General features: G+C 71.0%; 41 protein-coding genes and 1 pseudogene. 31 read left to right on the plus strand and 11 right to left on the minus strand.

All coding sequences use genetic code 11. The annotated features are described in order from the left end of the window. Window positions 1-167: 167 nt before the first annotated feature. Complete coding sequence (locus ACZ61E_RS28295) at window positions 168-761, minus strand: biotin transporter BioY (protein WP_469702819.1); 594 nt, start codon at window positions 759-761, stop codon at window positions 168-170. Window positions 762-1130: 369 nt separating this feature from the next. On the opposite strand from ACZ61E_RS28295, the pseudogene ACZ61E_RS28300 reads away from it, so the two are divergent. Next, a pseudogene (locus ACZ61E_RS28300) lies at window positions 1131-1493 on the plus strand (hypothetical protein); the annotation flags it as partial. A gap of 124 nt (window positions 1494-1617) precedes the next feature. Here the strand turns inward: ACZ61E_RS28300 and ACZ61E_RS28305 are convergent. The 5 genes from ACZ61E_RS28305 to ACZ61E_RS28325 form a co-directional block, all read right to left on the minus strand. Then, a complete protein-coding gene (locus ACZ61E_RS28305) occupies window positions 1618-1818 on the minus strand; it encodes a DUF397 domain-containing protein (RefSeq protein WP_469702821.1) in 201 nt (66 codons plus the stop codon). Further along, complete coding sequence (locus tag ACZ61E_RS28310; protein WP_469702823.1) at window positions 1794-2642, minus strand: helix-turn-helix domain-containing protein; 849 nt, start codon at window positions 2640-2642, stop codon at window positions 1794-1796. The genes ACZ61E_RS28305 and ACZ61E_RS28310 overlap by 25 nt, the downstream gene beginning before the upstream one ends. Before the next feature lie 156 nt (window positions 2643-2798). After that, the gene (locus ACZ61E_RS28315; RefSeq protein ID WP_469702825.1) at window positions 2799-3434 is read right to left on the minus strand and encodes a hypothetical protein; all 636 of its coding nucleotides are present in this window, start codon (window positions 3432-3434) and stop codon (window positions 2799-2801) included. 40 nt (window positions 3435-3474) lie between these two features. Next, a complete protein-coding gene (locus ACZ61E_RS28320) occupies window positions 3475-4101 on the minus strand; it encodes a histidine phosphatase family protein (RefSeq protein WP_469702826.1) in 627 nt (208 codons plus the stop codon). Further along, window positions 4098-5558: an FGGY-family carbohydrate kinase gene (locus ACZ61E_RS28325; RefSeq protein WP_469702828.1), complete on the minus strand. Its 1461-nt coding sequence runs from the start codon at window positions 5556-5558 to the stop codon at window positions 4098-4100. Before ACZ61E_RS28325 ends, ACZ61E_RS28320 begins: the two co-directional genes overlap by 4 nt. A 167-nt stretch (window positions 5559-5725) precedes the next feature. Between ACZ61E_RS28325 and ACZ61E_RS28330 the strand changes: the two genes are divergently transcribed. From ACZ61E_RS28330 to ACZ61E_RS28375, 10 genes are all read left to right on the plus strand, one after another. Beyond that, the gene (locus ACZ61E_RS28330) at window positions 5726-7156 is read left to right on the plus strand and encodes an ABC transporter substrate-binding protein (protein ID WP_469702830.1); all 1431 of its coding nucleotides are present in this window, start codon (window positions 5726-5728) and stop codon (window positions 7154-7156) included. A 6-nt stretch (window positions 7157-7162) separates the two neighbouring features. After that, window positions 7163-8206, plus strand: a complete 1044-nt coding sequence (locus tag ACZ61E_RS28335; protein WP_469702831.1) for a carbohydrate ABC transporter permease — start codon at window positions 7163-7165, stop codon at window positions 8204-8206. Next, a complete protein-coding gene (locus ACZ61E_RS28340) occupies window positions 8203-9057 on the plus strand; it encodes a carbohydrate ABC transporter permease (RefSeq protein ID WP_469702833.1) in 855 nt (284 codons plus the stop codon). The genes ACZ61E_RS28335 and ACZ61E_RS28340 overlap by 4 nt, the downstream gene beginning before the upstream one ends. After that, window positions 9054-10214, plus strand: coding sequence for an ABC transporter ATP-binding protein (locus ACZ61E_RS28345; RefSeq protein ID WP_469702835.1), 1161 nt, complete (start codon window positions 9054-9056; stop codon window positions 10212-10214). Before ACZ61E_RS28340 ends, ACZ61E_RS28345 begins: the two co-directional genes overlap by 4 nt. Then, on the plus strand, window positions 10211-11002 hold the full coding sequence (locus ACZ61E_RS28350; RefSeq protein ID WP_469702837.1) for a DeoR/GlpR family DNA-binding transcription regulator: 792 nt from the start codon (window positions 10211-10213) through the stop codon (window positions 11000-11002). Before ACZ61E_RS28345 ends, ACZ61E_RS28350 begins: the two co-directional genes overlap by 4 nt. Continuing rightward, a complete protein-coding gene (locus ACZ61E_RS28355; RefSeq protein ID WP_469702839.1) occupies window positions 10995-12131 on the plus strand; it encodes an ABC transporter ATP-binding protein in 1137 nt (378 codons plus the stop codon). Before ACZ61E_RS28350 ends, ACZ61E_RS28355 begins: the two co-directional genes overlap by 8 nt. Beyond that, a complete protein-coding gene (locus ACZ61E_RS28360) occupies window positions 12128-13138 on the plus strand; it encodes a 2-hydroxyacid dehydrogenase (RefSeq protein ID WP_469702840.1) in 1011 nt (336 codons plus the stop codon). The genes ACZ61E_RS28355 and ACZ61E_RS28360 overlap by 4 nt, the downstream gene beginning before the upstream one ends. 43 nt (window positions 13139-13181) lie before the next feature. After that, complete coding sequence (locus ACZ61E_RS28365; RefSeq protein ID WP_469702842.1) at window positions 13182-14588, plus strand: FGGY family carbohydrate kinase; 1407 nt, start codon at window positions 13182-13184, stop codon at window positions 14586-14588. Window positions 14589-14793: 205 nt separating this feature from the next. Next, window positions 14794-15912, plus strand: a complete 1119-nt coding sequence (locus ACZ61E_RS28370) for a glycerophosphodiester phosphodiesterase family protein (protein ID WP_469702844.1) — start codon at window positions 14794-14796, stop codon at window positions 15910-15912. Window positions 15913-15977: 65 nt separating this feature from the next. Beyond that, a complete protein-coding gene (locus ACZ61E_RS28375; RefSeq protein ID WP_469702846.1) occupies window positions 15978-16622 on the plus strand; it encodes a superoxide dismutase in 645 nt (214 codons plus the stop codon). Between the two features lie 192 nt (window positions 16623-16814). Here the strand turns inward: ACZ61E_RS28375 and ACZ61E_RS28380 are convergent, their stop codons facing one another. Next, window positions 16815-17453 carry a mycothiol-dependent nitroreductase Rv2466c family protein gene (locus ACZ61E_RS28380; protein ID WP_469702847.1) on the minus strand — a complete coding sequence of 213 codons (639 nt, stop codon included), beginning with the start codon at window positions 17451-17453 and terminating at the stop codon, window positions 16815-16817. A gap of 161 nt (window positions 17454-17614) precedes the next feature. Here ACZ61E_RS28380 and pepN (ACZ61E_RS28385) point away from each other — a divergent pair, with 161 nt between their 5' ends. The 7 genes from pepN (ACZ61E_RS28385) to ACZ61E_RS28415 all read left to right on the plus strand — a co-directional run bounded on the left by pepN (ACZ61E_RS28385) (window position 17615) and on the right by ACZ61E_RS28415 (window position 28507). After that, entirely contained in the window at window positions 17615-20272 is a 2658-nt protein-coding gene (gene pepN / locus ACZ61E_RS28385) for an aminopeptidase N (protein WP_469702848.1), read from the plus strand. Between the two features lie 175 nt (window positions 20273-20447). Beyond that, the gene (locus ACZ61E_RS28390; RefSeq protein WP_469702850.1) at window positions 20448-21515 is read left to right on the plus strand and encodes a hypothetical protein; all 1068 of its coding nucleotides are present in this window, start codon (window positions 20448-20450) and stop codon (window positions 21513-21515) included. 195 nt (window positions 21516-21710) lie between these two features. Beyond that, the gene (locus tag ACZ61E_RS28395; RefSeq protein WP_469702852.1) at window positions 21711-25016 is read left to right on the plus strand and encodes a S8 family serine peptidase; all 3306 of its coding nucleotides are present in this window, start codon (window positions 21711-21713) and stop codon (window positions 25014-25016) included. A gap of 213 nt (window positions 25017-25229) precedes the next feature. Beyond that, the gene (locus tag ACZ61E_RS28400; RefSeq protein WP_469702854.1) at window positions 25230-26264 is read left to right on the plus strand and encodes an aspartate-semialdehyde dehydrogenase; all 1035 of its coding nucleotides are present in this window, start codon (window positions 25230-25232) and stop codon (window positions 26262-26264) included. A gap of 277 nt (window positions 26265-26541) precedes the next feature. After that, window positions 26542-27381, plus strand: coding sequence for a thioesterase II family protein (locus ACZ61E_RS28405; RefSeq protein WP_469702856.1), 840 nt, complete (start codon window positions 26542-26544; stop codon window positions 27379-27381). Continuing rightward, window positions 27369-27734: a hypothetical protein gene (locus tag ACZ61E_RS28410; protein ID WP_469702858.1), complete on the plus strand. Its 366-nt coding sequence runs from the start codon at window positions 27369-27371 to the stop codon at window positions 27732-27734. Before ACZ61E_RS28405 ends, ACZ61E_RS28410 begins: the two co-directional genes overlap by 13 nt. A gap of 2 nt (window positions 27735-27736) precedes the next feature. Further along, on the plus strand, window positions 27737-28507 hold the full coding sequence (locus tag ACZ61E_RS28415) for a 4'-phosphopantetheinyl transferase family protein (protein WP_469702859.1): 771 nt from the start codon (window positions 27737-27739) through the stop codon (window positions 28505-28507). A 68-nt stretch (window positions 28508-28575) separates the two neighbouring features. On the opposite strand, the gene ACZ61E_RS28420 is transcribed toward ACZ61E_RS28415, so the two are convergent. The 4 genes from ACZ61E_RS28420 to ACZ61E_RS28435 form a co-directional block, all read right to left on the minus strand. Beyond that, on the minus strand, window positions 28576-29070 hold the full coding sequence (locus ACZ61E_RS28420; RefSeq protein ID WP_469702860.1) for a hypothetical protein: 495 nt from the start codon (window positions 29068-29070) through the stop codon (window positions 28576-28578). A 128-nt stretch (window positions 29071-29198) separates the two neighbouring features. Continuing rightward, window positions 29199-30224: a 3-oxoacyl-ACP synthase III family protein gene (locus ACZ61E_RS28425; RefSeq protein WP_469702862.1), complete on the minus strand. Its 1026-nt coding sequence runs from the start codon at window positions 30222-30224 to the stop codon at window positions 29199-29201. Further along, a complete protein-coding gene (locus ACZ61E_RS28430) occupies window positions 30221-30889 on the minus strand; it encodes an SRPBCC family protein (protein ID WP_469702864.1) in 669 nt (222 codons plus the stop codon). The genes ACZ61E_RS28425 and ACZ61E_RS28430 overlap by 4 nt, the downstream gene beginning before the upstream one ends. After that, a complete protein-coding gene (locus ACZ61E_RS28435; protein ID WP_469702865.1) occupies window positions 30886-32661 on the minus strand; it encodes a thiamine pyrophosphate-binding protein in 1776 nt (591 codons plus the stop codon). The genes ACZ61E_RS28430 and ACZ61E_RS28435 overlap by 4 nt, the downstream gene beginning before the upstream one ends. Window positions 32662-32850: 189 nt before the next feature. Between ACZ61E_RS28435 and ACZ61E_RS28440 the strand changes: the two genes are divergently transcribed. The 13 genes from ACZ61E_RS28440 to pepN (ACZ61E_RS28500) all read left to right on the plus strand — a co-directional run bounded on the left by ACZ61E_RS28440 (window position 32851) and on the right by pepN (ACZ61E_RS28500) (window position 49007). Then, entirely contained in the window at window positions 32851-33102 is a 252-nt protein-coding gene (locus ACZ61E_RS28440; RefSeq protein WP_469702866.1) for an acyl carrier protein, read from the plus strand. Further along, a complete protein-coding gene (locus ACZ61E_RS28445; RefSeq protein WP_469702868.1) occupies window positions 33099-33992 on the plus strand; it encodes a class I SAM-dependent methyltransferase in 894 nt (297 codons plus the stop codon). Before ACZ61E_RS28440 ends, ACZ61E_RS28445 begins: the two co-directional genes overlap by 4 nt. Further along, the gene (locus ACZ61E_RS28450) at window positions 33993-35318 is read left to right on the plus strand and encodes an NAD(P)/FAD-dependent oxidoreductase (protein ID WP_469702869.1); all 1326 of its coding nucleotides are present in this window, start codon (window positions 33993-33995) and stop codon (window positions 35316-35318) included. Next, a complete protein-coding gene (locus ACZ61E_RS28455; RefSeq protein ID WP_469702870.1) occupies window positions 35315-36331 on the plus strand; it encodes an SDR family oxidoreductase in 1017 nt (338 codons plus the stop codon). The genes ACZ61E_RS28450 and ACZ61E_RS28455 overlap by 4 nt, the downstream gene beginning before the upstream one ends. Before the next feature lie 19 nt (window positions 36332-36350). Continuing rightward, on the plus strand, window positions 36351-37277 hold the full coding sequence (locus tag ACZ61E_RS28460; protein WP_469702872.1) for an SDR family NAD(P)-dependent oxidoreductase: 927 nt from the start codon (window positions 36351-36353) through the stop codon (window positions 37275-37277). Between the two features lie 64 nt (window positions 37278-37341). After that, the gene (locus ACZ61E_RS28465; protein WP_469702873.1) at window positions 37342-38814 is read left to right on the plus strand and encodes an MFS transporter; all 1473 of its coding nucleotides are present in this window, start codon (window positions 37342-37344) and stop codon (window positions 38812-38814) included. A gap of 94 nt (window positions 38815-38908) precedes the next feature. Continuing rightward, complete coding sequence (locus tag ACZ61E_RS28470; protein WP_469702874.1) at window positions 38909-39919, plus strand: acyl-CoA desaturase; 1011 nt, start codon at window positions 38909-38911, stop codon at window positions 39917-39919. A gap of 2 nt (window positions 39920-39921) precedes the next feature. Next, window positions 39922-41568: an AMP-binding protein gene (locus ACZ61E_RS28475; RefSeq protein ID WP_469702876.1), complete on the plus strand. Its 1647-nt coding sequence runs from the start codon at window positions 39922-39924 to the stop codon at window positions 41566-41568. A gap of 30 nt (window positions 41569-41598) precedes the next feature. Then, window positions 41599-42696, plus strand: coding sequence for a pyridoxal phosphate-dependent aminotransferase (locus ACZ61E_RS28480; RefSeq protein WP_469702877.1), 1098 nt, complete (start codon window positions 41599-41601; stop codon window positions 42694-42696). 88 nt (window positions 42697-42784) lie between these two features. Beyond that, a complete protein-coding gene (locus tag ACZ61E_RS28485) occupies window positions 42785-44623 on the plus strand; it encodes an acyl-CoA dehydrogenase (protein ID WP_469702879.1) in 1839 nt (612 codons plus the stop codon). 154 nt (window positions 44624-44777) lie between these two features. Further along, the gene (locus ACZ61E_RS28490) at window positions 44778-45440 is read left to right on the plus strand and encodes a hemerythrin domain-containing protein (RefSeq protein ID WP_469702880.1); all 663 of its coding nucleotides are present in this window, start codon (window positions 44778-44780) and stop codon (window positions 45438-45440) included. A gap of 126 nt (window positions 45441-45566) precedes the next feature. Next, on the plus strand, window positions 45567-46229 hold the full coding sequence (locus ACZ61E_RS28495) for a DUF6875 domain-containing protein (protein ID WP_469702882.1): 663 nt from the start codon (window positions 45567-45569) through the stop codon (window positions 46227-46229). A 207-nt stretch (window positions 46230-46436) separates the two neighbouring features. Beyond that, window positions 46437-49007 carry an aminopeptidase N gene (gene pepN / locus ACZ61E_RS28500; RefSeq protein ID WP_469702883.1) on the plus strand — a complete coding sequence of 857 codons (2571 nt, stop codon included), beginning with the start codon at window positions 46437-46439 and terminating at the stop codon, window positions 49005-49007. The last annotated feature ends 152 nt before the right edge of the window (window positions 49008-49159 follow it).

Here is a 49159-nt window from a genome sequence, read left to right on the forward strand (position 1 = left end):
CTCCTCCCCCCCCCCCTCCTTCCCCTCCCCCCCCCCCCCCGCCTCCCCCCCCCCCCCCCCCCCCTCCCTCCCCCCCCCCCCCCTCCCCCCCCCCCCCCCCCCGCCCCCCCCCCCCCCCCCCCCCCCCCGCTCCGACGTGGCTCCCGCCGGCCCGGCGGGAGCCGGTGTCAGTCCCGGCGGCCGATCAGCTTCCAGGAGACGGGCAGCAGACCCATCGCCAGCGCGGCCTTGAGCGCGTCGCCGATCAGGAACGGGGTGAGTCCGGCGGCCAGGGCCGCGCTCAGTGAGAGGTCGGCGGCGACCGCGAGATACGGCACGCCCACCGCGTAGATGATGAGGGAGCCGACGACCATCGTCCCGGCGGTGCGCGGGACGGAGCGGTCGCCGCCGCGCCGGGCGAGCGAACCGACGACGGTGGCGGCGAGCAGCATCCCGAGGACGTAGCCGAAGGAGGCGCCGCCGGGGCCCGACGAGCCCTCGGAGAACCAGGGCATGCCGGCCATGCCGACGAGGGTGTAGACGGCGAGCGAGAGGAAGCCGCGGCGGGCGCCGAGCGCGGTGCCGACGAGCAGCGCGGCGAAGGTCTGGCCGGTGACCGGGACCGGGGAGCCGGGGACCGGGACGGCGATCTGCGCGGCGATGCCGGTGAGGGCCGCGCCGCCGAGTACGAGGGCGGTGTCGACGGCGTACCGGTGCCGGGCGGCGGGGAGCAGATCGGCGAGGACCGCTCCGGATCGGGTGGTGGCGGCAGCAGTGCTCATCGGGACTCCGCGGGGTGGGGACAGACGTGTGGGCAGGGGAACAGGCTGACGGTAGCCCACCTGTCCGTGCCCGGACACGGGCGGCCGAGCACAAGACGGCGGCCTGGCTGATGGTGGGCTTCCGACAACTGGGGCGCCGCATGCCGCCGATGGGCGTGACGCTCGTCACGCAATTCACTCAGGTGAGGGTCGTACGACCACGACGAAGATCGTTTCGCGCGGCGGGCCGGCCGCCGGACCGACTGTGACTTCCCACCAAAGGCGGCCCGAGCCGGAGACTGGGCGCCCCCTTCACCTCGGGTGAGCCCGGCGTCCGTGTCCCGGGACCGTGTGACGGGTGAGCGGCACGCGCGGCCGGACTGTGGCCCGGCGGCCGAGTCGGAGGATCCGGTCCCGGGTGTCGCGAAGGCCGTACGGACGGCGATGTGGCGCATCGCGCTCTTCTACGTGGGCTCGACGGCGTCCGTCGTCGCGCTGGTTCCCCGGGACGACCCGGAGATCACCGAGAAGGGTTCAGGCCCGTACGTGGCCATGCTCGACCGTCTCGACATCCCTGGCGCGGGCCAGATCATGAACGTCGTCGTGCTGGTGGCGCTGCTGTCGGCGATGGACGCCAACATCTACGGCGCCTCCCGGATGGCCCGCTCCCTGGTGGTGCGCGGACAGGGCCCGAAGGTACTGCGCAGTCCTCGTCGCCCGGGTGAACGCGCGTCGGCCGAGCGCGGGATCGGGGCTGGAGGGTTGCGGCCGTACGGAGTGCCACCGGGGCCCGCACAGTCCCGATGACCACCAAGAAGCACGCAGGACGGAGGCTCCGGCACGGAAGCGCCGGAGCCGTGTTGTGGCGACGGGGTGATCAGCGAAGCGTCTGAACGAACGCCTCCCACACGCGGGCGGGGAAGACGAGCGCCGGGCCGTCCGGAACCTTCGAGTCACGGACGGGGACGACACCAGGGAGGAAGCCGTCGGACACCTCGACGCACTGGCCGCCGTCCGAGTTGCTGTACGACGACTTACGCCAAGCGGCCTCGGTCAGGTCGGGTCGGACGGATCGCATCGCGGGATCTCCTCAATCAGTCGCCTGATGAAATCTGCGGAGCTCTCGGGAGAGAGCGTCTTGTCTCGTAGCAGATCGTAGGACAAGCGCAGCGCTTCGACCTTCTCCGGTTCCTCGATCAACTCACCGGACTTCGAACCCTCCAGATAGGCCACGGACTTCCCGTTCGCGAGCCAGAGGACGGTGAGCGAGCCACCCAGCAGATCGTGCAACCCCGCCGAGAACGGCACCACCTGGATGGTGACGCCGGGCCGCTGCCCCGCTTCGAGCAGCGCTTCCAACTGGTCCCTCCACACTTTCGGATCCGTTGCCGCGCGGCGGAACACGGCCTCGTCGAGCAACGCCCTGAAGTGAGGGGCGTCGTCGCCCTCCAGGATGTCCTGACGGCTCATCCGGGCCGCGACCAGCTCGGCCAGTTCCGCATCACCGCGTGGGCGGCCCTTGGCCAGAATCTCCTCGGCGTAGGGCTCCGTCTGGAGCAGACCGGGAATGACGCTGCACACGTACTGGTACTGGACCGTCGCCTCCCGCTCCAACCTCATGAACCGCTGGTACCGGTCCCCGAACGCGTCCTCCCTCGCCAGCACCCACAGCTGCGACAACTGTTTCTTCGTCCCGTACACCGCGTCCAGCGCCGCCACCACCTGCGGTGACCCCAGCCGCGCCCCCGTCTCCAGCTTGTGCAGATACGCGCGGTCGTACGTCGTCAACTCCTGTAACTCGGCGAGCGACTTGCCCGACTCCTCACGCAGGCGCGCGATCGTCTCGTACAACATGACCCGCGCCGATGCCTCCCGGCCCGAGTCGGACCCGCCCTTCGCCATGCCGACTCCCCTGTTTCCTGCGGTGACAGGGCAGTGGCAGCCAGCCCGTCCCGAGCGTATTCAGCCGCACATCCCCCAGGAGCGGAAAGCACCCGGTTCATCACATAGGGCTAGGCGTGGCGCGACATGTTCAGCACCATCCGCAGCAGCGGCCTCTCAGGCAGTCGGCAGGCCCAGAGCGCGCAGCGTGCCAGGCGTCACTTCGAGGCTTTCGAGTTCGTGAGCGAGGCGCAGCACCTGGTCCGCGACAGCGAGTTCGCGGGGTGTCTCGGGGACGGTGTCGCCGATGCTCCGGAGGAAGTCCGCGATCTCGCGCCAGGAGTAGAACACCGTTCCCTCCGTGTCGGATGCCGGATCCGGGAATCCGATGGGTACGTGCTGCCCTCGGGAGAGTCCCGCCAGAGACTGGAGGCTGCGGCCGGAGCGCTGCGCGGCCTCCGCGAGGGTCACCGTGTCGTCGTAGCGGACGCCGGTGGCGCGCAGGCCGGGGATGAGCCGAATGTCCCGCGCCACCTGGGCGATGGCGTCCAGGAGCGAGGGGGCCTCGACATCGCAGATGAGTTCACTCAGCTCGGCGGGGTCCGGACGGTACGCGTATCGGTGGGGATCCTCGGGACCGAGGGTGTACGAGACGGATCCGTCGGCGAAGGCGTCACAGTGGTCGAAAGCATCGGCCTGGTCAGGCGTGAGAGGCTGGTTGAGGCGGAGAACGAAACTCCATCCCCATCGGTGACCGTTCTTGTCCGGCACCACTGCGACGTCCCCGTCCTGGTGTCGCCCCTTGGAGATCATCCAAGAATCCTACCGAAAGCGATCACGTCATCACCGAGGGCTACCTCTCGCACGGCACGTTCAGCGACAGCAGCGCCGTGTCCTTTCCGGTCAGGCGGAGTTCGGTCACCGCGGCGTTCCGCAGGGCCGGGAAGACCCGGCGGTAGTCGCTCAGCGGGATCGACAGGAGTTCGCAGAGCACCAGCCGCAGCAGGGTGTTGTGGGCGACGACCAGGACCCGGCCGCCCTCGTGCGCCGACGCGATCCGGCGCAGAGCGCCCGCGCCGCGGGCCGCTGCCGAGCGGGGGTCCTCCGCGGCCGGGAAGGGGTTCACCACCGGGTCGGCGCGGAAGGCCGCCGCCGCGGTCGGGTCCACCGCCTCGAACTCGGCGAGCGTACGGCCCTCCACCACCCCGAAGTCGCATTCGCGCAGGTCGTGTTCGCGGGTCGGTACGAGGTCGAGCGCCCGGCAGGCGGGCTCGGCCGTGTCGATCGCCCGCGGCACCGTCGAGGTCCACACGGCGTCGATGGGCGCGCCCGCCGCCGCCTGCCGCCCCGCCCACCAGCCCAGCCGCACCGCCTGCGCGCGCCCCTCGTCGGTGAGGCCGACGTCGCTCACGCCCGCGTAGCGGTTCTCGGCGTGCCAGAGCGTCTGTCCGTGGCGGGCCAGCAGCAGGGTCGTACTCATGGGACCTCCGGGTCGTCGGCGCGGGCACGCGCGTGCGCGGCGACCGGGGTGGGGAGCCAGCCGCGCCGTTCCAGTTCGTCCACCATGCTCAGATACGGCTGGAGGAAGCGAGCGGTGCGCGCCGGGTCGGGGCACAGGACATGGCTGAGGCCGACCATGCGCCCGGCCGCCTCCGCGAGGGTGGGGGCGGCCCCGGCGCCGTACGCGGCGAGGACCGCCATCCCGAGTGCCGGTTCGCTGTGCCGGGGGATGTGCACGCCGCGGCCGAGGATGTCGGTGCGCAGTTGGTTCCAGTACGCGCTGCGCGAGCCGCCGCCGGTGAAGGTGAGCGGGCCGTCCTGGGGGGCGCCGAGGTGGTCGAGGTAGTCCAGGCAGAGCCGTTCGGTGTGGCCGACGCCCTGGAGGAGCGCCGCCCAGTGGTCGGCGTCCGAGCGGGGTTCGCCGAGCAGGAGGGGGGTGGCTTCGGGGGCGAGGAAGGGGAACCGCTCGCCCCGCGCGACCAGCGGATAGGCGAGGGCGGTCGACGGTTCGTGCGCGGCGGCGAGTGCGTCCAGGCGCGCCGGGTCCGCGCCGGGGAAGGCTCTGCCCAGCGCGCCGGCTCCGGCGCCGGACGCGCCGCCGGGGAGCCAGCCGCCGTCCGGGGCACGGTGGTTGTAGACGACGCCGGTGCTGTCGTGGACGGGCGCCGCGGTGACGCCCTTGAGGACGAGCGTGGTGCCGAGGACGGAGTTCCAGGATCCGACGCCCAGGGAGCCCGAGGCGATCTGGGCCGCGCAGCCGTCGGTCATTCCGGCGATCACGGGGGTGCCGGCGGGGATTCCGGTGGCGCTCTCGCCGTCCGCGCCGACCTCGCCGAGCCGCGCGCCTGGCCGTACGACCTCCGGGAAGAGGCCGGGGTCCAGCCCCAGGGCCCGCAGTCCGGCGTGCGGCCAGGTGTCGCCCGTCAGGTCGTAACCGGTCTTCAGCGCGTGGCTGGAGTCGGAGGGGGTGGGCCCGCCGACCAGCCGGGAGACGACGAGGTCCGCCTGGTGGGCGAGGCGTACGCCCGCGGTCCGCGGCCGGTCCTTCAGGAGCCACATCACCTTCGGCAGCGCCCAGGTCGGCTGGACGCGCAGTCCTCGCTCGCGGGCCTGCGCGGCCTCGGCGGTGGCGCGCCCGTCGTCGTACATCAGGCCGGGGGTGAGCGGGCGGCCGGCGCCGTCGGTGAGCAGGACCGTGCCGGAGGTGCCGCACACGGCGAGCGCGCGGACGGGGGGTGACACGCCGTCGGACACGGACTTCAGGGCCTGGCCGATCGCGGTGCGCGCCGCCTCCCACCAGTCGTCCGGCGACTGCTCGTGGCGCACGCCGTCGCGTCTGCCGACCAGCGGGGCCGCTCCGCCCCCGTGCACGGTCCCGTCGTCCCCGACGAGTACCGCACGGACGCTCTGTGTACCGAGATCGACACCCATCCACATACCGGCTCCCTCTGTGAAGTTCTCACTCTGCACCGAGATTTTGCGATGCGCGAGGGATTGACGCGCAACTACCGGTGTTCCAAGCTCTGTTAACCACTCGAAGGAACGCGTGAGCGACGGGTGGGAACGTGGGAACTACTTCTCCCGCCGGACCGTGGAGGTCACGGATGGACATGCACGGGAAGCTCGGGCACGACCGTCGGCGGTTCCTCGCACTCACGGCGGCGGCGTCGTCCGTCCCGCTGCTGAGCGCCTGCGGGGCGGGCTTCGGCGGCGGTGGCGGCGAGAGCGACGGGTCGGCGGCCGACGACGTGACCGGGTCCTTCGACTGGCGGCGGCACAAGGGCACCACCGTCAAGGCGCTGCTCAACAAGCATCCGTACACGGACGCGCTGATCGCCGATCTGAAGGCGTTCACCGCGAAGACCGGCATCAAGGTCGAGTACGACGTGTTCCCCGAGGACAACTACTTCGACAAGCTGACCGTGGACCTCTCCAGCGGCCGGGCGTCGTACGACGTCTTCATGCTCGGCGCCTACATGGTGTGGCAGTACGGGCCGCCGGGCTGGCTGGAGGATCTCGGCCCGTGGATGCGCAACGAGTCGGCCACCGGCGCCGAATGGGACAAGGACGACTTCCTGCCGAGTCTCCTGGAGGGCACCCAGTGGTCCCTGAAGGCCGGGACGCCGCTCGGGCAGGGCGGGCAGTACGCGCTGCCGTGGGGCTGGGAGGCCAATGTCGTCGCGTACAACACGGAGGTCTTCAACAAGCTGGGTCTGCGGCCCGCCGAGTCCTTCGACGAGCTGCGCGAACTCGCGGGGACCATCAAGCGCAAGGCGCCGGGGGCCGGTTTCGACGGGATGTACGGGGTCGCCGTGCGCGGCTCGCGGAGCTGGGCGACGATCCATCCCGGCTTCATGACGATGTTCTCCCGCTACGGGCTGAAGGACTTCACGGTCGACGGGGAGACTCTGAAGCCCGCCATGAACTCCCCCGAGGCCATCACGTTCACCCGTGACTGGGCGGACATGGTCAGGAAGGGCGGGCCGCCGTCGTGGACCTCGTACACCTGGTACCAGTGTTCGAGCGACCTGGGCGCGAAGAAGGCGGGCATGCTCTTCGACGCGGACACCGCCGCCTACTTCCAGGCGGTGAAGGGCGCGTCGCCCGCCGCCGGGAAGATCGCGTTCCATCCGGGCCCGAAGGGGCCGGACGGTTCGCTCGCGACCAACATGTGGATCTGGTCACTCGGGATGAACGCCAAGAGCGAGAGGAAGAGCGCCGCCTGGCTGTTCCTCCAGTGGGCCACCGGCAAGGAGCATCTGCGCAAGGGCGCGATCGAGTACAACCACATCGATCCGGTGCGCACGTCGGTGGCCGACGACCCGGCGTACCGGGACAAGATGAGCGGACTCCCCGGTTTCATCGAGACGTTCGAGGCCGTCCAGGACCAGACACGGATCCAGTTCACCCCGCAGGAGCAGTTCTTCGACGCGACCACGAGCTGGGCGTCGGCGCTCCAGGAGATCTACGGGGGCAGGAGCGCGGGGCCGGTGCTGAACGGTCTGGCGGACGATCTGGCGTCGAAGGTCGGGTGACGCCCCATGGACTCGTCGACGGAGGCCGATCACGGGGCGGCCTCGTCCGACGACGCGGCCGTGGCCGGCGCCCGTGACAAGGCGTCGGCCGCGGATCGGGGCGCGGGCCCCGGCCCGGCCGCGGGCGCTCCCCCGCCCGCGGGCCCCGGCGCCGAGAGGGGCGTCCCGCGGTGGCGGCGCTCCCTGCGGCCGTATCTGCTCATCGTGCCCGCGCTGCTGCTGACCGGCGGGATCCTCTATCCCTTCGGACTCGGCCTGTACTACACGGTGTTCGACTTCGCGGCGAGCAAGCCGCAGCCGGACTTCACGGGCCTGGAGAACTACCGGCGGATCTTCACCGACTCCTCGTTCTGGGACTCGGCGTGGGTGACGGTGCTGTACGCGGTGGGCGCCGCCGCCGTCGAGACGGTGCTCGGCGTCGCCGTGGCGCTGCTGCTGCACCGTTCGACCCTGGTCGGCCGGGTGCTGGAGAAGGTACTGATCCTGCCGCTGATGATCGCGCCGGTGATCGCCGCGATCATCTGGAAGCTGATGCTCCAGCCGTCGGTCGGGGTGGTCAATTACCTGCTGCGGCCGTTCGGTCTGGGCGGGGTGCAGTGGACGGACACCCCGACGGGCGCGCTGCTCTCCTCGATCGCGGTGGACGTGTGGGTCTACACCCCGTTCGTCGCGATCCTGGCGCTGGCGGGGCTGCGTTCGCTGCCCGCCTCTCCCTTCGAGGCGGCGGCGGTCGACGGGGCGGGCCGGTGGTTCACCTTCCGCAAGCTGACGATGCCGATGCTGTGGCCCTATGTCCTGGTCGCCGTGATCTTCCGGTTCATGGACTCGCTCAAGGTCTTCGACATCATCTACGCCCTGACGGAGGGCGGCCCCGGCGACTCCACGGTGGTGCTCCAGATCCGCGCCTATCTGGAGGCGATCCGCTTCCAGCGCTACTCGTTCGGGCTGAGCTACATGATCGTGCTGTGGGCGGTGGTCTATCTGGCGGCGATGGCGCTGGTGCGCTATCTGGGCCGGATCCAGAACAGGGCGGCGGAGGTGCCGAAGTGACGAGACGTCAGAAAGGTGCCGGGAAAAGGCGGTTGCTGGGCATCGCCGCCGACGGCGCGCTGATCCTGTACTTCCTCTTCGCGCTCTTCCCCGTCGTGTGGATGGTCGTCCTCTCGCTGAAACCGGCCAACGAACTGTTCAGCACCTACTTCTCCTTCACCCCGACCCTGGACTCCTACCGCACGGTGCTCGGCGCCGGCGAGGACGAGGGCGTGCCGTTCGTACGGTTCTTCCTCAACTCGCTGGTGGTGTCGCTGGGGGCGGTCGGGCTCTCCCTGGTGATCGGGCTGCCCGCCGCGTACGCCGCCGCGCGCTGGCGGTTCCGGGGCTCGGAGAACCTGATGTTCACGCTGCTGTCGTTCCGCTTCGCGCCCGAACTGACCGTGATCATCCCGCTGTTCGTGCTCTACCAGCAGCTCGGTCTCTTCGACACCTACGTCGGCATGATCTGGGTCCTGCAACTGGTCACACTGCCGCTGATCGTATGGATCATGCGGTCGTACTTCGCGGATCTGTCACCGGAGCTGGAGCAGGCCGCGCTGCTCGACGGCTACACCCGCAAGCAGGCGTTCTTCCGGGTCGCGCTGCCGCTGGTGAAGCCGGGCGTCGCCGCCGTGTCCCTGCTGGCCTTCATCTTCGCGTGGAACAACTTCGTCTTCCCGCTGATCCTCACCTCGTCCGAGGCGCAGACCGTGACCGTGGGCGCGCTGTCGTTCCTCGGCGGTGACCGGCCGAAGTACAACCTGACGGCCGCCGCCGCGCTGGTGTCGGTGGTCCCGCCGCTGCTGCTGGCGCTCACGATCCAGCGGTATCTGGTGCGGGGCCTGTCGTTCGGGGCGGTGAAGTCGTGAGCGCGGCCGGGTCCGGCACCACGTCGATAGGTCTGCGCGGCGTCCACAAGTCGTACGGGCGCAAGCTCGCGCTCGACGGCCTCGAACTGGACGTGGCCGAGGGCGAGTTCTTCTGTCTCCTCGGTCCGTCGGGAGCGGGCAAGACGACGACGCTCAAGACCGTCGCCGGGCTGGAGGAGCCGGACTCCGGGACGGTCGAGCTGGGCGGCCGGGACATGACCGGTGTCGAGCCGTACGACCGGGGCGTGGCCATGTGCTTCGAGTCGTACGCGCTCTATCCGCACCGCTCCGCCTACGACAACCTCGCCTCGCCGCTGCGCTCGCCCAAGTACCGGCTGCCGGCCGCCGAGTCGCGGACGCGCGTCCAGGGCGTCGCCGAACTCCTGGGCATCGAGCAGCTGCTGGAGCGTCCGGTGGGTGCGCTGTCGAACGGGCAGCGGCAGCGGGTGGCGCTCGGCCGGGTGCTCGTACGGCCCGCCCGCGCGTTCCTCCTCGACGAGCCGCTCTCCCATCTCGACGCCAAACTCCGCCAGTCGATGCGCGCCGAGCTGAAGGCCATCGGGGACGTCCGGCACACGACCACGCTGTATGTCACGCACGACTCGGTGGAGGCGCTGGCGCTCGGTGACCGGATCGGGGTGATCAGGGACGGGCGGATCGTCCAGACCGGGACACGTGAGGAGATCTGGCACCGGCCGTACGACACGTTCGTCGCCCGCGCCTTCGGCCGCCCGCTGATCAACCTGTTGCCCGGGACGGTCACCGCCGACGGGCACTTCGGGTCGGCGGACGGCGGCTTCGAGGTGCCGCTGGACGTGCCGGCGCGGCCGGGGACGGTCGTGCAGCTGGGCGTGCGGCCGAGGGACGTCACCCTGGGTGAGGCCGGGGGCGGCGGGGGCGGGGCGGCCGGGGGCGGCGGGACGGGCGGGACCGGCGCGGTGGAGCTGACCGGCTCCGTCTATGTCACCGAGGTCCTCGGCCGCGCCACCGAGGTCACCGTCCGGATCGGCTCCGGGCAGCTCTCGCTCGTCGCCCCGCGCGCCGCCGCGGCCGGTCTGCGCACCGACGATCCTGTACGGCTCCGCGCGGGTCTTGAGAACCTGCTCCTGTTCGAGGCCGACCGGCCGGAACGTCCAGGACGAAGGATCAGCACATGAGCACCCAGCAGCAGCGCGGCCCCGCCCCGCGCCAGGCGGCGATAGCCGAGTACGTCCTCGCGCAGGGCGAGGGCACCGCCGCCGAGCTGGCCGAACGGTTCGACGTCAGCCTGATGACCATCCACCGGGACCTGGACGAGCTCGAACGCCAGGGCATCGTACGGAAGTTCAGGGGTGGTGTGACCGCGCAGCCGTCCGGCGTGTTCGAGTCGAACGTCGCGTTCCGGCTCAAGGCGATGCACCAGGAGAAGGCGGCCGTCGCCCGGCACGCGCTGAGCCTGATCGAGCCGGGTATGGCGGTGATGCTGGACGACTCCACCTCCACCCTGGAGATCGCCCGGCGGCTCGGGCCCATCACCCCGCTGACCGTCGTCACCAACTTCCTGGAGGCGATCAACCTGCTGTCCGGGGAGCGCGGCATCCATCTGATGGCGCTCGGCGGTGACTACGACCCGCTGCACTCCTCCTTCCTCGGGGTCAGTTGCGTGGAGGCCGTGCAGTCGCTCCAGGTCGACGTCTGCTTCACCTCCACCTCCGCTGTCTCCGGGGGCTTCGCCTACCACCAGGAGCAGCACATCGTGTCGGTGAAGCGGGCGATGCTCGGCTCGGCGGCCCGCAACGTGCTGCTGCTCGACCACTCCAAGCTCGGCCGGGTGGCCCTGCACCGGCTGGCCCCGCTCTCCGCATTCGACCTGGTGCTCGTGGACGCGGGGGCCTCCGCGGAGGCGCTGCGCGATCTCGACGAGCACAAGGTCCCCTATCAGGTCTGTGAGGTGGGCGGTGACTGAACTGACCCTGCGCCGGCTGCGCAAGACCTATGTGGCGCGCGGGCGGCCGGCGGTGGACGCGGTGCGGGGCATCGACATCGGCCTGCGCTCCGGTGAGCTGCTGGGACTCCTCGGACCGTCCGGCTGCGGCAAGTCGACCACGCTGCGGATGATCGCCGGTCTGGAGGAGGTCACCGGCGGCGACATCCTGGTGGGCGGGGACTCGGTCGTCGGTCTGCCGGCGCGGGAGCGCAACATCGGTGTCGCCTTCGAGAACTACGCGCTCTACCCGCCGCTGACCGTCGCGGAGAATCTCGGCTTCGGGCTCGCGGCGCGCCGTCTGCACGGGCGTGCGGAGCGCGGGCGCCGGGTCGCCGACATGGCCGAGCGCATCGGCATCACCGACCTCCTCGCCGCCCGGCCCGCCGGTCTGTCCAGCGGTCAGAAGCAGCGCGTGGCGCTGGCGAGGGCGCTGATCCGGGAGCCGGACGTACTGCTCCTGGACGAGCCGCTGTCCCATCTGGACGCCGCGCAGCGCGACACGACCCGCCGTGAACTCAAGCGGATCCAGCGGGATCTGGGCCATACGACGATCCTCGTCACCCACGACCAGGAAGAGGCGCTGTCGCTGGCCGACCGGATCGCCGTCATGAAGGACGGTGTGATCCAGCAGCTCGGCACGCCGTACGAGATCTACGACGCCCCGGCGAATGTGTTCGTCGCCGACTTCGTGGGGGAGCCCGCGATCAACCTGCTGCCGGGCGTCGTGGCGGCCGGCGGCCGGGTGCGGGTCGGCGCGACGGCGCGGTTCCCGTGCCCGGCCGGTCCGCCCGCCGGCCGGGAGGTGGTGCTCGGCATCCGTCCGGAGGACCTGCGGCTGACCCGGGAGGGTGAGTCGGGGCCCGGGACGGGGGACACCGGGTGGAGCGAGGACCGGGGCGGCGCCGTACGGGCTACGGTCAGCGCCCATGAGCCGCTCCTGGAGTCCGGAATCGCCACGCTCACGCTCGACGGCGTCACCGAACCCCTCGTCGTGGAGACCGGCCCGGAGACACGCCTGGACCGGGGCGACACCGTACGCGTCACCGCGGACCCACGGCACACGCATGTCTTCGACGCCGAGACCGGAGAGGCCCTGACCCTGACATGAGGATTCTCGCAGCTGGTGATCACTTCGTCCTCAACTCCCTGATCACCGAGGCCCTTCGGCGCGTCGTCGCCGGTCCGGCCGAGATCACCCAACTCACCCTCCCCTGGCCGCTCACGCCCTTCGGCAGGGTCGCCGAGGTCGACGAGGCCAACGACTCCGAGGACGCGCTGATCGAGGCGCTGGACGGCGTCGAGGTCTGTGTGACCCAGATGGGGCCCTTCACCGAACGGGTGCTGGCCGCCTCCCCCGCGCTGCGGATGATCGCCGTGTGCCGGGGCGGTCCGGTCAACGTCAACGCCGACGCCGCCCGCGCGCGCGGCGTCAAGGTCTGCTTCGCGCCGGGGCGCAACGCGGCGGCCACGGCCGAGTTCACCGTCGGGATGATCCTGGCGGCCCTGCGCCGGATCCCCGAGGCGCACAACTCCCTCGCCCTGGAAGGGAAGTGGGACGCCACGCACTACACGTACGAGCGCTGCGGCCCGGAGCTGGAGGACACCCCGGTGGGGCTGGTCGGTTACGGCGCGGTCGGCAGCCGGGTCGCCCGAGTGCTGACCGCGTTCGGTGCCGAGGTGGAGGTGTTCGACCCGTACGTACGGGGCGACGTGCACGGCATGCGGTCCCCCTCGCTGGAGGCGCTGCTGTCCCGGTCGAGCGTCGTCACGCTGCACGCGCGGCTCACCCCGGAGACGAAGGGCCTGATCGGCGCGCGCGAACTGGCCCTGCTGCCCAGGGGATCGACCCTGGTGAACGTGGCGCGCGGCGGCCTCGTCGACACGGACGCGCTCTGCGACGCGCTCGACAGCGGGCAGCTCGCGGCGGCGGCGCTCGACACCTACGCGCAGGAGCCGCTGCCCGCCGGGTCCCGGCTGCACGGCACCCCCAACGTGGTGCTGACCCCGCATCTGGGCGGGGCCAGCAAGGCCGTGGCACGCAAGGCGGCGCGGATCGCCGCCGCCGAGGTCGCGCGCTACGCCAAGGGCGAGCCACTGGCGCACTGTCTGACCTGAGACGCGCGCCGCCCGAGGACCCCCGGACGCTGAGGAGAGCGCGATGTATGTCGGTATCGATGTCGGCACGTCGATGGTGAAGGCCGCGGCCTTCGACGCGGGAGGCCGGTCGCTGGCCGTCGAGTCCCGCCCGGTGCGCCTCGACATCCACGGCGGCCGTGTCGAGCAGGACATGGAGGAGCTGTACGGCGCGGTCGTCGACGCGCTGGACACGCTCACCGCCGCGCTGCCCGGACCGGTCGAGCTGGCCGGGCTCACCGGGCAGGGCGACGGGGTCTGGCTGGTCGACGCGGGGGGGCGCCCGGTGCGGCCCGCGATCTCCTGGATGGACGGCAGGGCACACGAGTTCGTGGACGCGTGGCTGGCGTCCGGCGTCTTCGACTCGGTGTTCCGGCGCAGCGGCAGCGCGATGTTCCCGGGCTGTCCGGGGCCGGTGCTGGCCTGGCTCGACCGTCACGAGCCGGCCGCGCTGGACGCCGCGACCACGACGCTGTACTGCAAGGACATGGTCTTCCAGCGGCTGACCGGGGTGCGGGCGACGGATGTGTCGGACGCCTCGATGCCGTTCCTGGACCCGCGGACACGGACGTATTCGGACGACGTGCTCGCGGAGTTGGGCCTCGCGCACCGGAGGCGTCTGCTGGCCCCGGTCAGCGATCCGGTCGCGACCGGCGAACTGCCCTCGGGCGTGCGGATCGCCAACGGGCCGTACGACCTGCCGGCCTGCGCGCTGGGCGCGGGGGTCACCGAGCCGGGCGACGGACTGCTGATCATCGGTACGTGCCTGGCCTCGCTCGTCGCGACGGACGGACTCGACCTGGACGGCGAGCCGGGCGGGCTGCACATCTCGACGGACCGGCCGGGGCACTGGCTGCGCGCCATGCCCGCGATGGTGGGGACGGCCGCGCTCGACTGGGTGCTGACGCTGACCGGCACGGACCTCGCCGAGGTGGACGCGCTGCTCGACGCGGTGGAACCGGGCGCGGGCGGGGTGGCGGTGCTCCCGTACTTCGCGCCGTCCGGTGAGCGCGCGCCGTTCGTCGACCCGGCGCTGCGGGCCGAACTGACCGGTGTCTCGCTGGAGTCGACGGCGGCCGACCTGATCAGGGCGACCTGCGAGGGCATCGCGTACGCCGCCCGGCACTGCCTGGAGGCGGCGGGTCTGACGGGGAGTCTCGCGGTCTGCGGGGGCGGCACCCGCAGTCCCGCCTGGACGCGTCTGTTCGCCGACGTGCTCGGCAGACCGCTGCGGATCGTGGAGGGCGAGGTGGGCGCGCGGGGCGCGGTCCTCGCGTCGGCGGCACGCCACGGGGTGCCGCTGGACGTCGCCGCGTGGACGGCCCCCACGACGGTGGTGGACCCGGACCCGGTCCGGGCGGCGTACTACACGAAGGGCTACGAGGACCACCTCGCGCGCCTGTCGTCGGCGCGGGCGCGGCACGGCTCGTAGGGGGCGGCGCACCGGGCACGCGCCGGGCGGACCCCGGGCGGGCGTGGGCGGAGCCGGGTCAATGCCGGGTGAACGGGTGTCGCACAGGTGGTGAATCCGGTGCGTATCGCGTCAACTCGGGCCGTGCGCCCGCCTATCGTGCTGCTGCCCCCCCCTGAATCACGTCAACTGTCCGCCGTTCACCAGCCTGACGAGGGAGACCCGTATGTCCGTACAGCCCGGACGCCGTTCGATACTGCTCGCGGCCGGCGCCGCCACCGCGGCGACCGCCGTGACCGCGCTGCCGGCCGCCGCCGCGACCACGGGACCGGCGGGCTCCCGCCGGCCCGTGGTCATCGGCCACCGGGGCGCCGCCGGGTGGCGGCCCGAGCACACGGCGGCGTCGTACACCCACGCCGTGCGGACCGGTGCCGACTGGATCGAACCCGATCTGGTGCCGACGAGGGACCATGTCCTGGTCGTGCGGCACGAGAACGAGATCTCGGGCACGACGGACGTCGCCGAGCATCCGGAGTTCGCCGGTCGGCGCACGGTGAAGACCGTCGACGGGCGGGCGGTGACGGGCTGGTTCACCGAGGACTTCACGCTGGCCGAGCTGAAGACCCTGCGGGCGGTGGAGCGGCTGCCGCTGGTCCGTGACCGCAACACCGTCTTCGACGGCCGCGAGCAGGTGATGACCTTCGAGGAGGTCGTGCGGCTGGCCCGCGAGCTGTCCCGGCGCCACCGCCGCCGGATCGCGGTCTTCCCGGAGACCAAGCACCCCACGTACTTCCGCTCCATCGGCCTGCCCCTGGAGCCCGCGCTCGCGCGGATCGTGCGGCGCTACCGGCTGGACGCCGACGAATGCGTGGTCCAGTCGTTCGAGCCGAGCAGTCTCGCCGCGTTCGCCGAGGAGCGGCTGCGGCTGCCGCTCTGGCAGGCGCTGGGCACGACGGGCGCGCCGTACGACCATGTCGCGGCGGGCGACCCCACGACGTACAAGGACATGATGACGCCGGAGGGGCTGCGGCGGATCGCCCGGTACGCGGACTGGATCGGACCCGACAAGTCGTCCGTCGTGGAGCCGTTCACCCTGCTGGCGGACGCGCACCGGGCGGGTCTGAAGGTGGGCGCGTACACCTTCCGCGCGGAGAACCAGTACCTGCCGGCGGCGCTGCGCCGCGGCACGGACCCCAACGCGTTCGGTGACGCCTTCGCGGAGTACGCCCTGCACTTCGGCCGCGGCGTGGACGCCGTGGTGACGGACTTCCCGGACATCGCGTCGATGGCGCGGGACACACTCCCCGCACCCGTCCAGGACCAGGGCCTGTCGTCTGATCAATGAAGGGCCCTCTTGCTGTTAGCGTGCAGTTGCATAGGATGTGCAATAAGCAGCAGGAGGGCTCACCCATGGCCATCTACACACTCCCCGAACTCCCCTACGACTACGCGGCGCTCGAACCGGTCATCAATCCGCAGATCATCGAGCTGCACCACGACAAGCACCACGCCGCGTACGTGAAGGGCGCGAACGACACCCTGGAGCAGCTGGACGAGGCACGTGACAAGGAGTCCTGGGGTGCGATCAACGGACTCCAGAAGAACCTCGCGTTCCATCTGTCCGGCCATATCCTCCACTCGATCTACTGGCACAACATGACGGGCGACCACGGCGGCGGCGAGCCGCTGGCCGCCGACGGTGTGGGCGACCTCGCCGACGCGATCACCGCCTCGTTCGGCTCGTTCGCCGGCTTCAAGGCCCAGCTCACCAAAGCCGCGGCGACCACACAGGGCTCCGGCTGGGGCGTCCTGGCGTACGAGCCGGTCAGCGGCAGGCTGATCGTGGAGCAGGTCTACGACCACCAGGGCAACGTCGGCCAGGGATCGGTGCCGGTCCTGGTCTTCGACGCCTGGGAGCACGCCTTCTACCTCCAGTACAAGAACCAGAAGGTGGACTTCATCGAGGCGATGTGGCGCGTCGTGAACTGGCGGGACGTGGCGAAGCGCTACGCGGCGGCGAAGGAGCGGGACGACGTCCTGCTCCTGGCGCCCTGACCCGCCCCGGACGGCCCCGCCGCCACCCCCACAGACGTCCTGCTCGTGATCGTCTTCTCAGCCTTCACCTGCGGACGGAATGACGAAGGACCCCCGCGAGGACATGACTCGCGGGGGTCCTTCCACAGCGCCCCTGAGAACCGCGGCCGGCACGGCGAGGCGCGCCGCGCGGCCCGTGGGGCGGAGCACCGGTCAGTCGAAGACCGGGCCCTGCGTACGGGTGCGCTTGATCTCGTAGAAGCCGGGGATCGAGGCGACCATCAGCGTGCCGTCCCACAGCCGCGCGGCCTCCTCGCCCTTGGGGGCGGGGGTCACGACCGGGCCGAAGAAGGCGATCTGCTCGCCGTCGGAGCCGGGCACCGAGATCACCGGGGTACCGACCTCCTGGCCGACCTGGTCGATGCCCTCCTTGTGGGAGGCGCGCAGCTCGGCGTCGTAGGTGTCCTTGTCCGCGTAGTCGATGAGGTCGGCCGGCAGGCCGGCATCGGCCAGCGCCGCGACGAGGGTGGCCCGCTCGCTGCCCTCCCCGCGGTTGTGGATACGGGTGCCGAGGGCGGTGTAGAGCCTGCCGACGACCTCGTCGCCGTGCAGCTGCTGGGCGGCGATCACGACGCGGACCGGGGCCCAGGCGGCCTTCATGCTCTCCCGGTACCGCTCGGGAAGCTCGTCGAGCTTGTCCTCGTTCAGCACGGCCAGGCTCATGACGTGCCAGCTGACCTCGACGTCCCTGACCTTCTCGACCTCCAGCATCCAGCGGGACGTCATCCAGGCCCATGGACAGATCGGATCGAACCAGAAGCCGACGGGTGTCCTGGCACTCGTTTCACTCATGGGCGTGTCTCTCCTAGAAAAAGATCAGGCTGCGGTCCAACGATGGCGACGTACGGGGCAACACCGCCGGTCGCCGGAGTCATTCCCGGCAGCCGTCGGAGACGGTGCCCCGTGGGAGAATTCGAACCGTTGTAGGTAAAAACACGCACCTAGGAGTGTCCGTGCCCGGTGAGAACCTGTCCCGCGACGAGGCCCGTGAGCGGGCCGAGCTGCTGTCCGTCGACCGGTACGAGGTCGCGCTCGACCTGCGGTCGGCGGTCGGCGATGCGCCGGGCGACGCCTCGGGCGGTACGCCGGGCGACGCGCCGGACGGAGCACCGGCGGACGGGCCGGGCGCGCCCCGCACCTTCCGTTCGGTGACGACGATCCACTTCCGGTCGGTGCGGCCGGGCGTGGCGACCTTCGTCGATCTGGTGGCGCCGAGCGTGACGTCGCTGACCCTGAACGGCCGCCCGCTGGACCCGTCCGTCGTGTTCGACGGCTCACGCATCGCGCTGTACGGGCTGGCCGAGCAGAACGTGCTGGTCGTGGACGCGCGGTGCGCCTACAGCCGGACCGGCGAGGGCATGCACCGCTTCGTCGACCCGGAGGACGGCGAGGTCTATCTCTACACGCAGTACGAGCCCGCCGACGCGCGCCGTGTCTTCGCCAACTTCGAACAGCCCGACCTGAAGGCGCCGTTCACCTTCGAGGTGACCGCGCCGGCGGGCTGGACGGTGTGGAGCAACGGCGCGGCGACCGGGTCGGGCGCCGAGAGCGGGGTGTGGACGTTCGCCGGGACGAAGCCGATCCCGACGTACATCACGGCCGTCGTGGCGGGGCCGTACCACCAGGTCACCGATGTGTACCGGCGGGTGCTGCCCGACGGCTCCACGCTGGAGATCCCGCTCGGCGCGCTGTGCCGCAAGGGCCTCGCCCGGCACTTCGACGCCGACGACATCTTCCTGGTGACCAAGCAGGGCCTGGACTTCTTCCACGACAACTTCGACTATCCGTACCCCTTCGGGAAGTACGACCAGGCGTTCGTGCCGGAGTACAACATCGGCGCGATGGAGAACCCCGGCTGTGTGACCTTCCGGGAGGACTACGTCTTCCGGGGCAAGGTCACCCAGGCGTCCTACGAGCGCCGCGCGAACGTCATCCTGCACGAGATGGCGCACATGTGGTTCGGCGACCTCGTGACGATGCGCTGGTGGGACGACCTGTGGCTGAAGGAGTCGTTCGCCGACTTCATGGGCTCGCTGGCGCTGGCGGAGGCGACGCGCTTCACCAACGCGTGGGTCACCTTCGCCAACAACCGCAAGGCGTGGGCGTACCGCGCCGACCAGCTGCCGTCCACGCACCCGGTCACGGCCGACATCCGGGACCTGGAGGACGCCAAGCTCAACTTCGACGGCATCACCTACGCCAAGGGCGCGTCGGTCCTGAAGCAACTCGTCTCGTACGCGGGGCGCGAGGCGTTCCTGGAGGGCGCCCGGCGCTACTTCCAGCGGCACGCGTACGGCAACACCCGCCTCGGTGACCTGCTCTCCGTCCTGGCGGAGACGTCGGGGCGCGACATGGTGTCGTGGTCGCGTTCCTGGCTGGAGACGGCGGGCGTCAACTCGCTGACCCCGGCGGTCACCTACGACTCCTCCGGGCATGTGACGGAGCTGGCCGTGCTCCAGGAGGCGACCGAGTCGCATCCCGAACTGCGCCCGCACCGGGTGGCGGTGGGCCTGTACCGGCGCGAGAGCGTGGACGCCGAGCTGGTCAGGTACGCGCGCGCCGAGGTCGACGTCGACGGTCCGCGCACGGTCGTCACGGAGCTGGCCGGCGCCGAGCGGCCGGATCTGATCCTGGTCAACGACGACGACCTCACCTACTGCAAGATCCGCTTCGACGAGGGGTCGCTGGAGACGCTGCGCGAGCACCTGGGCGAACTCAGCGATCCGCTCGCGCGGGCGCTGTGCTGGTCGGCGCTGTGGAATCTGACGCGGGACGGGCTGATGCCGGCACGCGACTTCATCCGGCTGGTGCTGCGGTTCGCCGGGCGCGAGTCGGACATCGGCGTGCTCCAGCGGCTGCACGCCTGGGCCCAGGGCGCGCTGATCCACTACGCGGCGCCGCAGTGGCGCGAGGAGGGCGCGCGGGCGCTGGCGGAGGGCGCGCTGCGCGAGCTGCGGCTGGCCGGGCCGGGCAGTCAGCACCAGCTGACCTGGGCGCGGTTCTTCGCGTCGACGGCGACCTCCGACGCCGATTTCCAGCTGCTGCGGAGCCTGCTGGGGAGCACGGCGAAGATCGACGGCCTCGATGTCGACCAGGAGCTGCGGTGGAGCTTCCTGCGTCCGCTGGCCGCGCACGGTCTGGCGGACGAGTCCGTGATCGCGGCGGAGCTGGCCCGTGACGACACGGCGTCCGGCAGGCGCCACCAGGTGCGGTGTCTGGCCTCGCGTCCCTCCGAGGAGGTCAAGGCGACCGCGTGGGCGGACGTCGTCGAGTCCGACGCACTGTCGAACGCGCTGGTGGAGGCGACGATCGCGGGCTTCGCGCAGCCGGGGCAGCGGGAGTTGACCGCGCCGTACGCGGAGAAGTACTTCGAGATGATCGAACGGGTGTGGGCCGAGCGTTCGATCCAGATCGGCATGGATCTGGTGGAGGGGCTGTACCCGAGCCTCCAGGACCGGGAGGAGACGGTGCGCGACACGGACGCCTGGCTCGCGGCGCATCCGGACGCGCCACCGGCCCTGCGCCGTCTGGTACTTGAGGCACGGGACGATCTGGCGCGGGCGCTGGCGGCGCAGAGCTGCGACGCGACAGCGGCGGTGACAGCGGGCTGAGCGGGGCGGGGCGGGGGTGCTCTCGGACGGACCTCGCGGGACCCGGGGGCGTGTCCGAAAGCGCCCCGCCTGATCGGCAATCGAACGTCCGTACTTTAGGACGGGCTTGTCCCGATTCGCCGACGGACTCGTAACAGCGGTTAGCGGGTGGGCCGTTCATGGGGAGGCCCCGGACATGAACAACTCCCCCCTCTCCCGCGGCGGCGGGACACCTTCCCCGCCCTCCCCCCGCCCGCTCAGCCACCTCGTGGGCACGCAGCGGCGCGTCCTGTCCACCACCCAGTTGCGCGAGCACGGTGTGGGCGCGGCGAGCGCCGCCGCGCGGTGCGTGCCCGGGGGCCCCTGGCGGCAGTTGCTGCCCGGGGTCTTCCTGCTCCATCAGGGGCCGCCGACCAGCGAGGAGCGCCTGCACGCGGTCCTGCTGTACGCGGAGCGCCGCCCGGACGTGCCGGTGCGGCCCGCCGGCCCCGGTACCGGCGCGCCCCGCGACATCGCCATGATCACCGGGCTCGCCGCGCTCGCCCTGCACGGCCTCCCGTCGGCCCCCGCGCTGACCGCGCTGGACCACTTCGACGTACTGGTCCCCCGGACCCGCCGGCTGCGCTCCACCGGCTGTGTCCGCATCGTGCGCGCCCACGCGCTGCCGGCCGCGCGGCGGATCACCGGCCTGCCGGTGGCCCCGGTCGCACGCGCCCTGGCCGACGCGGTCGCCGGGCTCACCGACCCGGCCGCGGTCCGCCTTCTGCTCACCGAGGCCGTACGCCACGGCCACTGCGAACCGGCTTCCGTCGTGAGGGAGTTGAGTCAGGCCCGGCTGCTGTCCCGGCCGCAGGTCGCGGAGGCGGTGGACTCGCTGCTCGCCGCCGGACGGGCCGTCGCCGAAGGACGGCTCTACGAGATGGTGCGGACGTACGGGCTCCCGGAGCCGCTCTGGTACGTCGATCTGCGACTGCCGGGCGGCCCGCACCTCGGCGGTGTCGACGCCTACTGGCCCGGCCACGCGGTCGCCGTGGAGCTGGACACCCGCGCACCGCGCCGCGGCGGGGCCCCGCAGGACGACATCGTCCACTCCGAGTCCGGCCGCAAGCGCGAACTCCTGGAGCGCCTCGGCATCACGGTGGTCCATCTGACACCCCGCGAACTGCGGGACTCGGCCGAACTCCAGGCGACGGTGGTCCGCACGGCCCTTCTCACCTCCGCCGACCGCGAGCCCCCGGCCCGGGTGGTCGTGCTGCCGAGGTGACGGCGCGGGTCACCGACGGGCCGAAGAAGGCCCGGATATGGGGTGGTTGGTCCTCGATGGCGGAGGCCGCGCGCTGGCGGATGTGCGCCACCGGGACTTCACCACACCGACAGCTCTCCACAAACCCTGGTCATTTACGCAAAGCTGAGCGGTCATCCGGTACCGAATTCCGGACTGTCTCTTTCACAACCAGGGATGCTGATGACCTCCGAATCCGAGAGCTCCATATCCGGGCCGAGACGCGTGGCTCGGGTCGCCGCCGCCACGGGCCTGGCCGCAGCGCTGATAGCCACCGGCGCGCTGCCCGTCTTCGCCGCTCCGGCTGCCGACGACCCGGCCGCCTCCGCACCTGTGAAACCCGCCAAGTCCGCCTCCGAGAAGCTCGGTTCGGACGACGTCGACCTGCTCGACAAGGCGGTGGCCGAGGGTGAGAAGAACGTCACCGTGATGGTGGCCACGGCCCCCGGCCAGACCGAGCAGGTCTCCGACCAGTTCGACGCCGTGTCAGGCGCCGTGGTCGGCAAGACGTACGACAAGCTCGGCTACGTACGGGCCACCCTGCCCACCGGCAAGGCCGAGGCCGCGCTCAAGGCGGCCGGGAAGCTCTCCTCCGTCCACGGCATCGACCTCAAGCACGAGATCGAGCTGGACGACCCGACGCCCGCCGCCGACACGGTGAAGGGCGCCGCGAAGGCCGCGGGCTCGAAGGCCGCGACCGCGCCCGGCGCGAACACCCCGGCGAAGAACCCGTACAACCCGTCCTTCGAGACGGGCGCGGTCGACTTCGTCAAGCAGAACCCCAAGGCGGACGGCCGCGGGGTCACCATCGGCATCCTCGACTCGGGCGTCGACCTGGGCCACCCGGCGCTCCAGAAGACCACCACCGGCGAGCGCAAGATCGTCGACTGGGTCACGGCGACGGACCCGGTCAACGACGGCGACGGCACCTGGCGCCCGATGCAGCTCGACGTCAAGGGCCCGTCGTTCACGGTCAACAACCGCACGTACACGGCCCCCGCCGGCAACTACAAGTTCAACCTCTTCGCCGAGTCCGCCACGCTCGGCGGCGACATGGCCGGGGACCTGAACCGCGACGGCGACACCACCGACGTGTGGGCGATGCTGTACGACCCGGGCACCCGGACCGTGCGCATCGACCTCAACAACGACGGCAAGTTCGGCAACGACACGGTGATGAAGCCGTACAAGAACGGCTTCCAGGTCGGCTACTTCGGCGAGGACGACCCGAAGACCGAGATCGTCGAGCGCATCCCGTTCGTCGTCGAGGTCCGCCAGGACGTCGTCAACAACTCGGGCGTCAAGTCCGACTACGTCAACATCGGTGTCATCGAGGGCTCGCACGGCACCCACGTCGCCGGTATCACCGCGGCGAACAGCCTGTTCGGCGGCAAGATGAACGGCGCGGCGCCCGGCGCCAAGCTGGTCTCCTCGCGGGCCTGCACCTGGAGCGGCGGCTGCACGAACATCGCCCTCACGGAGGGCATGGCCGACCTCGTCATCGAGCGCGGTGTGGACATCGTCAACATGTCCATCGGCGGTCTGCCGGCGCTGAACGACGGCAACAACGCCCGCGCCGAGCTGTACACGCGGCTCATCGACACCTACGGCGTCCAGCTGGTGATCTCCGCGGGCAACTCCGGCCCGGGCCTCAACACCATCGGCGACCCTTCCCTGGCCGACAAGGTCATCTCGGTCGGCGCCTCGATCTCCAAGGAGACGTGGGCGGCCAACTACGGCTCGGTCGTGTCGAAGAAGTACGACATGCTGCCGTTCTCGTCCCGCGGTCCGCGTGAGGACGGTGGCTTCGCGCCGATCATCTCGGCCCCCGGCGCCGCCATCAACACCACGCAGACCTGGTCGCCCGGCGGCCCCGTCGCCGAGGCCGGCTACCAGCTGCCGCCCGGCTACTCGATGCTCCAGGGCACCTCGATGGCCTCCCCGCAGGCCGCGGGCGCGAGCGCGCTGCTGCTGTCGGCCGCCAAGCAGAAGGGGATCGAGCTGGCCCCCGCGAAGCTGCGGACGGCTCTCACCTCCACCGCCACCAAGATCGCCGGCAAGCAGGCTCACGAGCAGGGCGCTGGTCTCATCGACATCGTCGGCGCCTGGGACGCGATCAAGGACGGCGCCAAGGCGCACGAGTACGGCGTCAAGGCTCCGGTCGACACCGCGATCGACTACGCGCTGAAGACGCCGGGCTTCGGCACGGGCCTGTACGACCGCGAGGGCGGCCTCCAGGCCGGCAAGGCCCGGACGTACGACATCACCGTCACCCGCACCACCGGCCCCAAGAGCCTGGTGGAGCACCAACTCAACTGGAAGTACAACGACGGCACCTTCAAGCTGCTGAGCGGCAAGAAGGTCAAGCTGCCGAAGAACAAGGCCGTCACCGTCACCGTGCAGGCCAAGGCCGACCAGGCGGGCGCGCACAGCGCGATCCTGGAGCTGGACGACCGCTCCACCACGGGCGTGGACAAGCAGATCCTCGCCACGGTGGTCGTCTCCAAGAAGCTGGCGAAGCCCTCGTTCACGTACTCGTCGCTGGGCTCGGTCGAGCGCAACGGCACCGAGTCGTACTTCGTCACGGTCCCCGAGGGTGCCAAGTCCCTCGAGGTCGCCCTCGGCGGACTGGCCGACGGCAGCCAGACCCGCTTCATCAGCCTGCACCCGTACGGGACGCCGGTCGACCCGACCTCGACCGTCAACTGCTACCCGAACTACTCGAACCCGGCCAACACCTGCCGTCCGGACCTGCGGTCCTACAGCGACCCGCAGCCCGGCGTCTGGGAGGTCGAGGTCGAGTCGCGTCGCACGTCGCCGCTGCTGAACAACCCGTACAAGCTCGATGTCGCCGTTCTGGGCGTCGAGTTCGACCCGGCGGTCAGCACGCTCCCCGAGGCCGAGACCGGCACGCCGGCCCCGGTCGAGTGGACCGTCACCAACAAGTTCGCCGCCCTCGACGGCAAGCTCGCGGGCGGCTCGCTCGGCTCGGCGAAGGTCGACCGGCCCTCGATCGGCCATGGCGAGGAGAAGGAGACCACCGTCACCCTCGGTGAGGGTGTCGAGCGGCTCGACGTGGCCATCGGCGGCGTCTCGGACCAGTCGGCGGACCTGGACCTCGCGGTCCTCAGGGACGGCGTGCTCGTCGGCCAGTCGGCCGACGGCGACTCCGAGGAAGCCGTCAGCCTGGTCAAGCCGGCGGCCGGTGAGTACACCTTCGTGGTGGTCGGCTACTCGGTCCCGGCCGGGACCACCGAGTACGACTACCGCGACGTGTTCTACTCGGCGTCGCTCGGCAAGGTCACCGTCGGCGACGCCCCGGTGAAGCTCGCCAACGGCGCGTCGGCGGAGGTCTCCGCCGAGGTGACGGTGGCCGGCGCGGCTCCGGAGGGCCGGCAGTTCTTCGGCGAGGTCCGGCTGCTGAACGCGCGCGGTACGGCCGCGGGCAGCGGCAGTGTCGTGATCGAGAAGGTCCTGCCGTAACGGCGTAACGCTCCCCGTACACCTCACGGGAGCGTTCACGTGGCAGAAGGGGGCGGGCGTCCGTACGGGCGCCCGCCCCTCACGTGTGCCCGCCCCGCCGTGTGACCCATGACGCACCCGTCCCGACCAGCGGAATGGATTGGACAAGCCGGGCTCGGGGAGACGCATCATGGACACGGCACCCGGGCCGCATGTACGTACGGAGGAATCCCTGTGAAGGTCGGAATCGTCGGAGCCACCGGTCAGGTCGGCACAGTCATGCGCACCATCCTGGCCGAGCGGGACTTCCCGGCCGACGAGCTGCGGCTGTTCGCCTCCGCGCGCTCCGCGGGCTCCACCATCGAGTGGCGGGGTGAGCCGGTCACCGTCGAGGACGCCTCCACCGCCGACTACACCGGCCTGGACATCGTGCTCTTCTCCGCGGGCGGCGCCACCTCCAGGGCGCTCGCCGAGAAGGTGGCGGCCCAGGGCCCCGTCGTGATCGACAACTCGTCCGCCTGGCGCGGTCACCCCGAGGTCCCGCTGGTGGTCTCCGAGGTCAACCCGCACGCGGTCGCCGACCGCCCCAAGGGCATCATCGCCAACCCGAACTGCACCACGATGGCCGCGATGCCCGTGCTGCGCCCGCTGCACGCCGAGGCGGGCCTGGTCGCGCTCGTCGCCACCACCTACCAGGCCGTCTCCGGCTCGGGTCTCGCGGGCGTCGCCGAGCTGCACGACCAGGCCCGCAAGGTCGTCGAGACCGCCGACCGGCTGACCTTCGACGGCGAGGCCGTGGAATTCCCCGAGCCCGCTGTCTACAAGCGCCCGATCGCCTTCAACGTGCTGCCGCTGGCGGGCTCGATCGTGGACGACGGCTCCTTCGAGACGGACGAGGAGCAGAAGCTCCGCAACGAGTCCCGCAAGATCCTGGAGATCCCGGAGCTGAAGGTCTCCGGGACGTGTGTGCGCGTGCCGGTCTTCTCCGGGCACTCCCTCCAGGTGAACCTGCGCTTCGAACGCCCGATCGGTGTGGAGCGCGCGTACGAGCTGCTGAAGGACGCCCCCGGCGTCGAGCTGTCCGAGATCCCCACCCCGCTCCAGGCCGCCGGCAAGGACGCCTCCTACGTAGGGCGCGTCCGCGTCGACGAGACGGTGGAGAACGGCCTCGCGCTGTTCGTCTCCAACGACAACCTGCGCAAGGGCGCGGCGCTGAACGCGGTGCAGATCGCGGAACTGGTCGCGGCGGAGCCGCGCGGCGACAACTGACGCGTCGCGCCACCACCCGCCCCCGACGGGCCGGGGCGTCCGACGGGCGACCCCGGCCCGTCGGGGGCGGGTGTCGCAGTCGGCGGGGAGGTGTTCCCCGGCTTCGTCGGGCCCGGCGCGGTGCGATCCGCGGGCGGTGCTCCCGCCGGGGAGGGACAGCAGCCGCAGGGCGCGGATCCAGGGGGACGGCGGCACGGCGTCCTGCCCACGCCGCCGGTGATATCTTCCAGGGCACGGCGGTCCGTGGCGTTACCGCCTGGAACCGGGGGGTGCCACCATGACGCCGTATCTGCCGCGCTCGGCCACCGGGTCGGGGTTGCCGCTCTTCTGCCTGCCCTGCGCGGGCAGCGGCGCGTCCGCCTACCGTGGGTGGCAGCAGACACTGGACGAGCTCGGCTCCGGGCTGCAAGTGCTTCCGGTGCAGTTGCCGGGCCGTGAGGAGCGGGCTCACGAGCGCCGGTTCACCGAGGTCTCGGCCCTGGTCGAGGAGTTGGACGAGCAGCTCGACGCCGCCCTCGCCCGGCCTCACCTGCTGTACGGGCACAGCATGGGCGCGTTCGTCGCCCACGCCCTGGTGCTGCGGCGGCAGCGGCGCGGTGCGCTCTTGCCGCGGGCACTCGTGCTCAGCTCCCACCGCGCCCCGCACGTGCCTCCCAACCGCGTCCTGGATCCCGGCGCCGACGACCAACTGCTGGCCACGCGGCTCGCCCAACTGGGCGGCATCCCGCCCGAGCTGGCCGGCCGGCGCGGGTTCCGGTCCAGGCTTCTGCCGCTGATCCGGGACGATCTTCGGCTCTGCTCCACCACCCTGCCCGTGGCGGAGACCGAGCCCCTGCGCGTGCCGCTGCACCTGTTGGTCGGCGCCCGCGATCAGCTGGTGCCGGTGGCCGCGATGGAGGCGTGGTCCGCGCACGGCGGCCTGGGCAGCGAGCTGCGCACGATGCCCGGCGGACACTTCTTCGTCCGCACCCACGAGGACGCCCTGCTGCGCCACCTGGCCTCGGTCGCAGACCGGTACCGCGCTGTTCCTGCCGGTGTCCTGCCCCGTCACCCGGCAGGACACCGGACGCACGGGACACCGGGTCCAGGGCAGGAGACCGAAGCGTGCGCGAGGTGAGCGCCCCGCGGGGAACGGCGGTACGGCGCGAGGCGGCCGTCACGGTCGGCGAGGTGTGCGCTACGGGCGTCCGGGCCGGGACGGACCCGGCCCCCGGCCGGTCCGTCGCGCGTCCGCGCGCACCGGGGCCGACGGCGCGCGGCAATGCGTTCTCCGCCGCCCCGTACGGACTCGCACCCCGTCAGCGCGAGGTCACCCTCCTCGTCGACGAGGAAATGACGAACCGCCGGATCAGCTCCGCGCCGGTCGTCTCGGAGTGGACCGTGCCCAGCCACCGGTGTGCCGTCACGCGGAAGCCGGGTTGCGGCAACCCGGTGCACGTGGTGGGTCCCCTCGCGCGGGCCCGGGGGTGAGCGTGCAGACACACGGAGGCGTACGCCTGTGGACGGGCCGCGCACCGGACACCGCCGCGGCCGGAGACGTGGCCCTGCTGGACGAGCTGGAACAACGCCGCTTCGAGAAGTACCGGGACCCGGTCACGGCCGCCCACTACGCCGGCGCCAGGGCCGCGATCCGGCGTACGGTCGCGCGCTGGCACGGTGTCCGGCCGGCCGAGGTGGTGTGGGGCAGGGGGCGATGCCCGGGCTGCGGCAGCGCACGGCATGGCCCGCCGCTCATCCGCGCGCCCCGCACCGACTGGCGGGTGAACTCGTCACGCTCCGGCGCGTGGTGGATGCTCGCCCTCTCCCACTCGGTACCTGTCGGTGTGGACATCGAGTACCGCCGCCCGCTCGCGGTGCCCGCCGTGGTGCGCCGCTGCCTCGGCGCCGAGGAGCGCGCCTACGTCGCCGCGGAGCCGGAGGGCCCGGCGCGCGACGAGGCGCTGATGCGCTGCTGGGTACGGAAAGAGGCCGTGGCCAAGGGCTGGGGCGTCGGGCTCGGCACCGACCTGGCCCGCCTGGCGGTCCGTCCGGACCGGCCCGGCGCGGTTCTGGAGCGTACGCGGGCGCAGGGCGCGGCCGGGAGGGAGCTGTGGGTGGTCGAGGACGTGCCGGCCGGAGCGGACTGCCTGGCCGCGCTCGCCCGCCCCGCCGGACCGTCCGGGCCACTGGTGGTCCAGCCGCCGGAGCCCGGGGTGTGGCGCGGGGATGACACCGCGGTCGCCGAGGGGCTCGGGGCAGGCTGAAGGGGCGGGGAAACGAGCCGCCGGCTCCCGGGTGTCGTTCCGGGGCCGGCGGTCGGAGTGACCGGTCGTCAGAAGACCAGCGGTCCAGGCGTCTGCTTGGAGACGGCCGTGCACGTGTTCGGCACGCCCAGAATGTTGAGGCTGAGCGACACGTCACCGGAACCGGCGGCCGGGATGTACGAATCGAGGCTGTCACCGGCGACGACCGGCGCGGTCAGCGGGCCGACGGTCAGCGGCTGGCCGGCGGGCGTCGCCTCGTTGGCGGTACCGGTGAAGTCCACCGTGCCACCGGCGGCCCTCTCCAGGCGCAGGGTGGCGGTGACTGAGTCGGCCGGAATGTCGGCCGGAGCGAGGCCGCCGCTGGTGGACACCTTGACGGAGCCGACGCCGCCCGAGGCGGAAGCCTCGATCTCCAGGTCGGTGACCCCGAACGCGCCGCAGTCGTACGTCGCGCTCACGGTCTGCGCCGCGCCGGGGACCGCGGAGGCCGGGGAGGCAAGGGCCATCCCGCCGAGCAGCGCGGCAGCGGCGGCAGCGGTGGCTGCCTGGATGATCCGACTCATGTCTCTTCCTCTTCTCACTGGTGAAAGGGGTGCTGAGGCGTGTGGGAACCGGCCACCCCCGCGGGGGTGGCCACGGGTGTGCTCGGGCCGGTGGACATGGCGGAGCCCGTCCGGGCCGACCCGCTCGGTCACTCGCGCACACCCCCCGCCCGCCAGTGCACGGCCGCCGCTCCGGCGAAGTCCCCGGCATGGGCGAAGCCGGCCAGCATCAGCAGGCTGCCGTCCGCGACCCGCCCCTCGCGGATGCCGTGGTCAAGCGTGATGGGGACGCCCGCACCGAAAAGGTTCCCGAATCGGTCGAAGGTGTCCAGGTGGCGCTCCTGAGGAATGGAGAGCCGCTCCTGCCACTGCTTCAAGAACATCCGGTTGGGCTGGTTGGTGATCAGCAGGTCGATGTCGTCGGTCTTGAGGTCGAGTTGCTCGCACACCCGGCCCACCACCTCCGGGACGAGCCGGTTGCCCCGCTCGACGATGTCCGACACCTTGTCGGGGGTGAACCCGACATGCATCTGGCTCTCCCCCGCCTCCCAGTACTTGCGGCCGTCGTGGAGTGTGAGGCCGCAGTCACGGGTGTAGTCGCCGCGGTTGGTCACCGCGACACCGAGCACCGGCGACTCGTCGGAGGCGGCCAGGTAGGCGGCGGCGCAGCCGTCCCCCGGGATGACGGCCTCCGGGAGCTTACGCACCTCGGACTGGGTCATCACCGGGCCCGCGCTGTTCTGGACGTTGAACAGCAGCGCGGAGTTCGCCTGGCCCGAGGCGATCAGGGCTCTGCCGAGCCGGAGCATGTGCACGAAGGAGGCGCAGCCGCCGTTGTGGGCGTCCAGCACCCAGTCGGCCCGGACTCCGAGCCGGTGGGCGACCTCGGCGCCCGGCCCGGTGAACGGCACCTCCGGCAGGAGTGTGTTGGTGATCACCGCGTCGGCACCCCGGAGCGCGTCCCTGCCGATCCGTTCCGCGAGGAGCGCGCCGGCCTTCTCCATCATGTCCGCGGGAGTCTCGTCGCGGGACACCTGGTGCCGGTGGCTCGGCGCCTTGAACATGGTGCTTCCGGCCAGCTCACCGTCGTTCCCCTGGTACGGGAGGAAGTAGTCCGTACCCACCGGATCCCCCGGCATGTAGGAGGCGAGTTCGAGCAGACTCACCGTCCTCATGCGGTGGTTCCGTGGCGGAGTTCGAGGATCGTCTTGAGGTTGTCGATCTCTATCTTGTGCCCGGCGTAGAAGAGGCCCCAGGTGTCACCGACCCAGGGGCGCTCGGGGCTGGAGGCCAGCTCGGGGTGCGGGTTCTTGTCGTAGTTCGGGTGGTGGCAGTTGGTCCAGATGACCACTGAGCCGCGCTTGCCCAGCACGGTCTCGGCCGAGATGATCCGGTGGATGTAGACCATCCACAGTTCCTCGCCCTGGTCCCAGGCGCACTTCATGTCCACGGTGAGTGCGTCCGGGTTGCCGTCGATACGCAGGAAGATCTTGGTCTCGTCGTCGAGCAGGGTGTCGCGGCCCTGGTAGAGGCCGGGGGTGCCGGTAGGCGCGAAGTCACGGGTGCTGTAGGTGTATTCGTTGAGGTTGCGCTCGTCGGTCAGGTAGTCGTAGACGGCCTGCGGCGGTGCGTCGATGTACTGGTGGACGGTCACGAACTCGCCGTACACCTCGTCGTAGCTGAAGGCCTCCTTGGTCAGCTTGCCCGCGTGTGCGAACGCCTCCTCCCGGGGCGTGGTCTCCCAGCGCAGCAGCCCGGGAACGTCCTTGAGGTCGCTGGGGACCGCGGGAGGCGGGGTGTAGCCGACGGTGGGGTCGTTGTGCGTCGGGGCGGTGGTCATCCTGGTACAACTCCTAGATTGGCGGGCCGGTTGGAACCGGCGGCGATGACGTGCTGGAAGGGGCGGAAGGGGGGCACCTCGGCCGGATCGACCTCGATGCAGATCAGTGCGGGCGCGCGGGTGGCGTGGACCCGTTCGAGCGCCGCGCGCAATTCGTCGGCGCTACGGGGTGTCACCGCGTCCAGACCGGGGAACATGGCCGCCATGCCGTCGCCGATCCGGGCCGGGCGGAAGAGGTTGTAGGAGTAGTCGCCCGCGTAGAACAGCATCTCCCGGGTGTAACACATGCCGTGGGACTGGTTGTTGAAGATCACGAAGGTGACAGGCAGCTGGTGCTCGATCGCGGTGTGCACCTCCATGCCGTGCATGAAGAACGCCCCGTCGCCGGCCACCACACAGGTGCGCCGCCCGGTGGCGAACGCGGCACCGATCGCGGCACCGAAACTGTGGCCCATGCCGCCCATGCCCATGGCGGTGATGAACCGGCCGCCCGGGGGCAGGCCCACATGGTTGAGCGCGACCGCGCCGGTGTTGCCCGCGTCGCTGACCACGATGGAGCGCTCGGGGAGGACCTCGCCGATCACGCGGGCCGCTGCCACCATGTCCAGCGCCTCCGTCGGGGTGTCCGGCACCACCGTGGCCGGCTCGGGCGCCGCCGTCACGTCCACCGGTGCGAGCCCGGGCCGACGCAGGTCGTCCGCCGGAGCCCTTGCGGCGCCGCCGGACTCCTGCCCCGCGGTGGGCGCGAGCAGTTCCCCGGTCAGCGTCGTCATCTCCTCGGCCAGGTCCCCGGTGAGCCGCACCAGGTCCTCGTGCGGCTCCAGGAACGGGGCCCTGGGGTCGAGGCAGACGACCGGTACGCCCTTGAGGTGATCGTGCAGCCCGGCCCCCGCCATCTGCGGCAGCCGGGTGCCGACCAGCAGGACGGCGGAAGCCTGCTCCACCGCTGCCTGCACCTGTGCGCTGCCGATCACTCCGGCGATGCCGAGATGACGGGGGTCCCGGTCGTCGAAGACGTCCTTGGCGTCCGGTGCCACCGCGACGCGCGCCTCCAGCGCTTCGGCCAGAGCGGCCAGTTGGGGCCGGGCATCCGCTCTGGCCACGCCCTCGCCGGCGATCACCGCCACGCCGTGCCGTGCCACGGCCGAGCGCAGCAGGGCCACCGCCCGCGCGCGGTCGGCGTCCGCGGAGCGCGGGCGGGCTGCGCGGGTCGGCGCCCCGGGCCTGCTCCACGATTCGATTACGGCCTGCTGGATGTCCTTGGGCAGCAGCAGAACGGCTGGTCCGGGCTCGGACAGCGCGGCGGCGAAGGCCCGCGGCAGCTCCTCCGTGATCGCCTCCGGGTCGGTCACCCGTACACAGTGCACGGCGATCTCCGCGAACAGCCGGGCCGCGTCGATCGAGCCCGCGAGCCCGCTGGTCTCCTGGAAGGACCCGCGACCGTCCAGTGACAGGGGCGGCTGGCCGATGAGCGCGAGGGCCGGTACGTGGGAGGCCCGCAGTTCGGCCAGTCCGGGAACCAGGTTCATGGCACCGGCACCGGAGGTGGAGGCGATCACGGGCATCCGCTGGGCCGCACGGTGATAGCCGTCCGCCATCGTGGCGGCCGAGAACTCGTGTTTCGCGACCACGCCGAGCGGGCCGTCCACCGAGAGGTGAAGCGCGTCGTAGAGGTCCTCGATATTGGCGCCACCGACTCCGAAGACATGCCGAACTTCCTGGCACCTCAAGAAATCGACGATGAAGTCGACCACACGGGATTCGCTTCTCATAAGACCGTTCTTTTCTGAGGCGGTGGTCCACTTATTTGAATTTCAGCGGCACAGCATCGGCAAGTGACACCTGTCTGCCATCCGCCAGGAAGGAACGACATGGCAGGGATTTGCCATGCGATGTGCTATGTGCCGTTCGCCCGGCCGGGTTAGCTTCCTTCAATCGCGATCAATCGAGAGGAAAAATCCGTGATCACCGTCGAAACCGTGTGCACCCTCATAGCGAAGAAGCTCGGCAAGAAGGCCGCCGACCTTTCTCTCGACGCTGACACCGCCTTCGACTCGGTTGGCCTCTCCAGCCTCCAGATCGCCGACATCGTCTACACGATCGAGGACGACGCCGAGGTCGAACTGGACCCGAGCCAGGCGGCCAGCGTCAAGACGGTCGGCGATCTCGTCAACCTGATCGAGACGACCCGGGCCGCCGGTGCGACCACGTGAGCACGACCGCATACCGGGGTGCCACCGCTGAGGCCATCCGGCACCACTACGATGTCTCCAACGACTTCTACGCGCTGTGGCTGGACCGGTCCCTCACGTACACCTGCGCCCTGTGGGCGGAGCCCGTACTCGGCACAGAGGCTGCGCCGGACGACCTGGAGACGGCGCAGGCACGCAAGCTGGACTATCTGATCGAGGGGGCGCGCGCCGTCGGCACACGGCGCGTCCTCGACGTGGGATGCGGATGGGGCAGCGTGCTGAGCCGGCTGACGCAGGTGCACGGCGTCCAGCAGGCGGTGGGCCTCACGCTCAGCGACAGTCAGGCCGCTCTCGCCGAGTCGGCCGGCATCCCCGGGGCCGAGATCCGCGTGGAGAACTGGCGCGACCATCATCCGGCCGAGCCCTACGACGCCATAATCTCGATCGGCGCCTTCGAGCACTTCGCCCGCACCGGGCTCTCGCGCGCCGAACGCGTGGCGGCCTACCGGGAGTTCTTCGAGCGCTGCTTCGAGTGGCTGCCGCCGCGCGGCCGCCTCGCCCTCCAGACGAACGTCAAGGGCAACAATACGGTGATGGACAAGGCAACCGTGCGGGAGCTGATGTTCATCATCGAGACCATCTTCCCGGAATCCGAAATTCCGGCTCTCTCGGAGGTGGTCGAGGGGAGCGAGAAGCTCTTCGACGTCGTCTCCCTGCGCAACGACCCAGACCACTACAGCCGGACCTGCGCGGAATGGCTGCATCGACTCAGGAACAACCGGGAGGCGGCCGTCCGGTTCTCCAGCGAGGAGAACGTTGCCAACTACGAGAACTACCTGGAGGCGAGTGTCAGGCATTTCCAGAATCGCCATCTGGGACTGTCGAGAATTATTTTTCAGAAGGGGCGCTGAGTGACTAGCCGAAAGCATGTCGTCTACTGGCACGAGACGGAGCCGGTCGTCCCCGAGCCACCGCTGCGTGAGAACGCGGACTGCGACATCGCCATCGTCGGCGGCGGTTACACCGGGCTGTGGGCCGCGCACTTCCTCAAGGAGGCCGAGCCCGCGCTCGACATCCGCGTCATCGAGGCCGAGTACGCCGGGTACGGGGCGTCCGGCCGGGCGGACGGCTTCGTCACGCCGACCATCGGCAAGGACATCCAGGGCCTGGTCAGGACGTTCGGTACGCGCCGCAGCCTGGAGGCGTCCCAGGCGGTAGGGCGCTCCGTGCTGGAGATCGGCCGCTTCGCCCGCCGCAACAAGATCGACGTCGAGTACGAGGCCAACGACTACCTGATGGTGGCCACCACCCAGGCGCAGTTGAAGCGGCTGCGCGCGGACCGCGAGCTCGCCGGCACCATCGCCGGCCGGGAGCAGCCGCCCCTCCTCTCGGCGGCCCAGGCTCGTGAGGTGATCGGCTCCCCGGCCGTGCTGGGAGCCACCCGCACCGGCGGCGCGCTGGTCAATCCGTTCAAACTGGCCCGCGGGGTGGCCCGCGTGATCAAGGAACGGGGGGTGGTGATCCACGAGAACACCCCGGTCCTGGAAGTGCGGCCCGGGGTACGGCCGCAGGTGGTCACTCCCGGGGGCACGATCACCGCCGACAAGGTGATCGTCGCCGCCAACGCACTCCAGTCCACCTTCCAGCAGTTCCGCAACAAGACGGTGCCGCTGTGGAGTTACGCGATGGTGAGTGAACCGCTCACCGAGGAGCAGCTCGGCCGCGTCGACTGGGCGGGCCGCGAGGGCATGGTCGAGGCCAAGACGTTCCTGACCTGTGCCCGCTTCACCGCCGACAACCGCCTGCTGTGGGCGGGCGGCCCCGCCTTCTACTTCTGGGGCCGGGACACCCGTCGGCGGCGGATGAACGACCAGCGCGCCTATCGCGCTCTCTTCGAGGAGTTCGGCCGGTTCTTCCCCATGTGGCGGGACCTGCGGTTCACCTACACCTACGGCGGCGTCATGGACATCACCCGTGACTACGCCCCGCACTTCGGCTCGCTGCCGGGCGGCAACATCTTCTACGGCTACGGATTCAACGGCAACGGCATCGCCGCCACCCACACCGGCGGCAAGGTGCTGCGGGACCTGGTCCTGGGCAAGGACTCGGACTTCTCCCGCTTGCTCTACGTGGACGACGCGCAGCGCTCGGCACGTGCCTTCCCGCCGGAGCCCCTCCTGTTCATCGGGGCCCGCGCCACCGCACGCCTGATGGAGTGGAAGGAGTCCCGGGCATGAGCACGAACCGCACCGTACTGCTGACGGGGGCCGCCGGAGTCGTCGGCCGGGCGATCCTGCGAGAGGCCCCGGGCCGCCCCCTCCGGCTGATCTCGATGGTCCGGCCCGGGGGCAGCGCACTGCCCGCCGAGGCGGAGGAACAGCTCACCGCCGACCTGGCCGAACCACGCTTCGGGCTGGACGAGGACAGCTACCGGACGCTGGTCCGCGACGTGGACACCGTCATCCACTCGGCCGGGCTGACCGAGTGGGGCCTGCCGGACGAGCGCTACCGGCCGGTCAACGTGGAGGGCACCCGCCGGGTGATGGAGTTCGCCGAAACGGCCGGCGCGACGGTGCACTTCATGAGCACCGCATTCGTCGCCGCGCTGTCGGCGGGCGCGCCGCACCGGCTCAGCGAGACCAACGTCACCACCAACTACGTCCGCTCCAAGCTCCGTTCCGAACAGCTGCTGCGCGACAGCGGTCTGCCGCACACCGTCTTCCGGCCGACCAATCTGATCGGCGACTCCCTGACCGGCTGGACATCCCGGGGGCAGATCGTCCAGCTCATGTCGGACTGGATCTGCCGCGGGCGGGCGCCGTTCCTCCCGGTGCACCGCGGCAACCGGATCGATGTCGTCCCCCAGGACCTGCTCGCCAAGGCGGTACTGCGCTGCGTCGAACTGGACGAGAACAGCGGGGAGTTCTGGGTGACCTACGGCGAGGAGGCGATGGACATGGAGACCGCGGTCGAGGTGTGCGCCAAGCACGCCTCCTCACTCGGGCGCCCTCTCACCCCGCCGCCGGTCACCGATCCCGACACCCTCGACCCCGAGGAGCTGCGCCGGCTGCCCCCGCTGGCCCGCTCCTACCTCTCGGTGTTGCGCGACGTCAGCGAGGTCACCCGGTGCGGAGGCGGCGTACTGCCCACCTCCATGCCCGAGTTGCGTGAGCGCTACGGCCTGCCGCACATCGCGGACACGGAGGCCTACGCGCGGACCCTCGCCTACGCTTCCGCCCACCTCAGCTAGCGAGCCGAAAGGACACTCTGTGGACCAGGACATGCACCAGGAGTGGCAGCCGCCCCGACTGGAGAAGACCGTCGCCGTGGTCACCGGAGCCAGCAGGGGGGTGGGACGCGGCATCGCCCTCGCTCTGGGCAGCGCCGGCGCGACGGTGTACGTGACCGGGCGCAGCACCCGCACCACCGGGCGCACCGAGGATCTGCCGGGAACGGTGGACGACACGGCCGAGGAGGTCACCGCCCGCGGCGGCACCGGCATCGCGGTGCGCTGCGACCACCGCTCCACCGACGACAACCAGGCGCTGGCCGACCGCGTCGCGGCCGAGCACGGCTCCCTCGACCTGCTGGTGAACAACGCCTGGGCCGGCTACGAGCGTTCCGCCGACATCCGCTTCGACGCCCCTTACTGGAAGCAGCCGATGTGGCGGTACGAGCTGTGCGAGGGCTCGCTGCGCGCCCAGTACGACGTGACCAGGCTGCTCACCCCGCTGATGACGGAGCAGCAGAGCGGGCTGATAGTCGGCATCGGCTTCACCGATGGCGACATCTACCTGGGCCAAGCCGCCTACGACGTGTTCAAATCGGCGAGTGACCGGATGAGCAGGGCGTTCGCCGCGGACCTGCGCAAGCAGCGGGTCGCGGCACTGTCGGTGCACCCCGGATTCGTACGCACCGAGCGCGTGGAGGCGGCCTGGGAGGCGCTCGGCGACGGACCCGCCGCCGTCGTCCACTCCCCCGAGTACGTGGGTCGCGCGATCGCCCACCTGGCCGCCGACCCACAGGTGCTGGAACGCTCCGGCCAGGTGCTCTCGACCGGTGACCTGGCCGAGGAGTACGGGTTCAACGACATCGACGGCCGGCGACTGCCCGCCTTCCGCCTGGAGGGACGGATGAGCCTCGCCACCCGTATGGACCGGCTGAACCGGGTCATCAGCCGTACCGGTACCTCCTGACCTCCTCGGCACCATCCCGCTGTCCCGCGGCACAGCACAACGCACCCGACGTGAAGGAATCTCAATGAGCAGGGGAACAGTCCGGCCCACCAAGGGCCCCCCGACCGGCGCGGCAGGCAAGGCGGCCGGACTCGCGCTCGCGGTCACCTGCGGTGCGCAGTTCATGGTCATCATCGACGACACCGTCGTCGCCATGGCGCTGCCGACCATCCGCGACGAACTCGGCTTCGAGCGGGCCTCGCTGGCCTGGGTCGTCGACGCCTACATGCTGCTGTTCGGCGGCTTCCTGGTGCTCGGCGGCCGCTGCGCCGACCTGTTCGGCCCCCGTCGCGTGTTCCTCACCGGGCTGAGCGTCTTCACCCTCGCCTCGCTCGGGTGCGGGCTGGCCAACTCACCGGAAACGCTGATCGTGGGCCGCGGGGCCCAGGGGTTCGGCGCGGCGCTGCTGAGTCCGGCCGCCCTGACCATCCTCATCACCGTCTTCAGCGAGGCCAAGGAGCGGCGCAGGGCGCTGGGTATCTGGGGCGGGCTCACCGGCATATCCGGTGTCTCCGGGGTGCTGCTGGGCGGCGTCATCACCGATCTGATCGACTGGCGATGGGTGTTCTTCGTGAACATCCCCATCGGCATCCTGCTGTTCGCCCTCACGCTGCGGCCCGCGCTCGCCGACCGCGCCGAGCGGCCCGCGAAGCGGCCCTCCACCGACGGCACCGGGGCTGTGCTCATCACGGGCGCGCTGCTGCTCCTCGTCTACACCGTCATCAGCACCAACCACCGGCCGTGGGGATCCGCGGAGACCGTGGGCGGTCTGATCGGCTCCGCGGTGCTGCTGGCCGCGTTCGTGGTGCGGGAGCAGCGCGCCGACGAACCGCTGATCCGGCTCGGCCTCTTCGCCAACCGGCAGATCGCCACCGCCAACGTCATGATGCTGCTCGCGGCCTCGGGGCTGTACGGGATCTTCTTCTTCCTGACCCAGTACATGCAGAACCTGCTGGACTGGTCGCCGCTGAAGGCGGGTGTCTCCTGGGCACCGTTCGGCGTCACCATGGCGGTCTTCTCCGGGATCGCGATCCAGCTGCTGCCGAAGGTGGGCAGCCGTGTGCTGTGCCTCGTCGGCCTCGGTTCGGCGACCCTCGGGCTCGGGCTGCTGCTCAGGACACCGCTGGACGCGTCGTACGCGGCGGATCTGCTGCCGACCCTGCTGCTGTGCGCGGCGGGTTACGGGCTGGCCATGGTGCCGCTGGTGGTGGCGGCCGTCAGCGGAGTGCCCAAGGCGGACTCCGGGGCGGCCTCCGGGGTGCTCAACACCGGCCAGCAGATCGGCGGCGCGATCGGACTCGCCGTCCTGGCCACCCTGGCGAGCAGCCGGCTGGATGACGAGGTCTCCTCCGGCGCCGCTCTGCCGGACGCGCTGCTGACCAGCTTCCACTCGGCGTTCCTGCTCGGAACGGTGCTCACCGGGTGTGCCGCGCTGCTGTCACTCGCACTGCCCGCGCTGCGCACCGAGTTCGACCCGGAGACCACCTCGGGCGTCTGAATCCCGCAAGCCCGCGCCCCTGTCGGCCCGACAGGACGACCACGCGCCACAGAAACCGGACACGGCAGGAACGAGAGAAGAGGACAGCAAGGATATGGACGGCAGAGAACACCGCTGGTACATGCTCGTCGCGTCACTGGTACCACTGCTCGCACTCGGCGCGGCCATGGTGCTGGCCTGGAACAACATCTTCGGCTGGACCGATGTGCTGGTCACCCTGATCATGTACGCGATATCGGGGCTCGGCATCTCCGCCGGGTACCACCGGATGCTGACGCACCGCGCGTTCGAGACGTACAAGCCGATACGCGTCGCGCTCGCCACGGCCGGCGTGCTGGCGGGCCAAGGGCCTCCGATCATCTGGGCGGCCCACCATCGCAAGCACCACCGGGTCGCCGACAAGGAGGGCGACCCGCACAGCCCCCATCTCGGCTTCGCACCCGGTTTCAGGGGCGCGATGACCGGCATGTGGCACGCGCACCTGGGATGGCTCTTCGACGAGGGGCTCAAGTCCGACCCCATCCGCTACTGCCCGGACCTGGTCCGCGAGAAGCCGCTGCGCTGGCTGAGCGAGAACTTCATCGCCGTCGTCGCCGCCGGCATCCTGCTGCCCGGCCTGCTGGCCTTCGCCATCACCGGGGGCTCCGTCGAGGCGCTGCTGACCGGCATCCTGTGGGGCGGCCTGGTGCGGATCTTCCTGATCAATCACATGACGTACGCGGTGAACTCCATCGGCCACTACTTCGGCAGCCGGCGGTTCGCCACCACCGACGAGTCCCGCAACGTCGCCTGGCTCGCCCTGCCGTCCTTCGGTGAGGCGTGGCACAACAACCACCACGCCTTCCCCCGCTCCGCGCGGCATGGGATGAAGTGGTACGAGGTCGATCTCTCGGCCGTCTTCATCTGGAGTCTGGAGCGGACCCGGCTGGCCTGGAAGGTCATCCGGATCGACCCCGAGCGGATGACGATGCGCGAGGCCGGAGTCAGCCGGGTCGAGGGCAGCAAGCTCAGCCGGGAGGAGCTGCTGACCGGGCAGCAGAGCATCGCCCCCATGGCGCACCGGTCGCGCGACGGTTCCGACATCTCCCTCGTGGACGTGGAGTAGCAGTGGCAGCCACCGGCACCGAACTGTGGGACCTGCTGCTGCGCGGCCGGTCCCGGGGAGTCCTGCACCACTGGGACGGGGAGGGCTTCGGGCACACCCCGTGGCGCGAGGTCGTGCGGGAGGCGCACGGCATGGCGGCCACGCTCCGTGCGGCCGGTGTGCGGCCCGGGACCCGGGTCGCCACCGTCCTGACCAACTCGGCGCACACCGTGCGCGGCCTGCTCGCGGTCTGGCTGGCCGGCGGCACCGTCGCGTCCTTCCCGCTGCCGGCCCGCGGCCAGACACCCGAGGAGTACGGGAGTCAGCTCACGCGGCTGACCGAGCGGCTCGATGCCACGGTGCTGCTGACGGACGAGACCATCGCGCCGATGGTGCCGGCCGGGCTGGCCGCGCGGCTCCCGGTCCGCAGTTGGACCTCGCTGTACGGCGGCGGGCACATCGACCCGTCGCCGCCCGGCCCGGAGGAGACCGCCTTCGTCCAGTATTCGTCCGGCAGCACCAGCGTGCCCAAGGGCTGCGCGCTCACCTCCCGCGCCATCGCGACGCACCTGCACATGCTCTACGACCTGGCGGACGGGCGCGTGGGCGACGAGACGATCGTCTCCTGGCTGCCGCTCTCCCACGACATGGGGATCTTCGGAACCCTGCTGAACGCCTGGGCGTTCGACTACGACTTCGTCCTCTCCTCCCCCGAACGCTTCGGGATGGCGCCGCGCACCTGGTTCCGGGACATGTCGGAGTTCGGCGCCACCATGTCCGCCGGCACCAACACCGCCCTGTACCTGGCGGCCAGGGCGCAGGGCCGCACGCCGCTGCCGAAGCCGCTCGCCCTCAAGGTCTTCGTCGTGGGCGCCGAGCGAGTGGACGCGGCGACCCTGGAGACCACCATGGCCGCGTTCGGGCCCTCGGGCCTGTCCCGGGCGGCGTTCATGCCGGCCTACGGCATGGCCGAGGCGACCCTGGCGGTCTCCAGCAGCAGGACGTGGCAGGAACCGTCCACCCGCAGCTTCGACGGGGCGGGGCTGATGGCCGGCGACATCACCGAGGTCCCCGACGGCACTCCGGGCGCCACGCGGCTGGTATCCAACGGAACGCCGCTTCCCGGGGTCACGGTGACCACGCAGGAGCCGGGCCGGGTCTCACAGCTCCTGGTCTCCTCCCCCAGTCTGGCCTCCGGCTACCTCGGTGACCCCGTGCAGACGGCCGAGCGGTTCCGGGACGGCGTGCTGCACACCGGCGACCTGGGCTTCGTCCACGAGGGCGAGGTGTACTTCGTCGGCCGGGCCGACGACCTGATCTCGGTAGGAGGGCGCAACGTCTACACCAGCGAGATCGAGTCGGCGGTCGAGTCGCTCGGCTCGGTCCGCACGGGGTGCTCGGCTCTGGTCGACGTGGCCGACGGCGGCGTCTCCCGGCTGGTCCTGTTGATGGAGCCCAAGCGGCGGAGCGACGACTTCCACCTGATCGCCGACCGGGCCGCCGCCGTCGCGCGTGAGAAGTCGGGCATCGCGCTCGCGGAGTGCGTCTTCGTCGAGCGCGGCCACCTGCCCCGGACCCCCAGCGGGAAGGTCCAGCGCTTCCGCTGCCGGGCCGCCCTGAGGCCGGGCGGGGACTCGTTCAAGACCCTGGCCCGGGTCCTCCTCGGCTGACCCGTCGACACCGTTCGAGAGAAGGATTCCATGCCGCAAGACGGCCCGGCTCAGCCATACTTCTTCACCTCCACAGAGATCACCGGCCGGGAGGACTGGCTTCGCCTGCACCTCAACGAGAACCCGTACGGCCCTCCGCCCGGCACGGTCGAGGACGTGTGCGCCGAGGCCTCCGACCACCTCAACCGTTACCCGGACAGCGAGTGCGCGGCGATGCGGGAGCGGCTGGCCGAGCACTTCCGGGTCGCCCCCGAGATGATCGCGCTCGGCAACGGCACCGATGAGCTGGTGCTGCTCGCCTCGCTGACGTTCCTGCGCGGGACCGGCGGCTTCGTCGCCACCACCGGCGGCACCTTTCCCGGCTACGTGACCTCGGCCGCGGCCGTGGGCGCGCGGACGCACACCGTCCCGTTGACGGGCGCGGCGATCCCGGTCGCCGGCCTCACGGCCGCCATGCGGCAGGGTGCCGCCCTCACGTTCGTCTGCAACCCGCTCAACCCCACCGGGGCGCTGCTGGACCGCGACGAGGTCCATGAGCTGATCGACACCGCCGAGAGCACCGGAACCGTGCTGGTCTTCGACGAGGCGTACATCGACTTCGCCGGCCCCGCCCACGAGTTCGCGCTGGAGGCGGTGCGGGAGGGGCGGCGGGTGCTGGTGACCCGCACCTTCTCCAAGGCGTGGGGCCTGGCCTCGGTGCGCGCGGGCTTCGCCGTCGGCCCACCGGACCTGATCGGGCAGCTCAACACCACCGCGATGGCGCTGCCCTTCAACGTCAACCGCCAGGCCCAGCGGGCGGTGCGGCGCGCCCTGGACGTACCCGAGTACCTGGACCGGGTGCGGGCGGACAACGCCAGGGTCAGGGAGCTGCTGTGCAAGACCCTGGACTCGCTGGGTCTCGGCTACTTTCCCTCGGCGGCGAACTTCGTGATGGCGCAGGTTCCGGGGAAGGGCTCCGAACCTGGCGACAGCGCCCGCTTCGCTGCCCGTCTCGCCGAGGAGCACCACGTCCTCGTCCGCGATCTGACCGCCCTCGGGCTGCCGGGCCTGCTGCGCATCTCGGTCGGTACGGAGGCGGAGGTCGAGCGCCTCGCCGCAGCTCTGACCCAGCTGCTCGGCCGACCGTGACCCGGTTCCGTGCCGAGTGCCGCCCGGCACGGAGCCCGATTCCGGCGCCGGATCGGCACACCTCACGAATGGAGCGGAGCAACCGGCCATGAGCCACTACAAGTCGAATCTGCGGGACCTGGAGTTCGTCCTCTTCGAGGTGCTGGGCCGCGCCGGGGCATACGGTCGGGGGGCGTTCGCCGCAACCGACCAGGAGACCGCGCGGGCCATGCTGGCCGAGGTCGAGCGCCTGGCCGTGCACCAACTGGCGGACGCCTCCGTGGCGGCGGACCGCACCCCGCCGGTCTACGATCCCGCGGCTCGCTCGGTCACGCTGCCCGACTCCTTCAAGCGCGCCTATCGGGCCTGGCTGGAGGGCGGCTGGCACCTGCTCGACCTGCCGGTGTCGCAGGGTGGGGCCGAGGTGCCGCCGTCGCTGCGCTGGGCGGTGGCGGAGCTGGCTCTGGGCGCCAACCCCGCGCTCTACCTCTATCAGGGGTTCGTCGGCTTCGCGCGAGTCCTCGACCGCCTGGGCAACCAGGAGCAACGGCAGCTCGCCCGGGTGATGGCCGAACGGCAATGGGGCGGCACCATGGTGCTGACCGAACCCGAGGCGGGCAGTGACGTGGGCGCCTGCCGGACCAGGGCGCGGCGGCAACCCGACGGGAGCTGGCACCTGGAGGGGGTCAAGCGGTTCATCACCTCCGGCGAGCACGATCTGGCCGAGAACATCGTCCACTTCGTACTCGCCCGGCCGGACGGCCACGGTCCCGGGACCAAGGGACTGTCACTGTTCCTGGTGCCCAAGTTCCGGATCGCCGAGCCGGCGACCGGCCGGCTGGGGGCCCGCAACGGGGTCTACGCCACCGCGCTGGAGGACAAGATGGGCCTCAAGGCCTCGGCCACCTGTGAACTCACCTTCGGGGCCGAGGAGCCGGCGGTCGGCATGCTGCTCGGCGAGGAGCACGACGGCATCCGGCAGATGTTCCAGATCCTCGAACAGGCCCGGATGATCGTCGGGACCAAGTCCGCGGCCACCTTGTCCACCGGATACCTCAACGCGGCCGCGTACGCGAAGGAGCGGGTGCAGGGCTCGGACCTGGCCGCCCTCGGCGACCGCTCCGCACCCAAGGTGCCCATCATCCGGCACCCGGAGGTACGGCGCTCGCTGCTGCTCCAGAAGGGCTTCGCGGAGGGGCTGCGCGCCCTGGTCCTCTACACGGCGACCGTGCAGGACCGGATCGCGTCGGCGCTCGCCGAGGGGAGCACCGACGAGGAGGCGACGGCTCTCAACGACCTGCTCCTGCCCGTCGTCAAGGGCTACAGCTCCGAACGCGCCTGCGAGCAGCTCAACCACGCCCTGCAGATTCTGGGCGGAGCGGGCTACATGAAGGACTTTCCGCTGGAGCAGTACATCCGCGACACCAAGATCGACACCCTGTACGAGGGAACCACCGCCATCCAGGGGATGGACTTCTTCTTCCGCAAGGTCGCCCGGGACCAGGGCTCGGCCCTGCACGCCCTGCTCGCCGAGGTGGAGAAGGAGGCGCGCAACGAGACGGGTGGCGGCCTGGCGGCGGAGCGTGCGCTGCTCGCGGAGGCGGTGGCGCAACTGCGCGCGATGGCAGACGTCATGGGCGCATGGCTGCTCCGTTCGCTGGAGGAGCCGACGGCCGTCCACCAGGTGGGGCGGAACACCACACGGCTGCTGATGGCGACCGGCGACGTGCTGCTCGGCTGGCTGCTGCTCCGTCAGGCAACGGTGGCCGAGGAGAAGCTGGCGACGTATCAGGATGACCGGAACAGCGCCGAGCACGCGTTCTGTCTGAGCAAGATAGCGACGGCCAGGTTTTTCGCACAGGAGGTGCTTCCGCTGCTCACCGTCCAACGCGCTCTCGCCGAACGCCAGGACAGCGTCCTGATGGAGCTGCCGGACGACGCCTGGTGACCAGGTACCGGGCACCGCGATCCGTCGGCTCGCCACCCGCGAAGCGCCCGGCCCCTCCAGGGCGTGTCTCACAGGTCCCGCCCTTCGGGCGGACGGCGCCACTTCCGAAGCACGCCCCAGGTCCCCTCATCGTCGCGCATGCAAGGAGCCGCTCGTGACCGAGTCCCACACCACCGTCCTCGCCCCGGGCCACCAGACGATGCTGCTGGCTCACCGCGCCATGGTGCGCGACCTTGAGCGCATCGGCCGCGCCGCCCGTGAACTGCCGGCGGTCAACGCCGAACGCACCGCCGCTCTGCGCGACTACGTGGAAAAGATCTTCCAGCTGATCGAGCACCACCACGAGGGCGAGGACGACTTCCTCTGGCCGAAGCTGCGCGAACGCGGCGCCGACGAGGAGGCGCTGGCCCTGATGACCGCCGAGCACGAGGAGCTCACCAAGGTCCTGCACACCTGGCACACGACGAGTCGGCGGCTCGGTACCGATGAGGCGGCCCCGGCTGAGCTGGCCACCCGGACGGATGAGCTGCGCGTGCAGCTCGCCAAGCACGCCGCCGACGAGGAACGCGAGCTGTCGGGACGACTGGCCCCCGCCCTGGACGACAGGACCTGGAAGGGCTTCGCGAAGCACATGCGCAAGACGGCACCGGTCTGGACACTGCGGTTCATGCCGGCCTGGCTGCTGTCCGCGGCGGGTCCCGGGGAGCGCGACGGTGTGCCCGGCGCACCGGTCGGGCGGCTGTTCAGCGGCTGGCTGGAGAAGAACCGGCTCGCCGCCTTCGGTGAGCACTACCGAACACACCGGCCAGGGGACTGATCCACCGGCGCCCGGCTCCGGCGCGCCGGAAACAACCGAACAACTGAACCGCCCGGTCACCGAACACTTCCAACTCGTGTGACCCCGGGTGGCGGTTCAGCACATCCCGAATGAGAGGGAATATCTATGCAAGTACCAATATATTCCCCGCCCCCGGGGCAGAAGGGAGGGGACGCGACGGGCCCCCCACCGTCGGCGCTCCTCGAAGCGGGCCGCCGTTGGATCGAGGAGTTCATCACCCGACCGCACGAGGGCACCAACAGGGAGGGCGCGGTCTGCCCCTTCGTGGAACCCGCGACGAGGGCGGGGACCTTCCTGCTGAGGGAGTGGGAGGTCGATCCGGAGATCGACACCGAGGGCCTGGTGCAAGTGGTGCGCCGGATGGCCGAGACGTTCGAGACCATCCGCTGGGAGGGCCGTAACCGCACCCTGCACACGCTGGTGCTGGTGCTCTCGGGTCTCCCCGAGCGGCGCTTCCGCCTGCTCGACGAGGCGCACCGCCTGGTCAAGCCCGAGCTGGTGGACAGGGAGCTGATGGCCGCGCAGTTCCATCCGCACTGCGACGAACGGGCCGCCCGCAACCCTGAGTTCCAGGTGGCCCGGGCTCCGGTGCCGATGCTCGCCATGCGCCGGATGGCCTTCCACGACGTGCTCTTCCTCGACTCCGATCCCGAGTGGTTCGCCGCCTACGAGAAGCGGTACGGCACACGGCACGAGCGGGGACCGGCCGTCGACCCGCTGTTCGCCGAGACGTACGCCGCGGCGCGGGACCGGTGGGACAGGGCCTGACCTCCCCGTCACCTCACCAGCGGTTCCCCACCGCGCGACGATCTCGAGAACGAGCCGCCCCGAGTCCCGTTCGACCTCGCGGGCGCCGGTGTCGCGCGGTTCGCCGGGTACGGCGGGCCGGGTCACGCCCCCGGGCATCAGGCCACCGGGCGGCGGGCTCCGCATGGAAGGATGGGCCAAAACGTAACGATCCGAGGAGCTGACCGGGTGCCTGGCACAAATCTGACCCGCGAGGAGGCGCAGCGGCGGGCGCGCCTCCTCACCGTGGACTCGTACGAGATCGACCTCGATCTCAGCGGTGCCCAGGAGGGCGGGACCTACCGGTCCGTCACGACGGTGCGCTTCGAGAGCGCGGACGCCGGGGCGGAGACCTTCATCGATCTGGTGGCGCCCGCCGTGCACGAGGTGGTGCTCAACGGCAAGGCACTGGACGTGGCCGCGGTGTTCCGGGACGCGCGCGTCGCGCTCCCCCATCTGCGGCAGGGCGCGAACGAGCTGACGGTGACCGCGGACTGCGAGTACACCAACACCGGTGAGGGTCTGCACCGGTTCGTCGACCCGGTCGACCAGCAGGCGTACCTGTACACGCAGTTCGAGGTGCCGGACGCGCGGCGCGTGTTCGCGTCGTTCGAGCAGCCGGACCTCAAGGCGACGTTCCGGTTCACCGTGACGGCCCCCGAGGGCTGGACGGTCGTCTCGAACTCGCCGACGCCGGAGCCCGAATCGAACGTGTGGCGTTTCGAGCCGACGCCGCGGATCTCGACGTACATCACCGCGCTGATCGTCGGCCCGTACCACTCGGTGCACAGCACGTACGAGAAGGACGGCCGGTCGGTGCCGCTCGGTGTCTACTGCCGGCCCTCGCTCGCCGAGTACCTGGACACGGAGGCGATCTTCGAGGTCACCCGGCTCGGCTTCGACTGGTTCCAGGAGAAGTTCGACTACGCGTACCCGTTCGCCAAGTACGACCAGCTGTTCGTGCCCGAGTTCAACGCGGGCGCCATGGAGAACGCGGGCGCGGTCACCATCCGCGACCAGTACGTGTTCCGCTCGAAGGTGACGGACGCGGCGTACGAGACGCGCGCCGAGACCATCCTGCACGAGCTGGCGCACATGTGGTTCGGCGACCTGGTCACCATGGAGTGGTGGAACGACCTGTGGCTGAACGAGTCGTTCGCGACGTACACCTCGATCGCGTGCCTCGCGCACGCGCCGGAGTCGCGGTGGCCGCACTCGTGGACGACGTTCGCCAACTCCATGAAGACCTGGGCGTACCGGCAGGACCAGCTCCCCTCGACGCACCCGATCATGGCGGACATCACCGACCTGGAGGACGTCCTCGTCAACTTCGACGGGATCACGTACGCGAAGGGGGCCTCCGTCCTCAAGCAGCTCGTCGCGTACGTCGGGCAGGACGAGTTCTTCCGGGGCGTGCAGGCGTACTTCAAGGCGCACGCGTTCGGGAACACGCGCCTGACCGATCTGCTGGGCGCGCTGGAGGAGACCTCCGGGCGTGATCTGAAGACCTGGTCGAAGGCGTGGCTGGAGACGGCGGGGATCAACGTCCTGCGGCCGGAGATCGAGCTGGACGAGTCCGGGCACGTGGCCTCGCTCGCCGTGCGGCAGGAGGCGCCCGCGCTGCCCCCGGGCGCCAAGGGCACACCGGTGCTGCGCCCGCACCGCATCGCGATCGGCTGCTACGACCTGGACGCGGACGGCAAGCTGGTCCGCACGAGCCGGATCGAGCTGGACGTCGACGGCGAGCTGACACAGGTGCCGTTCCCGCACAACACGCCGCGGCCCGCGGTGATCCTGCTGAACGACGACGACCTGTCGTACGCGAAGGTCCGCCTCGACGAGGAGTCGCTGCGGGTCGTCACCGCGCACCTCGGGGACTTCACCGAGTCACTGCCGCGCGCCCTGAGCTGGGCGTCGGCGTGGGACATGACGCGCGACGGGGAACTCGCCACCCGGGACTACCTGGCGCTGGTGCTGTCGGGCATCGCCAAGGAGACGGACATCGGCGTCGTGCAGTCGCTGCACCGTCAGGTGAAGCTCGCGCTGGACCTGTACGCGGCGCCGGAGTGGCGGGAGGCGGGGCTCTCGCAGTGGACGGAGGCCACGCTGGCACACCTGCGTACCGCGGAGCCGGGCAGCGACCACCAGCTGGCGTGGGCGCGCGCCTTCGCGGCGACGGCCCGTACCCCGCAGCAACTGGACGTGCTCCAGGGGCTGCTGGACGGTTCGGAGTCGGTCGATGGCCTGGCCGTCGACACGGAGCTGCGCTGGGCGCTCGTCCAGCGGCTGGCGGCGGTCGGTCTGCACGACGAGGAGGAGATCGCCGCGGAGTACGAGCGCGACCGTACGGCGGCGGGCGAGCGGCACGCGGCGGCGGCCCGCTCGGCGCGGCCGACCGCCGAGGCGAAGGCCGAGGCGTGGGCGTCGGTCGTGGAGTCCGACAAACTCCCGAACGCGCTCCAGGAGGCGGTCATCGGCGGCTTCGTCCAGACGGACCAGATCGAACTGCTGGCGCCGTACACGGAGAAGTACTTCGCGGCCGTCAAGGACGTGTGGGACTCGCGCAGCCACGAGATGGCGCAGCAGATCGCGCTGGGCCTGTACCCGGCGCTCCAGATCGCGCCGTCGACCCTGGACGCGACGGACGCCTGGCTGGAGTCGGCCTCCCCGAACGCCTCGCTGCGGCGTCTGATGTCGGAGTCGCGGGCGGGCGTGGAGCGCGCGCTGCGCGCCCAGGCGGCCGACGGGGCGGCGGGGTGAGGACGGCCTGACGGCCTGACGTCGGTCGGGGGGGGGGGGGGGGGCGGTGGGGGGGGGAGCCCCCCCCCCCCCCCCCCCTCCCCCCCCCCCCCCCCCGGCGACCTTCCACCTGCAAAGAAGGGGGGGGGGGGGGGGGGTTGGGAGGTTTTGTT

This window comes from Streptomyces sp. NPDC104581, assembly GCF_055583685.1.

Excerpts from the sequence above, each read along its gene's own strand:
- ACZ61E_RS28295 (WP_469702819.1), bottom strand. The coding sequence starts at position 761 with ATGAGCACTGCTGCCGCCACCACCCGATCCGGAGCGGTCCTCGCCGAT.
- ACZ61E_RS28305 (WP_469702821.1), bottom strand. The coding sequence starts at position 1,818 with ATGCGATCCGTCCGACCCGACCTGACCGAGGCCGCTTGGCGTAAGTCG.
- ACZ61E_RS28310 (WP_469702823.1), bottom strand. The coding sequence starts at position 2,642 with ATGGCGAAGGGCGGGTCCGACTCGGGCCGGGAGGCATCGGCGCGGGTC.
- ACZ61E_RS28315 (WP_469702825.1), bottom strand. The coding sequence starts at position 3,434 with ATGATCTCCAAGGGGCGACACCAGGACGGGGACGTCGCAGTGGTGCCG.
- ACZ61E_RS28320 (WP_469702826.1), bottom strand. The coding sequence starts at position 4,101 with ATGAGTACGACCCTGCTGCTGGCCCGCCACGGACAGACGCTCTGGCAC.
- ACZ61E_RS28325 (WP_469702828.1), bottom strand. The coding sequence starts at position 5,558 with ATGTGGATGGGTGTCGATCTCGGTACACAGAGCGTCCGTGCGGTACTC.
- ACZ61E_RS28330 (WP_469702830.1), top strand. The coding sequence starts at position 5,726 with ATGGACATGCACGGGAAGCTCGGGCACGACCGTCGGCGGTTCCTCGCA.
- ACZ61E_RS28335 (WP_469702831.1), top strand. The coding sequence starts at position 7,163 with ATGGACTCGTCGACGGAGGCCGATCACGGGGCGGCCTCGTCCGACGAC.
- ACZ61E_RS28350 (WP_469702837.1), top strand. The coding sequence starts at position 10,211 with ATGAGCACCCAGCAGCAGCGCGGCCCCGCCCCGCGCCAGGCGGCGATA.
- ACZ61E_RS28360 (WP_469702840.1), top strand. The coding sequence starts at position 12,128 with ATGAGGATTCTCGCAGCTGGTGATCACTTCGTCCTCAACTCCCTGATC.
- ACZ61E_RS28365 (WP_469702842.1), top strand. The coding sequence starts at position 13,182 with ATGTATGTCGGTATCGATGTCGGCACGTCGATGGTGAAGGCCGCGGCC.
- ACZ61E_RS28370 (WP_469702844.1), top strand. The coding sequence starts at position 14,794 with ATGTCCGTACAGCCCGGACGCCGTTCGATACTGCTCGCGGCCGGCGCC.
- ACZ61E_RS28375 (WP_469702846.1), top strand. The coding sequence starts at position 15,978 with ATGGCCATCTACACACTCCCCGAACTCCCCTACGACTACGCGGCGCTC.
- ACZ61E_RS28380 (WP_469702847.1), bottom strand. The coding sequence starts at position 17,453 with ATGAGTGAAACGAGTGCCAGGACACCCGTCGGCTTCTGGTTCGATCCG.
- ACZ61E_RS28390 (WP_469702850.1), top strand. The coding sequence starts at position 20,448 with ATGAACAACTCCCCCCTCTCCCGCGGCGGCGGGACACCTTCCCCGCCC.
- ACZ61E_RS28395 (WP_469702852.1), top strand. The coding sequence starts at position 21,711 with ATGCTGATGACCTCCGAATCCGAGAGCTCCATATCCGGGCCGAGACGC.
- ACZ61E_RS28405 (WP_469702856.1), top strand. The coding sequence starts at position 26,542 with ATGACGCCGTATCTGCCGCGCTCGGCCACCGGGTCGGGGTTGCCGCTC.
- ACZ61E_RS28420 (WP_469702860.1), bottom strand. The coding sequence starts at position 29,070 with ATGAGTCGGATCATCCAGGCAGCCACCGCTGCCGCCGCTGCCGCGCTG.
- ACZ61E_RS28425 (WP_469702862.1), bottom strand. The coding sequence starts at position 30,224 with ATGAGGACGGTGAGTCTGCTCGAACTCGCCTCCTACATGCCGGGGGAT.
- ACZ61E_RS28430 (WP_469702864.1), bottom strand. The coding sequence starts at position 30,889 with ATGACCACCGCCCCGACGCACAACGACCCCACCGTCGGCTACACCCCG.
- ACZ61E_RS28435 (WP_469702865.1), bottom strand. The coding sequence starts at position 32,661 with ATGAGAAGCGAATCCCGTGTGGTCGACTTCATCGTCGATTTCTTGAGG.
- ACZ61E_RS28455 (WP_469702870.1), top strand. The coding sequence starts at position 35,315 with ATGAGCACGAACCGCACCGTACTGCTGACGGGGGCCGCCGGAGTCGTC.
- ACZ61E_RS28465 (WP_469702873.1), top strand. The coding sequence starts at position 37,342 with ATGAGCAGGGGAACAGTCCGGCCCACCAAGGGCCCCCCGACCGGCGCG.
- ACZ61E_RS28470 (WP_469702874.1), top strand. The coding sequence starts at position 38,909 with ATGGACGGCAGAGAACACCGCTGGTACATGCTCGTCGCGTCACTGGTA.
- ACZ61E_RS28480 (WP_469702877.1), top strand. The coding sequence starts at position 41,599 with ATGCCGCAAGACGGCCCGGCTCAGCCATACTTCTTCACCTCCACAGAG.
- ACZ61E_RS28485 (WP_469702879.1), top strand. The coding sequence starts at position 42,785 with ATGAGCCACTACAAGTCGAATCTGCGGGACCTGGAGTTCGTCCTCTTC.
- ACZ61E_RS28495 (WP_469702882.1), top strand. The coding sequence starts at position 45,567 with ATGCAAGTACCAATATATTCCCCGCCCCCGGGGCAGAAGGGAGGGGAC.